The 50,788-nt window shown below is 58.7% G+C and carries 44 protein-coding genes and 1 pseudogene; 22 read left to right on the forward strand and 23 right to left on the reverse strand.

Annotated elements, in window-relative coordinates; all coding sequences use genetic code 11:
- On the forward strand, nucleotides 1-1,837 hold a 1,837-nt coding region (gene purL / locus AADA04_RS04135), incomplete at its 5' end, for a phosphoribosylformylglycinamidine synthase subunit PurL (protein ID WP_340691975.1).
- Here the strand turns inward: purL and AADA04_RS04140 are convergent.
- Entirely contained in the window at nucleotides 1,834-2,835 is a 1,002-nt protein-coding gene (locus AADA04_RS04140; RefSeq protein ID WP_340691976.1) for a M28 family peptidase, read from the reverse strand. The genes purL and AADA04_RS04140 overlap by 4 nt on opposite strands.
- An 80-nt stretch (nucleotides 2,836-2,915) precedes the next feature.
- On the opposite strand from AADA04_RS04140, the gene AADA04_RS04145 reads away from it, so the two are divergent.
- Nucleotides 2,916-3,152: a BolA family transcriptional regulator gene (locus AADA04_RS04145; protein ID WP_340691977.1), complete on the forward strand. Its 237-nt coding sequence runs from the start codon at nucleotides 2,916-2,918 to the stop codon at nucleotides 3,150-3,152.
- Here AADA04_RS04145 and AADA04_RS04150 read toward each other — a convergent pair.
- Nucleotides 3,149-3,655: a DUF1993 domain-containing protein gene (locus AADA04_RS04150; RefSeq protein ID WP_340691978.1), complete on the reverse strand. Its 507-nt coding sequence runs from the start codon at nucleotides 3,653-3,655 to the stop codon at nucleotides 3,149-3,151. The two genes, AADA04_RS04145 and AADA04_RS04150, sit on opposite strands and share 4 nt — an antisense overlap.
- A 145-nt stretch (nucleotides 3,656-3,800) precedes the next feature.
- Here AADA04_RS04150 and AADA04_RS04155 point away from each other — a divergent pair, with 145 nt between their 5' ends.
- The 3 genes from AADA04_RS04155 (at nucleotide 3,801) to AADA04_RS04165 (ending at nucleotide 7,248) form a co-directional block, all read left to right on the forward strand.
- Nucleotides 3,801-5,666 (forward strand): M2 family metallopeptidase, encoded by a 1,866-nt coding sequence (locus AADA04_RS04155; protein WP_340691979.1) that lies wholly within the window; start codon nucleotides 3,801-3,803, stop codon nucleotides 5,664-5,666.
- 88 nt (nucleotides 5,667-5,754) lie between these two features.
- A complete protein-coding gene (grxD, locus tag AADA04_RS04160) occupies nucleotides 5,755-6,093 on the forward strand; it encodes a Grx4 family monothiol glutaredoxin (RefSeq protein WP_340691980.1) in 339 nt (112 codons plus the stop codon).
- A gap of 87 nt (nucleotides 6,094-6,180) precedes the next feature.
- Entirely contained in the window at nucleotides 6,181-7,248 is a 1,068-nt protein-coding gene (locus AADA04_RS04165) for a hypothetical protein (protein WP_340691981.1), read from the forward strand.
- A gap of 6 nt (nucleotides 7,249-7,254) precedes the next feature.
- Here AADA04_RS04165 and AADA04_RS04170 read toward each other — a convergent pair whose 3' ends face one another.
- Both AADA04_RS04170 and AADA04_RS04175 read right to left on the reverse strand, forming a co-directional pair.
- On the reverse strand, nucleotides 7,255-7,647 hold the full coding sequence (locus AADA04_RS04170) for a hypothetical protein (RefSeq protein ID WP_340691982.1): 393 nt from the start codon (nucleotides 7,645-7,647) through the stop codon (nucleotides 7,255-7,257).
- Between the two features lie 69 nt (nucleotides 7,648-7,716).
- Complete coding sequence (locus AADA04_RS04175) at nucleotides 7,717-7,977, reverse strand: hypothetical protein (RefSeq protein WP_340691983.1); 261 nt, start codon at nucleotides 7,975-7,977, stop codon at nucleotides 7,717-7,719.
- Nucleotides 7,978-8,151: 174 nt separating this feature from the next.
- Here AADA04_RS04175 and rimO point away from each other — a divergent pair, with 174 nt between their 5' ends.
- A complete protein-coding gene (gene rimO / locus AADA04_RS04180) occupies nucleotides 8,152-9,489 on the forward strand; it encodes a 30S ribosomal protein S12 methylthiotransferase RimO (protein ID WP_340691984.1) in 1,338 nt (445 codons plus the stop codon).
- Here rimO and AADA04_RS04185 read toward each other — a convergent pair.
- The gene (locus tag AADA04_RS04185) at nucleotides 9,486-9,860 is read right to left on the reverse strand and encodes a hypothetical protein (RefSeq protein ID WP_340691985.1); all 375 of its coding nucleotides are present in this window, start codon (nucleotides 9,858-9,860) and stop codon (nucleotides 9,486-9,488) included. The two genes, rimO and AADA04_RS04185, sit on opposite strands and share 4 nt — an antisense overlap.
- Nucleotides 9,861-9,947: 87 nt before the next feature.
- Here AADA04_RS04185 and AADA04_RS04190 point away from each other — a divergent pair, with 87 nt between their 5' ends.
- Both AADA04_RS04190 and AADA04_RS04195 read left to right on the forward strand, forming a co-directional pair.
- Entirely contained in the window at nucleotides 9,948-10,877 is a 930-nt protein-coding gene (locus tag AADA04_RS04190; RefSeq protein WP_340691986.1) for a DUF2807 domain-containing protein, read from the forward strand.
- Between the two features lie 20 nt (nucleotides 10,878-10,897).
- A complete protein-coding gene (locus tag AADA04_RS04195; protein WP_340691987.1) occupies nucleotides 10,898-11,530 on the forward strand; it encodes a DUF2807 domain-containing protein in 633 nt (210 codons plus the stop codon).
- Here the strand turns inward: AADA04_RS04195 and AADA04_RS04200 are convergent.
- Complete coding sequence (locus tag AADA04_RS04200) at nucleotides 11,527-12,354, reverse strand: PPK2 family polyphosphate kinase (RefSeq protein WP_340691988.1); 828 nt, start codon at nucleotides 12,352-12,354, stop codon at nucleotides 11,527-11,529. The genes AADA04_RS04195 and AADA04_RS04200 overlap by 4 nt on opposite strands.
- A gap of 75 nt (nucleotides 12,355-12,429) precedes the next feature.
- A complete protein-coding gene (rpsD, locus tag AADA04_RS04205) occupies nucleotides 12,430-13,047 on the reverse strand; it encodes a 30S ribosomal protein S4 (RefSeq protein ID WP_340691989.1) in 618 nt (205 codons plus the stop codon).
- 183 nt (nucleotides 13,048-13,230) lie between these two features.
- Here rpsD and AADA04_RS04210 point away from each other — a divergent pair, with 183 nt between their 5' ends.
- Entirely contained in the window at nucleotides 13,231-14,043 is an 813-nt protein-coding gene (locus tag AADA04_RS04210) for an SDR family oxidoreductase (RefSeq protein WP_340691990.1), read from the forward strand.
- Between the two features lie 148 nt (nucleotides 14,044-14,191).
- Nucleotides 14,192-15,205, forward strand: a complete 1,014-nt coding sequence (locus AADA04_RS04215) for a glycosyltransferase family 2 protein (protein ID WP_340691991.1) — start codon at nucleotides 14,192-14,194, stop codon at nucleotides 15,203-15,205.
- A gap of 78 nt (nucleotides 15,206-15,283) precedes the next feature.
- Here the strand turns inward: AADA04_RS04215 and AADA04_RS04220 are convergent, their stop codons facing one another.
- Together AADA04_RS04220 and AADA04_RS04225 are read right to left on the reverse strand one after the other, a co-directional pair.
- On the reverse strand, nucleotides 15,284-16,774 hold the full coding sequence (locus tag AADA04_RS04220; RefSeq protein ID WP_340691992.1) for a lipopolysaccharide biosynthesis protein: 1,491 nt from the start codon (nucleotides 16,772-16,774) through the stop codon (nucleotides 15,284-15,286).
- Nucleotides 16,774-17,979, reverse strand: a complete 1,206-nt coding sequence (locus tag AADA04_RS04225) for a glycosyltransferase (protein ID WP_340691993.1) — start codon at nucleotides 17,977-17,979, stop codon at nucleotides 16,774-16,776. The genes AADA04_RS04220 and AADA04_RS04225 overlap by 1 nt, the downstream gene beginning before the upstream one ends.
- Before the next feature lie 107 nt (nucleotides 17,980-18,086).
- Between AADA04_RS04225 and AADA04_RS04230 the strand changes: the two genes are divergently transcribed.
- The 11 genes from AADA04_RS04230 to AADA04_RS04280 all read left to right on the forward strand — a co-directional run bounded on the left by AADA04_RS04230 (nucleotide 18,087) and on the right by AADA04_RS04280 (nucleotide 30,878).
- Entirely contained in the window at nucleotides 18,087-19,406 is a 1,320-nt protein-coding gene (locus AADA04_RS04230) for a glycosyltransferase (RefSeq protein ID WP_340691994.1), read from the forward strand.
- Between the two features lie 208 nt (nucleotides 19,407-19,614).
- Entirely contained in the window at nucleotides 19,615-20,694 is a 1,080-nt protein-coding gene (locus tag AADA04_RS04235; protein ID WP_340691995.1) for a glycosyltransferase family 2 protein, read from the forward strand.
- A gap of 129 nt (nucleotides 20,695-20,823) precedes the next feature.
- On the forward strand, nucleotides 20,824-21,873 hold the full coding sequence (locus AADA04_RS04240) for a glycosyltransferase (RefSeq protein WP_340691996.1): 1,050 nt from the start codon (nucleotides 20,824-20,826) through the stop codon (nucleotides 21,871-21,873).
- Between the two features lie 195 nt (nucleotides 21,874-22,068).
- Nucleotides 22,069-22,545, forward strand: coding sequence for an acyltransferase (locus AADA04_RS04245; RefSeq protein ID WP_340691997.1), 477 nt, complete (start codon nucleotides 22,069-22,071; stop codon nucleotides 22,543-22,545).
- A gap of 58 nt (nucleotides 22,546-22,603) precedes the next feature.
- Complete coding sequence (locus AADA04_RS04250) at nucleotides 22,604-23,653, forward strand: Gfo/Idh/MocA family oxidoreductase (protein WP_340691998.1); 1,050 nt, start codon at nucleotides 22,604-22,606, stop codon at nucleotides 23,651-23,653.
- Nucleotides 23,654-23,655: 2 nt separating this feature from the next.
- Complete coding sequence (locus AADA04_RS04255; protein ID WP_340691999.1) at nucleotides 23,656-24,768, forward strand: DegT/DnrJ/EryC1/StrS family aminotransferase; 1,113 nt, start codon at nucleotides 23,656-23,658, stop codon at nucleotides 24,766-24,768.
- 74 nt (nucleotides 24,769-24,842) lie between these two features.
- Nucleotides 24,843-25,820 (forward strand): NAD-dependent epimerase/dehydratase family protein, encoded by a 978-nt coding sequence (locus AADA04_RS04260; RefSeq protein ID WP_340692000.1) that lies wholly within the window; start codon nucleotides 24,843-24,845, stop codon nucleotides 25,818-25,820.
- Complete coding sequence (locus tag AADA04_RS04265) at nucleotides 25,817-26,956, forward strand: DegT/DnrJ/EryC1/StrS family aminotransferase (protein ID WP_340692001.1); 1,140 nt, start codon at nucleotides 25,817-25,819, stop codon at nucleotides 26,954-26,956. The genes AADA04_RS04260 and AADA04_RS04265 overlap by 4 nt, the downstream gene beginning before the upstream one ends.
- 87 nt (nucleotides 26,957-27,043) lie before the next feature.
- Complete coding sequence (locus tag AADA04_RS04270; protein WP_340692002.1) at nucleotides 27,044-28,090, forward strand: GNAT family N-acetyltransferase; 1,047 nt, start codon at nucleotides 27,044-27,046, stop codon at nucleotides 28,088-28,090.
- Nucleotides 28,091-28,212: 122 nt separating this feature from the next.
- The gene (locus AADA04_RS04275; RefSeq protein ID WP_340692003.1) at nucleotides 28,213-29,856 is read left to right on the forward strand and encodes a hypothetical protein; all 1,644 of its coding nucleotides are present in this window, start codon (nucleotides 28,213-28,215) and stop codon (nucleotides 29,854-29,856) included.
- Nucleotides 29,857-29,879: 23 nt separating this feature from the next.
- On the forward strand, nucleotides 29,880-30,878 hold the full coding sequence (locus AADA04_RS04280; protein ID WP_340692004.1) for a glycosyltransferase family 2 protein: 999 nt from the start codon (nucleotides 29,880-29,882) through the stop codon (nucleotides 30,876-30,878).
- 45 nt (nucleotides 30,879-30,923) lie between these two features.
- On the opposite strand, the gene AADA04_RS04285 is transcribed toward AADA04_RS04280, so the two are convergent.
- Together AADA04_RS04285 and AADA04_RS04290 are read right to left on the reverse strand one after the other, a co-directional pair.
- Nucleotides 30,924-31,850 carry a glycosyltransferase family A protein gene (locus tag AADA04_RS04285; protein ID WP_340692005.1) on the reverse strand — a complete coding sequence of 309 codons (927 nt, stop codon included), beginning with the start codon at nucleotides 31,848-31,850 and terminating at the stop codon, nucleotides 30,924-30,926.
- Nucleotides 31,850-32,650: a polysaccharide deacetylase family protein gene (locus AADA04_RS04290; protein WP_340692006.1), complete on the reverse strand. Its 801-nt coding sequence runs from the start codon at nucleotides 32,648-32,650 to the stop codon at nucleotides 31,850-31,852. The genes AADA04_RS04285 and AADA04_RS04290 overlap by 1 nt, the downstream gene beginning before the upstream one ends.
- A gap of 263 nt (nucleotides 32,651-32,913) precedes the next feature.
- Here AADA04_RS04290 and AADA04_RS04295 point away from each other — a divergent pair, with 263 nt between their 5' ends.
- A complete protein-coding gene (locus tag AADA04_RS04295) occupies nucleotides 32,914-33,648 on the forward strand; it encodes a class I SAM-dependent methyltransferase (protein ID WP_340692007.1) in 735 nt (244 codons plus the stop codon).
- Nucleotides 33,649-34,013: 365 nt separating this feature from the next.
- On the opposite strand, the gene AADA04_RS04300 is transcribed toward AADA04_RS04295, so the two are convergent.
- The 12 genes and pseudogenes from AADA04_RS04300 to AADA04_RS04355 form a co-directional block, all read right to left on the reverse strand.
- Nucleotides 34,014-35,780 (reverse strand): alkaline phosphatase D family protein, encoded by a 1,767-nt coding sequence (locus tag AADA04_RS04300; RefSeq protein WP_340692008.1) that lies wholly within the window; start codon nucleotides 35,778-35,780, stop codon nucleotides 34,014-34,016.
- Nucleotides 35,781-35,848: 68 nt separating this feature from the next.
- Nucleotides 35,849-38,575, reverse strand: coding sequence for a TonB-dependent receptor plug domain-containing protein (locus AADA04_RS04305; protein WP_340692009.1), 2,727 nt, complete (start codon nucleotides 38,573-38,575; stop codon nucleotides 35,849-35,851).
- Between the two features lie 136 nt (nucleotides 38,576-38,711).
- On the reverse strand, nucleotides 38,712-39,716 hold the full coding sequence (locus AADA04_RS04310) for a FecR domain-containing protein (protein WP_340692010.1): 1,005 nt from the start codon (nucleotides 39,714-39,716) through the stop codon (nucleotides 38,712-38,714).
- Complete coding sequence (locus AADA04_RS04315) at nucleotides 39,713-40,351, reverse strand: sigma-70 family RNA polymerase sigma factor (protein ID WP_340692011.1); 639 nt, start codon at nucleotides 40,349-40,351, stop codon at nucleotides 39,713-39,715. The genes AADA04_RS04310 and AADA04_RS04315 overlap by 4 nt, the downstream gene beginning before the upstream one ends.
- Nucleotides 40,352-40,570: 219 nt before the next feature.
- Nucleotides 40,571-41,734 (reverse strand): annotated as a pseudogene (locus AADA04_RS04320) (IS3 family transposase).
- A gap of 53 nt (nucleotides 41,735-41,787) precedes the next feature.
- Nucleotides 41,788-42,768 carry a GSU2403 family nucleotidyltransferase fold protein gene (locus AADA04_RS04325; protein WP_340692012.1) on the reverse strand — a complete coding sequence of 327 codons (981 nt, stop codon included), beginning with the start codon at nucleotides 42,766-42,768 and terminating at the stop codon, nucleotides 41,788-41,790.
- Nucleotides 42,769-43,415: 647 nt separating this feature from the next.
- Nucleotides 43,416-44,435 carry a phytanoyl-CoA dioxygenase family protein gene (locus AADA04_RS04330; protein ID WP_340692013.1) on the reverse strand — a complete coding sequence of 340 codons (1,020 nt, stop codon included), beginning with the start codon at nucleotides 44,433-44,435 and terminating at the stop codon, nucleotides 43,416-43,418.
- Nucleotides 44,432-45,082, reverse strand: coding sequence for an acyl-homoserine-lactone synthase (locus AADA04_RS04335; RefSeq protein WP_340692014.1), 651 nt, complete (start codon nucleotides 45,080-45,082; stop codon nucleotides 44,432-44,434). Before AADA04_RS04335 ends, AADA04_RS04330 begins: the two co-directional genes overlap by 4 nt.
- 75 nt (nucleotides 45,083-45,157) lie before the next feature.
- The gene (locus tag AADA04_RS04340; RefSeq protein ID WP_340692015.1) at nucleotides 45,158-45,886 is read right to left on the reverse strand and encodes an autoinducer binding domain-containing protein; all 729 of its coding nucleotides are present in this window, start codon (nucleotides 45,884-45,886) and stop codon (nucleotides 45,158-45,160) included.
- Between the two features lie 139 nt (nucleotides 45,887-46,025).
- The gene (locus tag AADA04_RS04345) at nucleotides 46,026-46,463 is read right to left on the reverse strand and encodes a helix-turn-helix transcriptional regulator (protein ID WP_340692016.1); all 438 of its coding nucleotides are present in this window, start codon (nucleotides 46,461-46,463) and stop codon (nucleotides 46,026-46,028) included.
- A gap of 266 nt (nucleotides 46,464-46,729) precedes the next feature.
- Nucleotides 46,730-49,276 carry a prolyl oligopeptidase family serine peptidase gene (locus AADA04_RS04350; RefSeq protein WP_340692017.1) on the reverse strand — a complete coding sequence of 849 codons (2,547 nt, stop codon included), beginning with the start codon at nucleotides 49,274-49,276 and terminating at the stop codon, nucleotides 46,730-46,732.
- A gap of 113 nt (nucleotides 49,277-49,389) precedes the next feature.
- Nucleotides 49,390-50,788: TonB-dependent receptor (locus AADA04_RS04355; protein WP_340692018.1), on the reverse strand; the 1,399-nt coding region annotated here is incomplete at its 5' end.

The following is a 50,788-nucleotide window of genomic DNA, read 5'->3' on the forward strand; positions in this document are numbered from 1 at the left end:
GCTGGTCAAGGGCGTGGTCTCGGGCATCGGCGGCTATGGCAACTGCGTCGGCGTGCCGACGGTGGCGGGCGAGACCAATTTCCACAAAGGCTACAACGGCAACATCCTCGTCAACGCCATGTGCGTGGGCGTGGCCCGGGCCGACAGCATCTTCTATTCGGCCGCGCCGGGCGCGGGCATGTCGGTGGTCTATTTCGGCTCCAAGACCGGCCGCGACGGCATCCACGGCGCGACCATGGCGTCGGCTGAATTCTCCGAAGGTGACGAAGAGAAACGCCCCACCGTTCAGGTCGGCGACCCGTTCACTGAAAAGCTGCTGATCGAGGCGTGCCTCGAACTGATGGCGACGGACGCGATCCAGGCCATCCAGGACATGGGCGCGGCTGGCCTGACATCGTCATCTGTCGAGATGGCAGCCAGCGGCGGCGCCAATGGCGAAGGCATCGGCGTGGTCATGGACCTCGACAAGGTGCCTCAGCGCGAAGAGGGCATGACCGCCTATGAGATCATGCTGTCGGAAAGCCAGGAGCGCATGCTTATCGTGCTCTATCCCGACAAGATCGACATGGCGAAGGCGATCTTCGACAAGTATGACCTCTCGGCCGAAGTCATCGGCGAGACGACCGACACGGGCCACCTCGTCCTCACGCAGTTCGGCGAGGTTGTTTGCGACATTCCTGTCGCGCCACTCGCCGAAGATGCCCCCAATTATGACCGCCCCTGGGTTGAGCCGCCCAAGCGCGCGCCACTCGACATCTCCAAATTCCCGGAGCCTGAAGACTATGGCGACGTGCTGCTCAAGCTGATGTCCTGCCCGGACATGGCATCCAAGCGCTGGATCTGGGAACAGTACGACCGCCACGTGATGAACGACACGGTCGATAGTTCGCAAAGCATGGGTAATGCCGCCATCGTGCGCATCCACGGCACGAACAAGGCGCTCGCCATCTGTTCCGATTGCAACCCGCATTATGTCGCTGCCGACCCCTATGAAGGCGGCAAGCAGGCGGTCGCGGAAGCCTATCGCAACCTCTCGTCAGTCGGCGCAACGCCCATCGCGATCACCGACAACCTCAATTTCGGCAATCCGGAAAAGCCCGCCACGATGGGCTATATCGTGAAAGCCATCGAAGGCATGGCCGAAGCCTGCCGCGTGCTCGACTTCCCCGTCGTGTCAGGCAACGTCTCGCTCTATAACGAGACCGACGGTGTTGCCATCCCGCCTACGCCCGTCGTCGGCGGCGTTGGGCTGATCGAAGACGTCAGCAAGATCGCGACGCTCAAGGGTGCACAAAAAGACGACGTGCTGATCTTCGTTGGCGACACGACAGGCCAGTTCGGCGCTTCGCTTTTTGCGCGCGAATGGCTCGGCCTGAAGGGGGAAGCTCTTGGTTCGCCGCCACCCATCGACCTCGAAATAGAGAAGAAGCACGCGGCCTTCGTTCGCCAACTCATTCACGACGGTCTCGTGCATGCCGTCCACGATATCAGCGATGGTGGAATTGCTTGTGCCGTGGCTGAGTTGGCGCTGGCGAGTGGCTTGGGAATGACAGTTTCAATCGAAGATATCGGCCCCGGCAAGGCGGCCTCGCTCAACCTGTTCTGCGAAGCCTCGGCGCGTTACCTGATTGCTGTTCCGCAATCGTCACAATCCGAGATCGTTCGGAGAAGCACTGAATTGTCCATCAATGCGGGATGGTGCGGAAGTGTCAAAGGCGACAGCCTCCTCTTCATTGAAGAACCGGTCAACGCCCGAACGGTAGCTGAACTCCCTCTCTCCCGCCTCCGCGAAGCACACGAAGGCTGGTTGCCTAATTACATGGACGCAGTCGATTAGTCGGCCCGCCGCATGACTTCGATGGCCTCCAGGGCATCGTCGGCCGCTATTGCCGCCATAACGAGTGTGTCGCCCGCGCGGGCGAAGAAATCCGGGGTAATGTCGGTGTAGTCATCAGTCGGCTGATGGTAGGCCGGATGGTTCTCAACACCAAAATAGAGAAATGGAATTCCCGCTTCGTGGAACGGCTCGTGATCGGACAGAAGGGTCCAGTCGTCGGCCTCGCCCAAGGCGGGGTCATCATGCCCCACCAGGACCCTGACCGGCGCCTCAGTCGCGACCGTTTCCACGATCGGCTTCAGTTCAGGCGTGTGAAACGTGCCTGCCACATAGATTTCGCCGGCATCCGACCGACTGACCATGTCGTAATTGATATTCAGCGCGATCCGCTCCAGCGGCACAGGCGGGGAGGCCACAAAGGCATTTGATCCGAGATGGCCGATCTCCTCGGCATCGACGACCGCGAAAATCATGTCATGCCTCGGCCTGTGCAGCGTGAAATACTGGGCCACGGCAACCAGGGCTGCTACACCGGACGCATTATCATCTGCGCCATTGTAGATTTCACCATCGACGATCCCGAGATGATCATAATGCGCCGTGATCACCATGGCCGGACCATCGCCCGGCGTTTGTCCGGCGATCCAGCCGACGACATTCACGCCGGACACAGGTGCCCCGCCCTGCACTACAGGAGTCGCTGTGAACGGCTGGAAATACGTGTCGCCAAACTGTCTCAGCCCGAGCGTCTCGAACCGTTTCTGGATGAAGTCCCGGGCCGCCTCATTCCCGCGCGAGCCGGTCGCCCGCCCCTCGAGCGCGTCGCTGGACAGGGTCTCCGTTAGGCGCAGCATCGCGCCGGCATCAATATACTGCGCGTTGTACTGCACGAGGCTTGGCTCGGCAGCATCGCGGTCCAGCGACAGCAAGATACCGCCGAACACCAACGCAACCACGCCCAGAATAGCCACCAGGCCCCACGCTTTCCTGCTGCTCATCGCTGTATCCGCTCCGTTCGCCACCTTGACCCTTCAGGGGCCCGCGTCCATGTGCCTATCTGAATTGAGGACACGCTTCCATGGCCATGAACCGCGACACCCTGCTCGGCTACCTGACCGACGCTTTCCCGGACGCCGAGATCACGCTGACCGACCTCGCCGGTGACGACAATCACTGGCAGGCCGAGATCGTCAGCCCGCAATTTGCGGGGCTTGCACGCGTCAAGCAGCACCAGCTGGTCTATGCGGCGCTGAAGGGAACGATGGGCGGCGAACTGCACGCCCTCGCCCTCAAGACGAAAGCACCTGACGCCTAGCCAGCAACCAGGAAGTCCCGTTTGCCCAGCACGACGCCTTGTTGGCGAAGCAGGCCATATGCCATCGTGGCGTGAAACAGCATGTTCGCCAGCACGAAAGACGTCAGGTACTGCCGCCCCTGCATGGGCACGGTCTGCGGGCCGAGCGGAATCTGCAGCGTTTCAAGTTCGTTGGCATTGATCTTGGCGTCATCCGTGGAATTGACGAACGAAATGGCTGCTTCGCAGCGCGCCATCAGTTCCGGAAACGTGGTCTCGGTGTCCGGAAAGGTCGGCATCTCGAGACCGCCAAGACGGGCGGCACCCCGGGCGGCATTGTCACAGGCAATTTGCACCTGACGGCTAAGCGGCAGCATGTCAGGATAAAGGCGCGCCGCCAGCATGACAGAATCTTCGACACCCAGGGCGCGGGCATGGTCTTCGCCCTTTTTGAGTGTGCTCCGGGTCGAACCAAGTATCTGATTGACGGACGTCTTGAGAACATAGGACAGGGTATCGGTCATAGGATTTCAGCTCCATTTTCTAGTCGGACAATAGCGCCTGAACGCTGAAAGGAACAATCATTCTTTTGTCCGTGTTCGCGATTGACGTCATTGCGTCAATCCTGTCACTTCGAGGAAAATCTCACCAAGGGAGTCCCAATTCACCATGCGTTTTTCACTCGCAACCAGCGCCTTTGCGCTAACTATTGCCCTCGCCAGCTGTACCGCGCCTAAAGAAACCCTCGCGGAAACAACGCCGGTCGCTGCCGAGACCGTCGCCGAGTCAGCCACAGTCACTGAAGCCAAGGCCTTCATGGCGCGCGCCGAGTCGGAACTGTCCGACATGTCGGACGAAGCGAGCCTGGTCTTCTGGGCGCAGGCGACCAACATCACCGACGAGACAAACGCTGCGGCCGCCGAAGTTGGCGCGCGTTACACGAAGCTGGCCGTGTCCCTGGCGAATGAATCCAAGAAATTCAATCTCGCCGACCTGCCCCCCGAACTCGCTCGCAAGATGACCCGACTGCGCGCGGGCATCACGATCCCGGCCCCTTCCACCGAAGGCGCAGCCGAGGAGCTCGCCAATATCACGACAGGCCTCGACGCGGCCTATGGAACCGGCACGTTCAATTACAAAGGCAAGGACCTGACACTGGACGAACTGTCCACGATCATCGAAACCTCGCGCGATCCGGAAGAGTTGAAAGCCGTCTGGGAGGGCTGGCGCACGGTCTCTCCTGCCATGAAGGACGACTATGCCCGCATGGTGGAGATCGCCAATGAGGGCGCCCGGGAACTGGGCTATCCAAGCCTCGACCAGATGTGGCTGTCGAATTACGACATGGCGCCTGAAGAGATGGAGGTGGAAGTCGACCGTCTCTGGGGACAGGTCGAGCCGCTCTACAAGGAACTCCACTGCTATGCCCGCAACAGGCTCAACGCCCAGTATGGCGATGACATCCAGCCCAAGACTGGCCCCATCCGCGCCGACCTTCTCGGTAATATGTGGGCGCAGGATTGGTCGGGCATCTATGATGTGGTGAAGACCGACACGCCGGGGCCAAGCTATAATCTCACCGCCCGCCTTGTCGAAAAAGGCTATGACCCGCTCGAGATGGTCAAGACCGGCGAAGGTTTCTTCACATCGCTTGGACTCGCGCCACTTCCAGCGACGTTCTGGGAACGCTCCATGATCACCCGTCCGGAAGGACGCGAAGTTGTCTGCCACGCATCGGCCTGGGATCTCGACAACAAGGAAGATGTTCGCATCAAGATGTGCACCGAAGTCAACGAGGAAGACTTCGACACGGTCCATCATGAACTCGGGCACAATTTCTACCAGCGCGCCTACAAGGATCAGGACTTCCTCTACAAGGACGGAGCCCATGACGGCTTCCACGAAGCCATTGGTGATTTCATCGGGCTGTCGATCACCCCTGAATACCTGAAGCAGATCGGCTTGATCGATGAGAGCGAAATGCCGCCAGCAGACGCTGACACGGCGCTCCTTCTCAACGTCGCCCTCAAGAAGGTCGCCTTCCTGCCCTTCGCACTCACAGTCGACGGCTGGCGCTGGGATGTGCTGTCGGGCAAGACCGCACCGGAAGACTACAATGATGCCTGGTGGGCCAAACGCCTCGAACTGCAGGGCATCGTGCCCCCGGGTGAACGCCCCGCCGACGCATTCGACCCGGGCGCGAAGTACCACATTCCCGGCAACACGCCTTACCTGCGCTACTTCCTGTCATACGTGATGCAGTTCCAGTTCCACAAAGCAGCTTGCGAGCAGGCTGGGTGGGAAGGCCCGCTTCACCGCTGTTCGATCTACAACAACAAGGAAGTCGGCGAGCGCTTCAACGCCATGATGGAAATGGGCGCATCCAAGCCCTGGCCTGATGCCCTGGAATCGTTCACGGGCACACGCGAGATGGATGGCAGCGCAATTGTCGAGTATTTCGATCCGCTGATGGTCTACCTGAAGGAGCAGAATGCCGATCAGTCTTGCGGCTGGGATGACGCCGAATCCGAATAGGAACGATGCTGTTGTGCGCGGTGGCCCGCTTGACTAGGGCCGCTGCGCACCACACATCAGCCGGGAACACGAATTTCAGGAACCTGCCATGACCGACCAAACCACACTCGACGCCATCGAAAAGGCCGTCAAAGCGAACGACGTCGTGTTGTTCATGAAGGGCACGCCCACATTTCCCCAGTGCGGCTTCTCGTCAGTCGTTGTGCAGGTCCTCGACTATCTCGGCGTTGAATACGTCTCGACCAACGTGCTCGAAGACGCCGCCGTCCGCGATGGCATCAAGGCCTATTCGCAATGGCCTACGATCCCACAGCTTTACGTGAAGGGCGAATTCGTTGGCGGCTGTGACATCGTCAAGGAAATGTTCGAAAGCGGCGAACTGCGCGATTTCTTTCAGGACAAGGGTGTCGAAGTCGAAGCGGCGTGAAGATGACTGACGCATTTTAGAATTTTCGCCTGACCCGATCCTCTCAGAAATCACGCATCTCCTTGTAACGGACAAGGAGAATTTGCCATGTACTTATCGGGACCATCAAACGCGAAAGTTGGCCAAAAAATTACGATAACGGCGAATGGCGCGCCGTCCGGCACCGAACAGATCAAGTTCACCGCAGAGGGTAATATCGGATTTGATACCGTGGAGACGACAAGCGGATCAGCCTCCTTTCAGTTGGACCTTGATTTCGCCGGAACCACCCGGATCACGGCACAAGCTCATGATAAGTTCGCGAACGCTCTGGATTCAGCATCGCACTCTGTAACTGTGGTTGATCCGGCTTTTGAAGCGGCTGGCGGCGGACTTGATCGCGTTGGCGGTTGGTTCATGGGACCCGACACCGCCTCGGTTGGTGAAACGATCCAGCTGACGGCTAGCGGACTTGGCCAGTCGGTAGTGGCAGAATTCAGCGCGCAAGGGCTCGACCTCTCCAGCACGAGAGTCCACGTCAGCGGTGGTTCGGCGAGCACGTCTGCTCGTGCATATACTGAAGGCAGCGCCTCGGTCTCGGCTCGCGGCTACAATGAAAACGGTCAGTGCGTTGAAGAGGTCACGCACACAGTCCAGATCCGCAACAAGAATCGCGGCTCCGCCCCATCTGCGGCGCTTGGGCCTATGCCTCAAATATCTGCTCCTCCGGCGGCAGCAGGTACACCGTGGCGCATGCAGTTACAGAATCTAGCGGAGGCACATTCTGTTATTGTCGAGTTTTTTGGTGCCAATGGGGGCATCTACCGCCTGTTTCCACGTCAGCGGAATCAGATGGACCTGACGCTAACCTTTGAGAACTCAGGTAGTACGCAAGTCTGCGTCTCACTGCGCAACCAATCACTGAGCGCAATCCAGGTCGCTAGCACTGAGGTAAATGTTGCGGATCCCGCCGTGCAACCAACGACGCAGGCATCACCACTGACAGTGTATCCGGCGGGGACCGTGCCTGTCCTCGGGGCTACAAAGCCACCGTTCGCCGCCCTGGCAGGCCACCATGGTCCCGCCATCGCACCTGCCGCGTCTGGCACGGGAGATTTGACCCAGCTAATCAACGCCAAGACCGCGAGCCTGATGAGCCGCCTGAACAAGTCCTGACCCATTTCAGGCAAAAAGGTAAAGGCCGCCAAGTATCAATAGCGGTATCACCGACATGCCAAACAGGTTGCGCGTGAAGGCGTAAGTCCCGATCCATTTGTCGATCTCAGGATCACCTGATGACGCCGTGGTCGTCACCATTTCAACCCTCTCGCCTTTTATGACCGTGTCATCGGACACGATATATTTCTGCAACGAGCCTTCCGTCAGCAAGGCACCGAAATAAAACAGGCCGCTGAAAGTGATGCCCGCAAATGCGAAGCTCATGACGACCGGCGCGAGTTCCTGCTGTTGGAATTGTCCCATCAACCACAGTGACAAAATGAAAACCGCTGCACCCACGATCAGCGCGCCAAGCTGCAGCAGGCGCAACCTTTTGAAATCTGGCTGTTGATCCATGCGAGTCCCCTTCGCGGCGATGCGAACGCTTATAGCAAATTTGGGCGCAGAACTGTACCCGCCAGCCGTCTAGTTACTTATGAGGCTCGCAACCATATCCGGCGCCGCAGCCAGAGCGCAGCCCGCGCAATTGTTCGGGCGCAGGCTGAGCGGCACGAGCATGACAATGAGGCTGAACAGGAGCCCCGACAAATAGCCCTTGCGCCGGCGGAAGGGCATCGGGTAGCAGGCTCGCGCAGATTTGCGCCAGCGGACGAGCACATAACCGATCAGGTACAGCCCTACGCCGGATGCGAGCCAGTACAGCGCGCCTGCGCCAAACCCTATCATCGAAACCTCCGCGTCGCGTCCTCCACATTTTTGTAGCACAGGCATGTTTTCTGGCCCGGAAACGAAACGTGCAAAAATAGCCGATCGTGTTTACCCATCGTTGACCAGCGCCAAGGGCCTGGGCGCTGAGACAATCGGCTCGCAAACGCCGCGCGATGTGCTAAAGCGCCCGCCATGACAACTACCACACTCAGCACTAGTGCGCCAAAAGTCGGTATCGTGTCCCTCGGCTGCCCGAAGGCGCTTGTGGATTCCGAACGCATCATCACGCGCCTGCGCGCCGAAGGCTACCAGATCGCACCCGACTATGCCGGCGCCGACCTCGTGCTGGTCAACACCTGCGGCTTCCTCGACAGCGCGCGCGACGAAAGCCTCGAGGCGATCGGCGAAGCGATTCAGGCCAACGGGAAGGTCATTGTTACCGGCTGCCTCGGCGCCGAGCCAGAAGTCATCCAGAGGGCGCACCCGAAGGTGCTCGCCATCACCGGACCGCACCAGTACGAGGACGTCATGGCGGCGGTCCACACCCACCTGACACCCCCACACAACCCCCACCTCGATCTCGTGCCCGAGTCCGGCATTCGCCTCACGCCGCGCCACTATGCCTACCTGAAGATTTCGGAAGGCTGCAACAATCGCTGCAGCTTCTGCATCATCCCCAAACTCCGTGGCGATCTCGCCTCCCGCCCGATCCACCATGTCCTCACCGAAGCCGAACAACTCGTCCGCGCCGGTGTGAAGGAACTGCTCGTGATCAGCCAGGACACGTCAGCCTACGGGCTGGACGTGCGTTACAAGCCGGAGACATGGCGCGGCACGGAATACCAGACTCGTTTCCTCGACCTTGCCAAGGGGCTCGGCAGCCTCGGCGTCTGGACCCGCATGCACTATGTCTACCCCTACCCCCATGTCGACCAGGTCATCCCGCTGATGGCGGAAGGGCTGATCACGCCCTATCTCGACATTCCGTTCCAGCATGCGTCCGCTAATGTCCTGAAAGCGATGAAACGCCCGGCGAAACAGGACCGTGTCCTTGAGCGCATCCAGCAATGGCGCCGCGATGTTCCGGACCTCGCCATTCGCTCGACTTTCATTGTCGGATTTCCGGGCGAAACCGAGGAAGACTTCCAGATCCTGCTCGACTTCGTCCGCGAGGCAAAGATCGATCGTGCGGGCTGTTTCAAGTACGAGAACGTCGCCCATGCCGACAGCCGCGCTCTGCCCGATCATGTCGATGAAGCTGTCAAGGAAGACCGCTGGCACCGCTTCATGCAAACACAGTCCGAAGTCAGCGCCGCCCGCGCCGCGGCCCAGATCGGCACGACGCAGGACGTGATTATCGATGGTCCGGGCGAAGACGATGGCGAAATGCTGGCGCGCACCAAGGCGGACGCTCCGGAAGTCGATGCCGTCGTCTTCCTGTCCAATGCAGGCCACCTGAAAGCCGGTGACATCATCCCCGCCCGCATCACCGATGCGGACGAGTATGATCTCTACGCAGAGCCTGCTTAACGGGCGATCTTGTTGAGTACGCGCACAGTTGATTCGTGCGGAATGCCGAGTTCGTCATAGGTCCAGCTCAGCTGCGCCAGTCCCGGTGAATCTTCGTTGCAGAAATCGGGAGCTTTATATTCGATTCCGATTTCGTACTCACGTCGGCCATCCTTGTCGACCTCCGCCTCGACGTTCTTCTTGGTGGCGCAGGCACCTGGAATCTCGACAGTTACGGCACCCTGCCCGATCGATACAGACTGCATATGGGGCAGGCCAAACTGGGTTACGACATGGAAATTGTCGCGGTCGGATTCGTCGGCATCAATGATGATGCAGGCCGAGAGGCTGGCGGCTGCGACGGCGAGAATAGCGAAAGTCCTTGGATTCACGAATATTCCTCCTTATTGAAAAACAATATGCTGACTTATCGTCTTTCGATATATCATAGTCAACTGAAATCAATTGGGAGACACGTTATGACCCGCGCCGTACTACCTTTATTCGCCCTCGCCGCCGTTCTGGCTCCGCTCGCAAGTGCCGACACCAAGTCTTATCCCGCCGGCGACTTCACCGGGATCGATGCCCGGGGCGTCATTGATGTCGTCTTTGAAACCGGCCCGATTGCGTCGATCAATGTGGAACAGGAAGACGGCGATTACACCGATATCTATATCGAGCAATCCGGTGACACGCTCGAAATCGGCCGCAACAGTCTTCGCGAAGGGTTCGGCTGGTCACGCAATGTATCGATCAAGAACAGCAATGGCCGCAAAGTGGTCAAGGTGAACGGCAAACGTGTGCCTGACTATACTGTCCGTATCATCGCACCGACACTCGCAGAAATATCGGTTTCGAATTCGACCACACTGACCGCGACCGGTCTTGATAGCCCCACCTTCTCCGGCTCGGTCTCGTCCAGCTCCGACCTGATCTTGTCCGGTACCGCTGGAGACGTCGATCTGCGAGCTTCGTCAAGCGCGGATCTCGACGCATCCAACCTCGAGGCGCGCGCCTTGAAGCTCGACGTATCGTCCAGTGCCGATGCGCTCGCTCTGGTTCGCGACGGAACGCTCGACGTTGACGCATCTTCCAGTGCCGACGTGAATGTCAAAGCGTTCGGAGCGACCAAAGTAGTCGTTGATGCGTCGTCCAGTTCGGACGTCGAGCTATCGGGGACCTGCCAGGCGCTGGAAATCTCCGCGTCCTCGAGCGCCGATGTCGAAGCCCACAACCTCAAATGCACAACGGGCGATATCCGGGCCAGCAGCGGCGCCGACGTCTCGGCATTTCTGAGCGATAGCATCGAAGCGAAGGCCTCAAGCGGCGCTGACATTTCCGTCGCTGGAAATCCTCCAGTGCGCGACGTGAGCAAATCCAGTGGCGGCGATATCGAAATCAACGGCTAAATCCTCAAGGAGCCAACCCCATGCGAAAGACTATCCTGGCAGCCCTCTGCCTCACCCTCATCGCCCCCGGCGTCGCCGTCGCGGACAGCACGCAGACCTATGATTTCACGGGCTTTAACGAGCTCGACATCTCGGCAGGCGTGGACGTCACCTATGAGGCCGGACCGGACTACGCGGTCGTCATCGATTTCAAAGAGGGAGGCCCCAACGACATGAAACTGCGTCAGGACGGGTCCAGGCTCTATATCGCACGCAAGGCAACCTCCGGCTGGAGGGACAAGGTCCGGGCCAAGGTGCGCGTAACCTCGCCGCATCTCGAAGAGATCGAGGCCAGTTCCGGGTCGAGCATCCGTGCAACCGGCATTGATTCCGACATCCTCGTGCTCGACGCCGCCAGCGGCGCCAGCATCAAGGCCGAAGGCACGTGCGGCTCGCTGAAAATCGTGGCCAACTCGGGCGGCTCAGCATCTGCAAAAGACGTGGTCTGCCAGAAGGTCGCGGCCAATGCGTCAAGCGGGGGCTCTGCCACAGCCTATGCGTCGGCAGAGGCCAAGAGCCACACATCAAGCGGTGGAAGCGTCGATATTTATGGCGATCCAGCCGACCGCGAGGCCAATCGCTCGATTTCCGGCGGTTCAACGACGTTCCACTAACCTATATCGAAGTCGCCCGGTTTGTATTTCGAGCCGGGCCATTCGAGCTTCATTCCCTCGAGTGCGCCACGCACCAGTCTCGCAATCATCGCGTTGCGCCGTGTGCGACTGTCTGACGGGATGACGTACCAGGGCGCATGGCGGGTCGAGCAGCGCTCCACGGCTGTTTCATATGCTGACATGAATTCGGGCCACAATTTGCGATCCTCAAGATCTGCCGGGTTGAACTTCCAGAGCTTGTGCGGCTCCTCCAGCCGTTCGGCGAGACGGATCCCCTGCTCCTCATGGCCAACATTGAGCATGCATTTGACGATGGTCACGTCGTTTTCGGCGAGGTGCTTTTCGAACGCGTTGATCTGCCCGTAGCGCTGCTCGACTGTCTCTGCCGGTGCAAAACCGCGCACCTTGACCACGAGCACGTCCTCATAATGCGACCGATCAAAAATGCCGATCCGCCCCTTGGCCGGAACGGCGTTGTGAACGCGCCACAGATAGTCACGCGCCAACTCGTTGGAACTGGGCGCCTTGAACGCTTTCACTTCCATGCCGAGGGGCGTCGTATCCGAAAACACGCCTTTGATCGTTCCGGACTTCCCTGACGTATCCATGCCTTGCAGGACAACTAGCAGGGACCGCTTCTTTTCGGCGTATAGCCTGTCTTTCAACTCGTTGATGACGGCAGCGTCTTTCTTGAGACTGGTTTTCGCCGTTTCCTTGTCGTCGAACAGTGATCGATCCCCGGAATTCCGCGAGGCGAGGTCAAATGGCTTGCCGGGTGCGGCGACGAGCGCCCGTCGGGTCGCGGTAATGCTGGGTATGGGCATAATGTAGTCTCCGGAACGAGAAAGGCCGCACCAGTCTGGCGCGGCCTTTCCAAAACTTCAAGAAAAACAGGTCTCTTAGGACGAATAGAATTCGACGACCTGCGCTGGCTCCATCTGGACCGGATACGGCACGTCGGCCAGTTCTGGCACGCGGACATAGGTTGCCGACATCGCTTTTGGGTCAACATCCACATATTCCGGGAGATCCCGCTCGGGGCTACCGAGGGCCTCAAGGACCAGTGCAATATTGCGTGACTTTTCGCGGATCTGAACGACATCGCCCGGCTTCAGGCGCGCTGAACCGATGTTACAGCGACGACCGTTGACCATCACATGGCCGTGATTCACGAACTGGCGTGCCGCAAAGATCGTCGGCACGAACTTAGCGCGATACACGAAGGCTTCGAGGCGCGACTCCAGGAGGCCAATCAGGTTTTCTGCGGCGTTGCCCTTCATGCGGCTGGCTTCAACGTACACGCGGGAGAATTGCTTCTCCGTGATGTCGCCGTAGTAGCCTTTGAGCTTTTGCTTCGCCATGAGCTGCATACCGAAGTCGGACACTTTGCTGCGGCGGTTCTGGCCGTGCTGTCCGGGCTTGTAATTGCGCTTGTTGACGGGCGACTTGGCGCGGCCCCAGATGTTTTCACCGACCCGACGGTCGATCTTGTACTTCGCGCTGTGGCGACGTGACATGGTAGTACCTCAATTCGACGCGGGCCGGTGGGCGGCGCGTATTCGCACCCACGATTTCAACGGCGGCTCCGCACCAACCCGTAGATAAGCGGCGGGTAAAACACCAAATTGACTGGTACGTCAAGCCATCCCCCTGCTAGTGCTGCAGCACAAATATTGAATAAGAATCATGGGAGGAAGAAAATGAGGAACCTGAAAGGACGCGTGGCAATCGTGACGGGAGCCGCCAGCGGCATTGGCCGGGCCTGCGCAGTGGCACTGGCCCACGAAGGGGTTGCAGTTTTAGCTACCGATATTGACGATCCTGGCGCCAAGGAAACGGTCGATCTTATAGAGAAACGTGGCGGAAAGGCCCTCTCGGCCCATCACGACGTCACCGACGAAGCCCGGTGGGATGAGATCATGACGCTCTGCGAGACCGAATTGGGCAGGCCGGCCATCATGGTGAACAATGCCGGCGTCGCGATCGGCGGAGCCATTCTCGAATTCAGCCTGGCCGACTGGCAGAAGCAGATGGCCATCAACATGGACAGCGTCTTCCTTGGCACGCGCGCGGCCATGAGGGCCATGCAGGAGTCCGGCGGATCGATCATCAACCTGTCGTCCATTGCGGGCCTGAGAGGCTCAGCTGGCGTCAGTGCCTATTGCGCGAGCAAGGGCGGCGTCCGCCTGTTCAGCAAGGCCGCCGCTGTCGAATGCGGCCAGCTCGGGTTCCCGATACGCGTCAACTCCATTCATCCCGGGATTATCGACACACCGATCTGGCAAAAATCCATCGCACGTATGACCGACACAATGAGCGCCGATCAATTGGCCGCCCTCTCCACCCAAAATGGCGCCAATGCATTGAGTGCCGATGCCATTGCGCGCGGGGCACCCATGGGTCGCGCCGGCCAACCGGAAGAGATCGCAGACATGGTTGTGTTTCTCGCCAGCGACTCCTCAAGCTATATCAGCGGACAGGAACTCGTTGTTGATGGCGCGATGACCGCGTGATGGTTTCGAGCGCGCGCGAACCCGGGTCATGGATGGCACGGCTGTATCGAACTCCGGTCAATTCTTTAGGATCGGCCGTTCGGCTCGGTCCGTATCTTGCAGTGCAAACTGCGTCTTTACGGCAGAGATTTAGCAAACCGGGTGAGATTTGACGGACGTTACTGTAATAGTTCCCTGCTACAACAATGCTGCCACCATTGAGACGGCAGTACAGAGCGCGCTTGGCCAAACGATGCCGGTCAAGGTTATCGTTGTCGATGATGCCTCAAGTGACGATTCGGCTCAGCGTGCCCGAAATGTCGCGCCGAAGGATCCGCGCCTTGTCGTTCTCGTTCAAGACCACAATCAAGGCCCGTCGGCGGCCCGTAACCGTGCCATAGCGCTCGCCGAAACCAAATGGGTCGCCATTCTGGACGCCGATGACTGGATCCATCCCGACCGTCTGCGCCGTCTCATAGAGCGGGCCGAGTCTGACCATCTCGATTTGGTCGCCGACGATCTGATCCGCGTTGAAGCCGTGACCGCCCCGAAGCAAGGCACACGGTTGTGGTCCGACACGCCGATCGGTGTGCTTCCGCTCACCCTCAGCCGCTTTGCGCTGGAAAACATCGACAGCCGAACCGGAAGCCGACGCGAGCTCGGATACCTCAAGCCGGTCATGCGACGGGAATTTCTGAAGGCGAACGATCTTGCCTACAGGGAAGAGATGCGGCTTGCCGAAGACTTTGAGCTGTATGCACGCGCCCTGAATGCGGGCGCCAGGTTCAGCCTCATTGATCCATGCGGCTATTTTTCGGTCGACTATCCCAACTCCTTATCGAAGGAATATGCTGCGGAAGACCTCAAGCGCGTGTTGAATCGGGATATCGAGCTACTCGGAATGGCAAACCTAACCGACGAGGAACGTCGTGCGCTCGGAGAACACAAACTCCTCTGGCACAAGAACTGGGCCTGGGTGCGCCTGATTGAATCTGTTCGGGCCCGCGATCTGCAGGGCGTCGCGCGGACGTTTATCGCTCCGCCACAAGTCGCAGCCGCCTTGGCAATTCGCTGCGTGCGGCATCTGACTGGTCGACCACCCGTCGCGCCTCATACTCATCGCAATGCCCGACCTCAGGACATCGAGACGATCCTGTCAGCCGTCCCCGATCAAACGGGCTGAGGAAAGCGCAGGACGCTCAAGACCGGCAAAATAGATACGTTGGTCGTTCCCAGACTGACGCCCTGCATACCGCGCTGTTCAACTCGTCCCCCGCGCCACCGCGAGGGCTTCCCCGGGACGACCCTGAATCAGAATGAAGAGTGCCTGAACGACGCGTTTGGCGAGACGTGGAGACAGGGCTGCGAGCGTCGCCACATAGGTCACCGCACCAATTGGAATCAGAACCAGGATTTGGACAAATCCAGTCCATGCGTCAGGCAAAATCCCCATACTGACCCAGACAATGAAGCCCATGATGACAGACGCGATGAGTGCACTGGATCCTGCGATTATTTGCCGGTGCATGGGGAATCCGATCGCCAGTTTCACAGCGTAGGCACCCAAGAACCAACTGACGATAAGCTGGGCCAGCAGCGCCCACGCGATCGCCTCGAGACCGATGTGAATCGTGGACATAACCGCAATGGCCGTCAGAACCGTGCCAACGATCGCTAATTTGAAATTCAGGTCCACCCGGCCAACGCCGTTCAGCACCCCTGTGTTGAATGCGGACGTCGGAGCGCGCAGTCCCATCAGCAAGAACACCTGAATCGTGGTGACTGCGGGCACCCATTGCTCTCCGAACACGACCGGAATGGCAATTGGTGCAATGACGCTCCCACCAATAAAAATCGGGTATGCGACCAGGGCAGCCAGTCGCATCGCCCCTTCGATCGCTCGGAACAGCATCGGCAGATCATTTTGCGCTTGAGACGCGACCGGCAAGGCGACAGCCGCAAAGGGCGTCACGAACGCTGACTTCGCTTGTTCGAGCAATCGCCCGGACATGTTGTACATGCCAAGCGCCGCTGGTCCCAACACGCCCCCAATCATGACCCTCGGAACGGCTCCGCCGATGGCCTGCACGACTTTTGTCGTCAGGTTTGTTGAATTGAAACGTGTGAGCTCATGGGTTTCGCTCCAGCTGGACTTGAATGATGGCCGCCATTTCGCGAGCCAGGCGAACATCAGCAACCTGACCATCCGCCTCGAAATTTCCATCCAGACGAGTGCCCATGCGTCCCTCAGAACGACCGCCAACCAGATGCCAATAGCAGCTGCGCTTACTGTCCCGACAACATCGACAATCGTGATTTCCTTGTAGCGCAGGTCCCTCTGCAGAAGCGCTGCGGGCACCGACGTGGCGGCGCCAATGATCAGGACGATCGAGAAAACTCGCAAAATTGGCACGAGTTCCGGATGGCTGAAACCGGCGGCGATGGCGGGTGCCAGCAGGCTGATACCCAACCAGAATAACAACGCCAGCCCCAGAGACTGCATGAAAACCGAATTAACATGACCTTTGGTCAAACCCGGGCGCTGGACGATTGAATCGTTCAGGCTGCCTGAGGCGAAAATCTCGGGGATCGAGAATGTCACGAGTGCCATTCCGAACACACCGAAATCCATTGGTGACAACAGCCTAGCTATGAAGACCAGAGACACCAGTCCGCCGATCATGCCGATCCAGTTGCCCATCGCGTTGAAGACGACGGCCTGGCCTGCGCGTCTGAGCAGACTGTGAGCCATTATACGTGGTCCGCGCTTTGGCTTTCGTGCCGATCAATTGGTAATGAGTCTTTGGCGTTGATGGTCATAGAGGCCGCCCGTTTGAGCTTGTTCATGATCAGAAAATAGCTAACAGATTTCCAACATCTGATCTTTGTGAATTCCGAACGAACTCTCCAACGCAGCCCCCGCGCGAGAGATGACACAATTTGCGCGCCGACCGGTGAGGCGCCAGCAAGTTCGCACAACTCGTCGATCAACTTGGTATTCGTCAGAATTTCATCGCACCCGTACTTTGACGCAAAAGCAGAGCGCAACGCAACAGTCTCGGGTTTTGAGAGCGGCGCCTGACTTAAACATTCAGCTGCACGCAGGTCCTTGATGGCGAGTTCCCAGAGTTTCTTGCGGGCCATCACGCTGGCACGTCTCAAAAGGGCGTGCCGCTTGTTCACCGGATCGGAGATAGACTGCCCATCGCTCAGGTATTCGTTCAGTTTGATCTGCGGATAGTAGTTGCGGAAGATCACCTGATCGAACTGAGACCAGGAGGAGTTCCTTTTCTTTGCCAGAACCTGCTTTGTCTGGGTTCCGCGTATGCCGTCATGTACGCGCTGCTTGAAGACAAATTCTTCGGTGGACACCGGCGTCCCAACCCGCGCGAGGCGGATCAGCATGTCGTAATCTTGTGAACGAACGAGACTTTCGTCGAACGCGCCGACCTGATCATAGAGTGACTTGCGAACAATCATGCCCTGCTGGTGGGCAAACATATCGTCCAAGGTGGCCGTCAGGAACTGGTCTGAATCGCAATTGGTCCAATAGCCCGTTCCTAGCATCCGCAATTCTCCGGAGCCATCGACAGAAAAACGTTCATGTCGCCCATATGCCATATCGGCAGCCGGATTAGCTTCAAGCAATCCAACAAGCGTTTCAATCGCCGTCGGAACAGCGAGGTCGTCATCATCAAAAATCCAGACGAGATCTCCCGTCACGTGCTTTAGGCCAAAGTTCAGGGCGGCGGATTTACCCGCATTGGACTTGGACAGGATGCGCACGCGCCCTTCATAAGCCTTCAATTGCTCAAGCGTGTCATCCGTTGAGCCATCATTAATGATGATGACTTCATGTACCGGACGGGTCTGTGCCAGAATGGACTCCAAACTCTCGATCAATAAGGCCGACCGATTGAAAGTCGGGATCAGGACCGTAACGTCAAATGGCTTCATTGTTCATTCCGACTCATGCTGTTGGGCCAATATTAGGCTCCTCGCCGCGACCTACTGCGGCGTGGCACCGAACTTGCTCCCAGAGATCGTAGCAAATAGCGCGCCAGTTGGAATTTCGATACGTAAATTTCGCACATATTGGCTTCCGCAAAACAAAGGACCGTCCGAGAATGAAAATCGCGTTCTTCGTCAATGCCTTCCCGATGATGTCAGAGGCATTCATTGCGAATAGCGCGGCGGCCCTGATTGATCAGGGCCACAGTGTCGACATTTTCGGAGTCGGGAACGTCACGCCGACCGGACTTTCCGTCAAATCGGTTGAAGATCACCATTTGGAGAGACGGACGGTCAACATGAGCTGGCCAACGTCACGCCTCGGCCGCGTTGCCGGCCTGCCAGGCGCACTCAATACAATTGCGCGTAAAAATGGTGTGGCTGCGCTCGGCAGGCTTCGTCCGAACATCTATCGGCGCTCAATGCGCGATCTGACGGCCGTCTATCAGGCCAGCGCATTTGGTCGCGACGGAGAGTACGACATACTCCATTGCCAGTTTGCAACACTCGCCGAAGGCGTCATCAAGCACCGCAAAGCCGGTTTTCTCAAAGGCCATATCGTCGTCAATTTCCGAGGCTATGATATCTCGGAAACAGTCGCAGCGATTGGGCCACACGTTTATGATCACGTCTGGTCTGAAGCATCGAGCTATGTTGCCAATTGCGATTATTTTCGTAGACGGGCTGTCGATCTTGGATGCCCGGAAGACCGTATCGACGTCATAGGCTCGGGTATCCGCCTCGAAAACTTCCCTTTTGAGCCGGCCACCGACCGGGGAGAAAACCACGTCCGGTTTCTCATGGTTGGTCGGTTGATTGAACGAAAGGGGTTCCAGGTCGCGCTTCGCGCGCTTGCCGAATTCATTCGACGTACTGAAACACCGATAAAGGTCGATATCGTGGGCGATGGCGCAATGCGCCCAGGTCTGGAAGCGCTGGCGAATGATCTCGGACTTGGCGCATCAGTCCAGTTTCACGGCGCCCGCACACATTCCGAGATTGCAGGCTTCCTACGTCATACAGATGTATTTCTTGCGCCCTCGATGACCAGTGCCAGAGGCGGCCAGGACGCTCCGGTCAATACGTTGAAGGAAGCAATGGCTGTCGGTCGACCGGTTATCGGCACGATTCATGGCGGCATTCCTGAACTGGTCATAGAGGGAGAAACAGGCGTTCTGGCGACTGAAAACGACGTCGACAGCCTGTACGCCGCTATCATACGCCTCATGGACCAGCGGGCCAATTGGCCTCAACTCGTGACGCGAGCACGCGCAAAAGTCGAAGATATGTATGACCTGGATCGGGTGACAGAAAGACTTGTGACGCTTTATGAACGGACAATTGCACGGGGAAATGCACACCCGACGGACTGACACGCGGAATCGGGGCAAAACCGGCAGGCACGAAACTTGCTGCAATATTCCCGATCCAGACAGTCTGCGCCCCCAGGGCGTTGCGATTTGGAACGATATCCAGTCCCGCCGAACCAAGATTGATCCAATCTGTCCGGTGGAATGGCCTGCGGGGGAACTGCCCCCAAAAGCCGGCGGCAAATTATTATAGAGTGAAGGTTCGGAGATTATGCAAAGCCAAACAATCAAGACCGCACCCGATGTCACGGTTATCGTGCTTCATCGCGACCGGTTCAGTCTTGCTGTTGAAAGCCTGAAAGAGATCATCGCCGCCACTCACAGCCCCTACAACCTGCTTTACGTCGATGCAGGCAGCCCCCGTAAAGTGGCGGCCGAATTGAAACACATCTGCGACGAAAATGGTTTTCGCTACGAGCGTAGCGACGCACTCCTCAGTCCGGCCCAGTCACGAAATCGCGGTCTTCGCCTGGCTGACACCAAATACGTCGCCTTTGTTGAAAGTTGCACATTCGTTGCGGATAACTGGCTGCAAGAACTGATCAAGTGCGCTGACGAGACCGGCGCCGAAGTCGTCCAACCGCTCATGTGCCAGAGCAAGCCTTTCCACAACGAAATCCATCAGGCGGGCGGCACCTTCGCGAAAGATGTCGAACTTTTCTTTCGGGGCGCCCCTGAGGATCACGTGATTTGTGACATTCATGCGCACCAGGGCAAACAGGTCACAGAGGTCCCTCTCGTCCGGACGGAAACCCAGGTGACTGAAGTCCACTGTTTTCTTGTCAGGCGCGACACGTTTGAACGGTTCGGCGATTTCGATGAGTCGATGCTGTCGACAAAGGACCATCTCAATTTTTCAATGACCGTGTGGAAAAATGGTGGCCGCATCATGCTCCAGCCCACGTCCGTAGCGACGTTCTATGTCCCCAGCCGGCACAACCCCATTCATCTCTCCGATTATCCCTTCTTCATCCTGCGCTGGTCGCCCAAATGGCAGGCCGACAGCCTCAATCACTTCAAGACGAAGTGGGGACTCGAAGGCGATCCATATTTCCAGCAACGAACCGACATTATCACCTGGCGCTATCATGAGGCGATCCTGAAGCCCTTTGCCCGGCGAATTCCGTTCATCGGACGCAGCTACAAGGTCCAGAAAATTGTAATGCGGGCGCTCGAACCGGTCGTGGTCGCCTGGAGCTTGTGGCTGGCAAAGCGCCACGAAAAGACCTTGGTCGAGGATGTTGCCAACACCCCGCAGCGCAGGATCGGGAACCCAGCCCATTCGCTTTGAACATCCGAGCGAGATTCAGTTCAATCCGCCCTGCAGGCTCACCTCAGGTGCGAGTACTCCAACGGGGTCGTCAATGTCACGGCCCCTGCCGGGGCCTGCCTTCCGCTTTGCTTAAAGAATCGAAACGTCATGCCACATCACACCGACAAGACGCCGAACGCGACCATCATCGTTTCGGCGAGGGAGCGGTTCAGTCTGGCTGTCCGCTCCTTGAATACACTCATATCGGCAACGCGGGCGCCGTATGACCTCATCTATATCGATGCCGGCAGCCCTAAAGGCGTCGCCTCTGAACTGAGACGGATCTGCGCCGAACATGGTTTCACTTATCACAGGATCGACCATTATCTGAGCCCCGCCCAATCCCGCAACCGCGGCCATCACATGGCAGGCACGAAATACGCGGTGTTCGTGGAAAATGACGTCTTCGTTGCCGACAACTGGCTCGCTCCCTTGATCGATTGCGCCGAACAGACAGACGCCGAAGTTGTGCAGCCCCTGATTTGCCAGGGCGCCCCATTGCACAGCGAAATCCACCATGGGGGTGGCAATTTCACGAATGATTTCGACGGTTTCTTCAACGGGCCCGTCGTCGCGCGTCGTCTCGCGGATCGCCACTTCCTTCATCAAGGCAAGAAGGTGGGCGATGTCGCCTTGGCGCGAAGCGAAACCCAGGTCTGCGAAACCCATTGCATGCTGGTGCGACGCGACACCTTTGAACGGTTCGGCGATTTCGATGAAAAGATGCCATATTCGAAAGATCACGTCGATTTCAGCATATCTGTATGGGCCAAGGGCGGCAGGATCATGCTGGAATCGACGTCAATTGCGACGGTCTGCCATCCGGACAGCGCTCATCCTTTGGAAGCAATGGACTTGCCCTTGTTCATCCTGCGCTGGTCGCCCAAATGGCAACGCGAAAGCCTCGACTATTTCCGCAAGAAATGGGGCCTTCAGGCTGATCCCTATTTCGACAAATACGCCAAACAGAAGAATTGGCGTTACCATGACAACGTCGTGCTCCCGACCGTTCGCAAGGTCCCCTTCGTCGGATCGAGCCATAAGGTGCAGAAGATGGCATCCGTCGCCATGCTTCCTTTTGTCAGCGCAGCCGGCACGCGGCTCGGAAACAGGCACGCCGCCCGGACGGCCAATTGGAACAGTCGCGAAATCCAGTAATCGCGCAATTCCCTCGGTCGGGGAATTGCGCCGAGGTCACATAGCGTATTCGGCGATTGAACACCCACCAGTGGTAGAGTTTTCGACTGAAGCGCAAGAGTCACGTTCTTCAATCCACAGCTGCGACCCCACTGTCCTAGCAAGTGGTTTGACACTTGCATTCCTCTGGGCCATCAAGCGCGTCGGGGATCGCAAATGCCAATATCTGACAGTGTTAAACTTATCGGTGACGTTACCGTGCATCATCCGGCACTCGTCAACTTGTACGGGTGCGAGGTGCGCGATGGCAGTCGCATTGGCGCGTTTGTTGAGATCCAGAAGGGCGCAGTCATTGGCGAGCGCTGCAAGATTTCATCGCATACATTCATTTGTGAAGGCGTCACGATTGAGGATGAGGTGTTTGTCGGCCACGGCGTGATGTTCACGAATGATCGCTTACCGCGCGCAACAAATCCGGACGGATCCGCCCAATCCGAGGCCGACTGGACACTGGAACTTACAACAGTGAAACGACAGGCTTCGATCGGATCGAACGCAACGATCCTGTGTGGCATCACGATCGGCGAAGGCGCGCTTGTCGCCGCCGGAGCGGTCGTCACTCAGGATGTGCCCGATTTCGCAATAGTCGCTGGCGTGCCAGCCAAGGTGGTGGGCGATGTCCGAAAAAAGTAAGAACGTCACAGGCACAATTGATCGCGGCCCCGCCGCCAAAACACGCAAAGGGCCCAGAATGAGCGCCGAAAAAGACCAGAAGAAAACCGTCAACATCGGCGTCGTGGGGTACGGCTACTGGGGTCCCAACCTCGTACGCAATTTTTCCGAACTGAAGGATGCGCGCGTCCACACGGTGGCCGACCTCAATCCGAAAGTTCTCGAAATCGTCGCACGCCGCTTTCCGGCGACAAAGACCACGACTGACTTTCAGGAAATGATCCGCGATCCGGAAATCGATGCAGTCGCAATCGCCACCCCGGTCAACACGCACTTTTCACTCGCCATGGCCGCCCTTAAGGCCGGCAAGCACGTCTGGCTCGAAAAGCCGATGGCAGAGACGTCTCTCCAGGCGCGATCACTGGTCGAGGAAGCCGAAAAGCGCGGCCTCGTCCTGCACGTCGACCACACATTCATCTACACCGGCACGGTTCGGAAGATTAAGGAACTCGTTGACGCTGGCGACCTTGGCAAGATTCTTTACTATGACTCGATCCGCGTGAACCTCGGCCTGTTCCAGCGCGATGTGAACGTGATCTCCGACCTCGGCGTCCACGACTTCTCCATCCTTGATTACCTGTTTGACGAGCATCCGGTCGCTGTGTCCGCAGCTGGTATCAATCACTTCCCGGGCACGCCTGAGAACCTCGCCTACATCACACTCTTTTATGAAAGCGGCCTGATCGCCCATGCCAACGTGTCCTGGCTCGCGCCGGTCAAGGTTCGCCAAATACTCATCGGTGGCTCCAACAAGATGATCACGTATGATGATCTCGAGCCGAGCGAAAAACTGAAAATTTACGACAAGGGCGTCAGCTTCACGGATGATCCGAAACAGATCCATGAAATGCGCGTTGGCTACCGGACGGGCGACATGTGGGCGCCCAAGGTCGATGGCGCCGAAGCGCTGCGGGTCGAAGGCGAACATTTCGTCGACTGCATCGTCAATGGAACCAAGCCCCTTACCGACGGCCATCTGGGCCTGCGCGTGGTCGAAGTCATAGAAGCGGCGACGAGCTCGATGCGTGGCCGCGGCGAAACCGTTCACCTCCCCCGCCAAGGAAAGTAGATATGATCCCGTTTGTTGACCTCAAAGCCCAGTATCACTCGATCAAGCCTGAAATTGACGCGGCCATTCAAGGCGTACTCGAAAGTTGCGCTTTTACGCTGGGCCCTGATGTTGTCGCTCTCGAGAAGGAATACGCCGACTACTGCAACAATGCTGAAGCCGTTGGCGTAAACAACGGAACGAGCGCGCTGCACCTGTCGCTTCTGGCAGCAGGCATTGGCCCGGGTGATGAAGTCATCACCGTGCCACACACGTTCGTGGCCTCCGCTGCCGCGATTTACTACACCGGCGCCACGATCAAGCTTTGCGACATCGATCCGGTGACGTTTACAATGGACCCGGAAGCGCTCGAAGCTGCGATCACGCCGCGCACCAAGGGCATTATTCCCGTTCACCTGTATGGCCAGATGGCCGACATGGACCCGATCATGGCCATCGCGAAGAAGCACGGCCTCGTGGTTCTGGAAGATGCCGCCCAGGCGCACGGCGCGGAATACAATGGCCGTCGCGCCGGTTCAGTTGGTGATATTGCGGGCTTCTCCTTCTATCCCGGCAAGAATCTGGGTGCGGCTGGCGAAGGTGGCATGGTCGTCACCGGCAATCCTGAATATGCCCGCAAGGTCCGCATGCTGCGTGACTGGGGCGCCGAAAAGAAATACCATCACGAACTCAAGGGCTTCAACATGCGCCTCGAGGGCATTCAGGGCGCCGTTCTGAGGGTGAAGATGAAGTACATCGAGAAGTGGACGGAGATGCGTCGTGACGCCGCCGTTCGCTATGATGAAATGTTTGCGGGTACCGGCGTCGCCACTCCGGTCCAGTTGGACAATCGTCGCCACGTATACCACCTCTACGTCATCCGTACGCCGGATCGCGCACGGTGGATCGAAGAGCTGTCCAAGAAACAAATTCAGACCGGGATCCACTACCCCTTCCCCGTGCATCTTCTGCCGGCCTATGCCGACCTTGGATACAAGCAGGGACAATTCCCGCATTCGGAAAAAGCAGGCAACGAAGTTCTGTCCTTGCCAATGTATCCCGAGATCACCGGCGACATGCAAGCTGAAGTCGTTGACGCCGTCAAAGTGCTCCAGATGCAACTCGCAGATTCCTGATCCAGATATTGATTCAGCGGCTGCTTCGGCGGCTGCACGACCGACAACAAGCGTAGAATAAAAAGGCGACGGAAATGAACCTAGATGAGGCAAAAATCCTGGTGACTGGTGGGTGTGGCCTGATCGGCTCCACGACGATTGACGAAATTCTTGCGACGAGCCGTCCGAAGAAGATCGTGATCTTTGACAACCTGGTCCGCGGCTCGATGCAAAACGTCGCCGAGATCATGAAGGACCCGCGGGTCGAACTCGTGAAAGGTGACATTCGTGACGCCAAGGCCGTCATGGACGTGACGTCAGGCATGGACGCCGTCATCCACATGGCGGCCATCCGCATCACCGCCTGCGCTGCCGAACCGCGCGAAGCCATGGAAGTCATGTGCGACGGTACGTATAACGTGATCGAAGCCGCCCAGAAATGCGGCGTCCAGAAAGTGCTCGCGGCATCGTCAGCGTCCGTCTACGGCATGGCGGATACATTCCCGACGACCGAAGAACACCACCCCTACAATAACCGGACCTGGTATGGCGCTTCGAAGGTAATGCTCGAAGGCCTGCTCCGGTCGTTCAACGACATGTACGGCCTGAATTACGTCTCGACCCGCTATTTCAACGTGTACGGTCCGCGCATGGACATCCACGGTAAGTATACCGAAGTGCTCGTCCGCTGGATGCAGCGCATCGCCGAAGGCGTCCCGCCGCTGATCCTCGGCGACGGCAAGACGTCGATGGATTTCATCAACATCGAAGACCTCGCCCGCGCCAACGTTCTGGCCTTGAAATCCGACGTCTCCGACGAGGTCTTCAATATCGCCTCGGGCGTCGAAACCAGCCTCAACGAACTGGCTGCAGCCCTGATGAAAGTCATGGGCGCTGACCCTGCAATGGTTCCCGAATACGGCCCCGAGCGCTCGGTCAACGCCGTGGCGCGGCGTCTCGCGGATACGTCCAAGGCCGAAAAAATGCTCGGCTTCAAGGCCGAAATCGACCTCGAAGAAGGCCTCAGGCGGCTGGTATCATGGTGGCAGGCCAATAAGGACGTATTCGAATGATCCCGATCATAAGACCCGTCATGGATCAGGCCGAAGCGGATGCCGCCGCGCGCGTCATCCTGTCCGGCTGGATCACGCAAGGGCCGGAAGTCGCGGCGTTTGAAAAAGAGTTCGCGTCCTTCATGGGGGCCGAACACGCTGTCGCCGTCTCCAACTGCACCACCGGGCTTCACCTGGCCCTGCTGGCCGCCGGTGTCGAGGCAGGCGACGAGGTCATCACGGTCAGCCATTCCTATATCGCAACCGCCAACGTGGTGCGCTATTGCGGGGCCGAGCCGGTCTTTGTCGATGTCGATCCGGCAACCTTCAACATGGATCCGGCCCTCATCGAGGCCGCCATCACGGCGCGCACCAAGGCCATCCTGCTGGTTCACCAGATGGGCATGCCCGCCGACTTGTCGGCCATTGTCGGCATTGCCCGCAAGCACGGCCTCAAGGTCATTGAGGATGCAGCCTGTGCCGCTGGTTCGGAAATAAACTGGCAGGGCGAGTGGGAAAAGGTCGGACGCGTCCGCGGCGATGCGGCTGTATTTTCGTTCCACCCGCGCAAGATCATGTCCACCGGCGACGGCGGCATGATCACCACGCCACACGAAGACTGGGCCGCGAAATTCCGTCTCCTCCGCCAGCACGGCATGAGCGTACCCGACACGGTGCGCCACAAGGCCAATACGGTGATATTCGAGACGCACCCCGTGCTGGGTTACAATTACAGGATGACTGATATCCAGGCGGCCGTCGGCCGGGAGCAGCTCAAGCGCCTGCCTGCCATCACGGCACGGCGTCGCGAGATTGCCGCCGCCTACAAGGCACAGCTTGCGTCCGCCCAATGGATCGGCCTGCCGGAAGAGCCCACTTGGGCGCGGTCCAACTGGCAGAGCTTTTCAGTACAGATCCCGGACGATTGCGATCAACGCGATGTCATGCAGAAAATGCTCGACGCGGGCGTTTCGACGCGTCGCGGAATCATGTGCGCGCATCGTGAGGCCGTATACAGCCAGACGCCGTTGCGGGCGCCCCTGCCGCATTCCGAGTTTGCCCAGGACAACCGCATCATCCTGCCGCTCTATCCGCAGATGACTGACGATGACATCAGCGCGGTCGTCGACGCCCTGAAGCTGGCAACCGCAAAATAACAACGCGATGTTACGCACGCTAAAGCGCCTCGTCCGGGGCATCACGAGCACCTGATTCAGGGGCTACTCAAGTCGAGGTTTCACAGAATGGCCCTGCGCCAGGCAATCAGACGTTCGGTTAAATCGGTGGCCAAACCGGTGGTGCAGACGGCTTGGCCCTTAGTGGAACAGGCCGCCTACCAAAGTGCGGCCCTGACGCGTGGCAGCCGGGGCTTGAAAGTCGTCTGGGCGGATACCTGGAACCCGGCCATGGACGACGCCCTCAACCATCTCCCTCCCCCGCCCGGCGTCAGTCGCGATCAGTACCGCGAACTGCTCCTGCCGACCCAGCACGCCAAGCGCCACGCGCTTGTCCTCGAGAATGATACGCCAATCTCGATCATCTCCATGCGCCGGCGCGGCAAGGCCTGGGAGCCGGTGTCCTACCAGGCCCTGTCCGGATTCGTTGCCCCAGCGGCCGACCCTGCCGCGCTCGGACGCGCCATCAACGCGCTTGGGATTGAACTCAAGATCGAGTCCGGTCTCAGCGAAGAGGCCATGCAAATGGGCGCCCGCTATGCCTGGCCCTATGACGTCGTTCGCGTGTTCCTTCAGACCGAATACGAAGACCACTGGCTGCTGGACGACCGCAAGCACATGAAACACATCTCCAGCGCCCGCAAGAAGTGCAAGCGCATGCATCTTGTGGTCGATGGCGAGGGCGACCTCGAATGGACTGTCAATCAATGGGAAACCAACTGGGCCTCATCGGCCGCGCTGGAGACCGTCGCCGCGCCGGATCGTATCCGCTTCTGGAAATCCCTGCGAACAACTCCGGAGATCGACGATACGATGCGCGTCCATACCTACCTTCTATATGATGGAGACACACGCGTTTCCGGAGCGATTGCGACCAGTGTCGGCGAAGATCAGCTCGGCCAGTGCCTCGGTCAGCTCCCCGCCTATCGCAACCGCGGGGTCGGCACGCGCGTGCTCGACGCGACACTGCAGCACGCCGCTGCCGCAGGTTACCAGGTCCATGATTTCGGCGGTGGCCACGATTACAAAGCCCTTTGGGGGCCTTTCGGAACCCAGCGCTATGCGGCGATTTTCCGTCCCAAACTGATCGAGGCCCTGCAATGGTCCCGGGACTGAAACTTGAACATCCGGGCTGACTCCCCGCCAGGTGCAATTTAGAGACCTTTGACAAATATGATTGCGGACCCATCAAGCTTCCGCTCAAAAACCACATAGAATAAGAGCGCAGAACGAAGCAAATGTCCGACATTTCCAGTACAATCCAGACGGGTCTTCTCGAAAACCTTCCCGAACTCCGCGCGACGATGGAAGAAAACCATCGCCAGTTCGAAGCGTTGAACGCGCAGGCAGAAGGGCTTTTCGCCAAGGGCAATCTGAACGCCTCTGCTGTCTACGCCCTGCTCGCCGCATGGATCGCGGCACATTCCCATTGCGGCCTCTTTGCCAGCGCGCGGCTTGAGCGCCTCCTCACGTCCATCGGGCGTAAGGCACAGGGCGACGAAGGCTCTCCGGGGCGCAATGCCGATCGCCCCGAACGCTTCGAGCGCGTCCTCCACGTCGCAAGCGATGTGCGCAATCTCGGCGGATTGGCCAACATGCTCCGCCGCTGGATCGAGAGCGATCCCTCACGCACGCATTCCCTCGCCATCACGCACCAGTCCGGTCTCGTCCTGGAAGGCCTGACAGAGGCAGTGGCCAACGCTGGCGGGGAGATCATCTATGTCAATCGCGAGGCCGACGGCATCATCGGGTCGGCGCGGGCCCTCCGGCGGGCCGCCCTGAAAAATGACGTCATCGTGCTTCACACGGCCAATTCCGACGTCATCCCCAACATCGCCTTCGCGCAGCCGGACCTGTTTCCGCCCGTCTTCTTCCTGAACCATTCCGATCACATGTTCTGGCTCGGCTCGGCGATCAGCCATATCGTCGGCTCGATGCGGCAGGCTGCGCTCGACATCGCCACGCAGCGCCGCGGCATTGCGCCGGAGCGTTCGATTCTCGTCCCCATTCTGGCGACACCGCCCTCGCGCAGCCAGGAACGGGCAAAAGCCAAGGAGAAGCTTGGGCTCGCTGCCGATGAGATCCTCATGATTTCAGTTGCCCGCGCCCAGAAATTCCGGACGCTTGAAGGCCTGACCTATGCCGACGTCCACGTTCCCCTGCTGCAGGACCGCCCGAACGCCCGCCTTGTCGTCGTCGGTGGCGGTGCGCGCCCCGATTGGGACGCTGCGAGCGCACAGGTGGGCGGCCGCATCCAGTCCCTCGAGCCGCAGGATCCGAAACCCTGGTTCGAGGCAGCTGATATCTACGTCGACTCCTTCCCGTTCTGCTCGGCGACGTCGATGATGGAAGCGGCGAGCTATTCCATCCCTTGCGTCTCACGCTTTCTGTGGCCCGATGCCGCGCGGATCAGCGGCATGGACCATCCGGGGCTGGCCGGGCCGTTACTCGAAGGCCGCACGAACGCAGAATATCTCGGTCTTATCCGGCCCCTCATCGACGCCGCCGACAAGCGCGCGCAATCGGGCACGGCCATCATGCAGTCCGTGATTGCGTCCAACGCAACGCCCGGATGGAACCGTTACATGGAAGCCGCGATGGCCGCCGTGATGAGTCTACCACCGGTAGAGCCCGGCCATGTTTACGGAAGTTTGCTGAGCGATGTTCCCAACATGGGAGAGCCAGACGTGCGGTTACAGTCACTATATGGATTTTCCCCGCCATTCACTGACTTGTTACGCGGACATTTGACGCTATTACCTTTGGGACAACGCCTGCGAGCTTGGCGACGTGTTTATCGTGCCGGCGGATTCAAGAATGCAGGTATTGCCTTTAAACATTTGGCGCCCGAATGGGCTATCAGGCGAATCAAAGATCGCTGAGCCTCGGGGGGGGAACGAGTAGAATGACCAGGATTTCTGTTATTATACCTTATTACCAGCGCGAGCAGGGCATCCTGCGCCGCGCGCTGGATACGGTATATGCGCAGGACCTGTCCGGACGCGATGTCCAGGTCGACATCCTCATCGTTGACGATGAATCCCCCTCTCCACCCGAATTGGAACTGGACGGCCTGAACCGCGACGGCTTTTCAATCCGTGTCCTTCGCCGACCGAATGGCGGGCCCGCCCAAGCGCGGAATACGGGCCTCGATGCAGCAACCGGTGCCGACTATGTCGCATTCCTTGACAGCGATGATCTGTGGCGGCCAGCGCACTTGGCGACGGGGCTCTCCTTGCTGGAAAAAGGCGCACAGATCTATTTCTGCGACAGTCTGTACAGCGAGACGGAGACCTGGTTCAGCGGACTGGATTGTATCGATCGTCTCGTGGCGGCATCAGACCTTCAAGGCGACGCGCTCTACCTGATCTCCAAGAAAAAGATTCTGCCGCTTTTTATCGAGTCATGCCTGGCCCACACATCCACGGTCATCTTCGACTATGCCGCTATCCCCGACGTCCGCTTCGACGCCTCGCAACTGACGGCCGGTGAAGATTACCTGTTCTGGCTTTGCGTTCTTCAGCAGACCGACATGGCAGCCTACTCTACTCATATTTTGAGCGATCGCGGGCGCGGCATCGACCTCTACCGGTCAGCCCTGGACTGGAACAATCCGGAATGCGTGAAGCGCCTGTATTACGCGCTCAGGCTGCACCAGAAGATCAAGCACCAGTACTGTGAAACACAGGAACAGAAGCGTCATGTCGGCGAGAAGATCACCCTGCTCCGACGGGGCATCGCTTACCTGTTTATGCGGAATTTCCTGCGTCACCCGAGATCCAATGCCTGGGTACTCAGCCGCCTCGTCATCCATGACTTTCCGTCATTCCTGCTCCTGCCCGCAAACATGCTGATTACGGCCCGGCAAAAACTCGCGGGCAAAGTGGATTTTCCGATTGGCTGACGCGGTCTGGATAGACATCGCGCCGCTCCGGATGGACGCAATCAACTAGCTGAAAATAGTCCGTGCTGACTGACGCAATTCGGTCTTCCCGATCAGGCATCGCAGCGTGCGAGATGGGAAAATCCAGAAGGCGCTCGACACCGCCTTGATCACGCCCCAGCGCTCGTGCCGTCCGGCCCGCTGCGCAGCGACATCCAGGAAATACTCCCAGTAATACATCTGGCAGGCGTAGTAGGACCGGATCAGTGCCTTGGCATTTGTCCAGCGCTTCCTGTTCGGCAATGCGTGACGCAGGAATATGCGCCGCGTGAAGGCAGACCGCATCAGCTGCATGTCGTTGAACGAGCCCTTTGGCCGTTGGCGAAACAGGACACAGGGCTTGGCCACGAAGCCGAATTTCCGGTCTGCGGCGATCCGGATCTGCCAGTCCCAATCGGAATCGCCGATCAGCGATTCATCCATATATCCGTGCGACTCAAGCACGCTGGCCCGGAAAAGCGTGCCGCCAACTTGCGGGAAGTAGCCGTTCATCAGCATCATGAAGAAATCGCCGTCTTCCGGCACGATGTGCGGCCATGGGTCGTTCATCGGCGTCAGGTCCGGATCGGTGGAAATGATCTGCCCGAAAGCGCCGGCAAATTCGGGGTTCGCATCGAGCACTTCGATATGTGTCCGGACATGCGCGGGTAGCCAGATGTCGTCATCATCCAGGAAGGCGATGAACTCACCCGTTGCCCGACTCATGGCCAGGTTACGCGGAGCGGGGCAACCATTCTTGGATGTGTACTGGTAGATCGCGCCAAAGCTCTCGGCCACTTCGCGGCTTTCCGGCAGGCCGCCATTGTCCCCGACGAGGATTTCAAATTTGAGATCTGGACCTTCCACCGCCCGTATCGAGGCCAAAGCCTCGCGCAGCATCTGCGGCCTGTCGCGGGTCGCGACAATGACCGATACGAGACGTGGCGCGGCCATCAGAACCACTCTTCCCAGCTATCGAACTTGCCCTTGAGCAGCGCGTCGAAAATGAAGTCGCCATCATATTTCGTCACGAATGTCCGGGCGACCGTATCCTGCGGACGCGTCTCTTCAGCCTGGGCATAGATCGTTGAATAGCCGGCATCGCGGGCAAGCCTGCGCGCGTCATCCGTCCAGTTCCCGGACTGTCCGAAGGGGATCGCGAATGTATCGGGAGCAAATCCGAGGCGCTTCCGGAATACTTCGCGTGAGCCGGCAAGCTCATCGACCATCTGGTCGACGCCGATCTCGTTGAATTGCGGATGCGTTGCCGAATGGCTCCCCATATCTGCGCCGGCCGCGAGAAGGGTCTCGATATCCTTCCAGGACAGGGCAAAGTCCTCCGGCATCCAGTGGCGCCCCTCGGACCATTCCGAGACGGGAAAGAAGGTCCAGGGCAGCCCGAGATCCTTCAAAATCGGCGCGGCATTGGTCAGCACGCTCTTGAGGCCATCATCAAACGTAATGGCCAGGTCCTTGGGGCCCCCGCCCGTTCGCACGATTTCGCCTGCAGGCACAAAATTGAAGCCCGCGTTCAGGGCCCGCTCGAGTTGGCGGCGGAACTGGTCGGGAGTCACATCATTGACGCCCCACTCGGTTTGACCAACCGTATGGTAGCAAAGGATTCGACCGATATAGCGTTTCCGCGCACGACCGAGCGCCGCCAGGATATTGCGCTCACAGCACAGCCGGCACGATGCGACATGGGAGCGGGTCAGACCCGTCCTTCGGATGGCACTTTTGAGCGCCTTTTTCATACTGCAGACTCCCGTGGCAACCTGCGAGTATCGCCGGCATCCCCCGCGATCATTACAGCAGGCCGCCTATCAAGATTCAACGTGTAAACGCTCGTTTCCCCGGCATTTCCGCATTTTCTCACCCGATATCCCCACACGCGCGACAAGTTTCAACGCGTCCTCACCCCGTGGCAGAACAATTGCACGTCGTCTGTAGCATTTCATCGAAAATTCGGCCCAAATGGCTGAACGGGTTGTACGACAACAAGGGGAGTGGTGGGCATATGTTTGGGGGCATCCGACACAAACTGAAGAACACAGTCCGGCAATGGCGCATAAACGGCCAGATCCAGCGCATGATGAAACGGGTCAAGGCAGACAACGAAATCTTCGACAGGACTTATGCCGTCGACACGGCGACAGACGTTTTGCTAGACGCGTACGATGTTCCGGAAGAGGCGACCAAGGGTGCGGGCTACTATCAGGCGATCCACGAAGGCGTCCTTCGCACGATCATTTCCAATCTTGTACAGGAAGCTCAGACGTTCGATTTTATCGACATCGGCTCCGGCAAGGGCAAAGCCCTGCTTGTCGCATCGAAATTCCCGTTTCGGCGCGTTCTCGGTGTGGAGCTATCGCCCAAGCTCCATGCCGTCGCTGCGGCCAACATCCAAGCCTTCTCCGCGAGCGCTGAAGCGGTTTGCGGGGACGTTTCGTCGGCTTGTATCGACGCCCGCGAACTGACCGGCCTCGGCGATAAAACCTTGCTCTTTGTGTTCAACCCTTTCGACGAAGGTCCGATGCAGCCATTCGTCAAGCGCCTGGAGGCCGAGGCCAGGGATCGTACGGTTTTCGTGGCTTACCTGAACCCGCGCGCGCGCCGTCCGTTCGATGAATCCAGGACATTCATGCCGTTGCTGGAAACCCAGCGACTGGCTGTATTCGGGTGTGGCGACGCAGCCATCTCAGACGAAGCGCGCGCCGCCCTGACGGACAAATTCAATTCCTGGAACGTCTAGGCAACGCGCCAGGTCACGCCGCCCTGGCACATGGATCGCCGCTGGCGACCTGGAAACTACGCTCTGTGAACATCTTATTCTGGAGCGGGCGAAGAGCGCCAAAACTATTTAAATATTCTTATTTTTCAATGTGTTATGTGGTCATGATTTCCAAAAACTAGCCCAACAACTAGCCCAAAAACTGGCCCAAAAATGCGGGTTGATGAGAACCAGACATTCTTGCCTATTTCATGTCTCAAATGCCCACCTAAGACCGTGAAATGCTGACAGTCCATTTGTAAACTCGCGAACCGCTTTGCGTCGCAGTCCCCCATAGATGAATTTTCACGAAGCCGCGATCACTTAACAATATGCCACATACCTGCCTATGCTTCCCGAGCTGCCGTCTCGCGCGGGTCACCTGGCGTCTCGTCCGAGGCAATAGGCACCTGCGTCCAGCCGGAACCGGGGGTCGCTTCGATCTGCAAGAAGCAATCGCAGTGATATGCCTTCTGCATGATCGTGCTCACCCGCATGTAGCGCCCATTCATCGCGTCTTTCGACAGGGTCAGGTGGATGAACCCGTGATCGCGGACATTCGCGTAACAGACGTCCTCATTTTTCGCGATGATTGCACGCTCAACCATATCAAAAAAATCGGGGGTGTTACCGATATATCCGTATCCACCCGGCGATGTCACACTGCCTGTCGCAAGCTCCAGTCCCACGAGCTTATCCGTTTTGGGATGGTGAAGCTCGTTCGCCCAGAACATGTGACTGTCGCCCGAGAGGACAATCATGTTGGCATCAGCGGCCTGCGCGTCATTGTAAAGCCGTTCACGGGCGGCAGCATAACCATCCCATGCATCGAGCCCAGCCGGCATACCCCATGAACTACGTTGAAGCCATTTCGAAGCATATCCACCATTGGCCAGCACAGCATCGACCACCTCTGGCTGCAGGATGCTCATGAAATCCGGCGTCCGCATTCGCGCCATAACGGTCTGATTGCCGATGACCTGCCACTGAACTCCCCGCTGGCGGGATGCATGGAGAACCTCGGCAAACCAGGCTTCCTGGGCAGCGCCCATCATCGTGCGCTCCGGCTTGTTCAGGACATCGCGCTCGAAAGTCTCCAGGTCGGGAGCGCCGTCACGCATCGGCATGTCGCGCTCATAGGATATCTGCTGGTCACGCCCCGTAAGCCGAGTTTCAATGACGATAAGAGACGCAATACTGCCGAAATCATAGACCCTGTTGAGACGCTCTCGGGCGGCGCCCGTAACCGGGTCTCGCATAGGTAGCCATTCGAAATAGGCCTGCAGAGCGGCGTTGCGGCGGTTATGCCAGGCATCACCCACTGCCCTGTCCTGCCCCGATGAACCATCCTTCCAGGAATTGTTGGCTGTTTCATGATCGTCCCAGACCGTAATGAAGGTTGCATGGGCGTGAGCTGCCTGAAGGTCCGGGTCTTCACGGTATTGCGCAAGCCTCTGCCTGTAATCTGCCAGCGTGACGATTTCATGAGCCGGAACATGATTGCGGCCGAGCCGCTTGCCCACCGCGCCGTCATACTCACCGGCGGCATGTTCGTAGATATAATCGCCGACATGAATGACCGCGTCGAGGTCTGCAATCTGAGATATCTCGCGATAGACGTTAAAATACCCGGACGGGTAATTGGCGCAGGAGGCCAGCGCCAGGCTGACGGGCCGACTGTCATCAATTGGCAAGGTCTTCATCCGTCCGGTCGCCGACACGACACTGCCAGCCAGGAAGCGATAATAATACACAGTACCTGGCTGCAGCCCCGCGACATCATGCTTGACCGTGAAGTCGCGAGAAGACGTTGTCAGCGAAACGCCTTCCAGCAATAGCGTGTCAAATTCAGGCGTCATCGACACCTGGTAGACCACGGAAAGCGTTGTGACCCCAGGATCGACCGGAAGGGCGCGTGTCCAGATGACGATTGCCGACCGGGTCGGGTCGCCGCTAGCGACACCCCAACTGAACAGTGCATCGTGGGCCGCATTGTCCCTGACCCGCGAGGAGGACTGGCATCCCGCCAGTGTGACCAGACCGGTCACACCCGTCATTTGCCTGAGGGCATCGCGGCGCGACGGATTTGATTTTCCGCCAAACGGATTGGACATGATGAAACTTTCTGTGAAGGGTCAAAACAGGTAAACGGCGAGAGCGCTGCCCCCGCCGTTCACGAGATCTAGAACTGATACTTCAGCGATACGCGGAAGGTCCGTGGCAGGCCGGGCATGACCGCAACCTCCTTGTAGACCTCCGCAGCGGGCGTGAAGTATTCTTGATCGAACAGGTTGTCGATGTTCGCCGAGACGGTGAAATCACCCAGTTCGATAAAGGCTGCTGCCGACGCCAGCGTATAGGACGGCAAGACAATATCGTCAGGAAAGACACCGCCTGTCTCGGAAACGTAAGTTGCTCCCAGCGTTAAACCGCCCTGCGCATCACGGTCACCCAGTTCGAACGTGTCGGTCGTGTAGGTACCGTAAAGACTTGCCACATGTTCCGGTATTGTCGTGAGCGTATAACCGTCTGCCAATTGCGCGACATAGCCGGCATTATTGAAGGCAAAGGTCCCGCCATAACCAAGGACCCCTTCGACACCGAACTGATCTGGGCGCACCTGAAGATACTCGCCCTTGCCCTGGCCGGGCGCATCGACCCGGGTTTCCTGCTGAGTCATCGAAGCCGCAAATGACAGGTTGTCTGATGCGAGCCAGTGTAACTCCAGCTCAATGCCGTCCGCTGTCGTCCCATCCACATTGCCACGCTGGTCGACCTGGCGACGATACTGCTCGTAATAGGCTAGTCCACCAAACAGGTTGCCATTCAGAAGCGAGAACTTCGCGCCGATTTCCTTCAATTCAGATGGAGAGATGAAAAGGTTGGCCGCGATCGTTCCTGTGCTGATGCCTCCTGTCTGAGTCGATTCCAGTGACCGGGAGTCTGCGAAGGTTACATAGGGTGTTATGCCGACAGGCGTTTCATAGCGCAGCGACAAGGACCAGCTCTGCACGCCATCGGAATCTTCCACCAGTGTGTCAGCAAGACCAAACACGGTTTCGCCAGTATTGATCGCTTCCGCATCATAATAGTCGTAACGCCAGCCAGCGAGAAGGCTGAGGCGGTCATACAAGGTGATATCTGAAACCGCGAATGCCGATTTCGAAGTCCACTCCATGTCGTAACGCGAGTCCCAAAGCAGGTTGCCCTGCGCATCGCGGTTCGGTGCCTGTATGCGATCATCCGCTGTCGCGCCGAAAGAAAGGTCCCGCCGGTCAGAGGCGATATAACCGGAGAGGAAGGATTCATACTGTTTGGCGTCGTGATGACGAAACCCAAGACCGACCACCGAGTCAGCTGTCAGGTAATTGCCCAACGCGTTCTTGAAGGAATAGCTGGCGCGCAATTCTTCGGCCTGTGATTCATAGTCTGCCGCGAAACCGAAGCTGTTGAACCGCTGATTTTCCATCTTGTCGATGAATGCCTGAACAGACAGCTTTCCCGTTTCACCAACTGCACGCTCGATACCAGCATACGCCGTGAGCGTACTCGTATTGTTATAGTCATCCTTGTCAGCCAGGATCTTGCTGCCATCCAGGCGGGTTGTGCCAACGCCTTCGTCGAGCGCGAATTCCGGCTGGTTCGAACCATAAAACTCAGCAATCTGGCGCAGGTTTGAGGTTCCATAGCTGGCACCGACAGCAGCGTCTATTTCGCTATAGCTCAGGTAGCCGTTCCCATCGAGGTCCCGAATATCCGTGTCTCGACCAGTGACATAGGTGCCGTTGTCGATCAGGTCCTGCGTGACTCGATTCCAGCCGGGAGTCTGGATCTGTCCCGATTCATCAAAATACATGACGTTGAATTCGACAGACCAATTGTCGGAGAGGTCACCCACATATGTCGCCTGCAGGTTTGTGTGTTCAGGTTCGATATTATCGTAATACGAGCCCGAGTTTTCATACTCGCCGAACAGGTGGAAGCCACCCCTGCCAGCCGGTATCGAAAGCTCACCTGATACAACGGCCTTGTCGTAAGACCCCGTGGTTGCAGCTACTGACCCGCCGATCGCATCAATATAGGCTTTGCCGTCACCCCGGGCCGTCTTTGGTACAAAGTTGAGAAGACCGCCGACCTTGCCTGGACCATAAATGGGTGATGCCGGACCACGCAGGACCTCCACATAGGAGGCAGCACTCAGGTTGGATGAATAGTTCCCGCGGTTTTCAATCCGCTTGAACCCCTGAAAATATGTGTCGGCCAGGGTCCCCCGCACGTTCAGGTTTCCCGGCACGCCGAAGAAGCTGGCAGTAAATGTTCCGGGTACGGCGGCCAGCAGGTCATCGACATCCTCCATGCCGTAACGGTCAATGGTGATCTCGCTGACACGGCTGGCAGAGCGCGGCGTTTCAAGCAGTGACATCGACAGGCCCGTCAGGGAGTCTGTCGCACCTTTTTGAAGCTGGTCCAGCGGGTCAAGCCGGGTACCCGTGACCATCACCGTTGCGAGAACAGACGTCTCATCCTCAGCGGGAGATTGACCCGGCTGGAGACTTGCCGAGCCGCCTGACCGACGCGTAGCGGAGAGCGGTTCAATGATGACAGCGCCGCTGTCATCGACACGAAATGACAGGGACGTGCCTCGAAGCAGCTGCGCGAGCGCATCATGTGGCGTCATGGTTCCCGTGACGGTCCCACTGCGCAAACTGTCGAGCAGGTCGCCCGGCGCGATCACGACCAGGCCTGTCTGGGTGGAAAGATCCTCTATCGCGGATTCAAGTGCCTGCGATTGAATTCGAATGTCGACCGACGTCATATCGCCGTTCTGGGCGATGGCTGTGCCGGCAAGCACAAGGCTCGCGACCGTTCCAAGCAGAACGCGCCGCAGATCGAATGCGTAAGTTTCCATAATGTCTTCCAGTCAAAGGCGCACAGACGTACGCTGCAAATGGACGCCGGGAACCCTCGCCCAGCCCCTCCATGCCTCTTTGACGTTCAACAGGTGACAGTCATTTCATCGTTTCAGACAGTTTCACGAAATCTTCTTAATCTGCGCCGCGACGTTGACGCAAAATGATCGCTCCGGTTTCGGTCCTCAGGGTTTCCAGCTCCAGACTTAGGGCGATCCCCGATATGGCCGTTTCAACCTGCTCAGTGCCGAATGATGCCGTGACGCGAAGGTCTGCCAATTCACTCGATTGCAGGTATACACCACCTTCGAAATACCTGTTCACTTCTGACACCAGGTCCGCAAGCCGGCTGTTCCGGAACATGAGTCTTCGATTGCGCCACGCGCCAGCCTGCAAGAGATCAAAGGGAGCGACCTCAAGCGTGCCATCGCGCGTCGCGAGCGCTTGTTCTCCTCCACTCAGCACAGCCTCGCGTCCTCCGCTCGTATGTATGACGCGAACACTTCCCTCAACGACGCTTACCTTGTCATGGTCCGGCTTCAGGTCGACTTCGAACACGGTCCCCGTCACTCGCACCTCCACCTGGTCTGTCTCCACCACGAATGGCCTGGCCGGATCCTTGCTGACATCAAAAAATCCCCCGCCTTCCGTCAGTCGCAACCGGCGCTCCTCTGCAGAAAACCGGACCCGCATATCCGAACGGCCCGCAAGCGTGACACGCGTGCCGTCCTCTAGGACAATTTCGCGGACTTCTCCGATCGCAGTTTCGAACCTGCTTTCCTGGGCTGGCCTTTCAATTGGCAAGTTCGTCTTGTCCGGAATCTGCCCGATCACCGTGAATACGGCTAAGCAGGCAGCAATCAGCCCGATGCCGGCAACCATGCCGCGGATGATCGGATGACGCACTGGACGTGAAATTTCATTATGCGCATCGACATGGTCCAGCGCTGCCGCATTGAGCGGTTCGCTCCAGCCGATCTCGTCCCAAACGCGTTGCAATTGAAGGAAGGCTTCAGCGTGCGAGATATCCGCAGCGAGCCATTCTTTGAGTTTCATGTCTTGCGGCACGTCCATTGCGCCACTCCGGCTGAGGGCAAACCATTTGCGGGCGGCATCGGATACAGACACGGAACGGGTCAAACGCTCTCAATCCCTTCCTGTTGAAGCCGTTCAAGCAGCTGCCCCAGAGATCTCTGGATGCTGCGACTGATATAGGCCGCCGAAAGACCCGTCCTTTTCGAGATGTCGGCGTAGGAGATATTCTCGATACGGCTGAGGACAATCAGTTGCCGCGCCTCCTCGGGGAGCGCGGCGATGGCTTCATTCAGTAGCGCATATCGTTGACGGTTGATGAGAATGACTTCCGGCGTAGACTCTTCAAATTCGGGCACGGTTGCGATGCGCAACGCCGAAGTCCGGAACTTCTCCCGCACTTTCATACGCCTTATTTCGTCGAGCATGATGTTGCGCGCCATGGCAAAGAGAAAAGCGCGGACATTCCTGACCGTTTCTGCACCTTCGAGTTCCAGAAACTTCAACATTGCGCTCTGGACTGCATCTTCAGGATCCGGTGGGGGAGCACCAAAACGATGAACCAGGGCTTTTGCGATCACAAGACCATGTTCTCGCTGAAGGTCCAGCAACCGCCCGCAATCATTCGGGACCGCTTTCTTCACATGACCGTCTAACACCCGTTCCGAACGAAGGTCGCGCCGATTTTGACGATCCGCGAACTTGACGAGAACGGCCTCGTTCACAATTGCGTCCAGCGGCATTTCTGTCCCCCATGAAACGCGACCGGCGCGCCAGTACACCGATCCTGATCGTCAAGTCAGATTTCAATTAGGGGATTTCTGTCTGCTGAGTGTGAAACATTTGCGAAACCGCTGATGGCTCGCGCAGAGAAGGGCTCCACGCTCAAACGACATTCTAGTTTTGCCGGCAATCCTGAACGCGATCGATCCATCCTGACCTGAGCCCCTCGCGTCCCTCATTCATTTTGAGAGTCTGGCCCTTTCATAGTCCATGGTTAGAGGTGTGGCGAGCGCGTCGGGAGCGGAGCTCCCCACATGCACGAGGTGATCGTATACGATCACGACGCGCTGCGGGCGTCAGCCCGCCCAGTGATGAGTGAGGCCGGTGGTGGTTGTAGTCGTGTCGCCAGCGCCCGAGGATCTTGCGGGCATGGGTAAGGCTGTCGAACACTTCCTCGTTAAGGCACTCATCGCGTAGCTTGCCATTGAAGCTCTCGACGAAGCCGTTCTGTTGCGGCTTGCCCGGCGCGATATAGTGCCAGGCGATGCCGGTTTGGTTTTGCCATTCGAGGATGGCGCGACTGGTCAGCTCAGTCCCATTGTCCGAGACAATGGTTTCGGGCCTGCCATAGAGCCGGATGCAGCGATCCAGTTCACGAGCCACGCGGGCACCGGACAGGGACGTATCTGCGACCAGCGCAAGGCATTCTCTGGTGTAGTCATCGATCACGTTCAGCATGCGGAAGCGCCGCGCAGGACCGAACACATCTGATACAAAATCGAGGCTCCAGCGCTGCGACGGACCGTCTGGCACGGGCATTGGTTCACGCGTGCCAGTAGCGCGCTTGCGGCCTCGCCTGCGTTTCACCGCTAGTCCTTCCTCCTTGTAGAGACGCCTCAGTTTCTTGTGGTTCATCACGATGCCCTCCCGTTCGAGCATGATGCCAATGCGCCGATAGCCGAACCGGCGGCGCGTTGCCGCGATCTCGCGCATGCATTTGCGGATCTCCGGATTGTCCGGTTCCGGCTCACGCCTGACAGTTTTCGGATCGACGCTGACCAGTCGGCAGGCGCGGCGCTGGGAGATGTCGTATTTATCGATCACCTTGAGCGCCGCATCCCGCTTCAACTGGGGCGTCGTCAGGGCTTTCCCAGCAGGTCTTTCAGGATCGAGTTGTCGAGCATGCTGTCAGCCAGAAGCCGCTTCAGCCGTGCGTTCTCGGTTTCCAGCGTCTTCAGCTTGCGGGCATCCGACACGTCCATCCCACCATACTTCGCCTTCCACTTGTAGAAGGTCGCCGAGCTGACCCCGTGACGCCGGCACACGTCTGCCGTTGCCATGCCACGCTCCTGCTCTGCCAGGATCGCGATGATCTGTTCCTCGGTAAATTTGCTCTTGCGCATTGTCTGTCTCCGTTACGACAGACTCTCCATTCAAATGCGGGACCATTTGGGGCTCAGGTCACAGACTGCCAAGCCTTGTAAAATGGCACAAGTTCGCCAGGCATCGTCGATTCGAAGTCCTGGTCTAACGGATACTGGGGCATGACCTCCGAGATCGCATTGAGAAGCGCCATGCCTTGTCGGCGGTCTTTCGGGCGCTTCAATGGGTTGCGGTCTTTCTTCTCCGACATCCAGAGCTTCTGAAGCGCAAACCAGCGTGGGTCGGGCGCGACGATCCGGGCGGGTGTGCCATCCCTGCACCCGACCACCTGATCCACAGGGCGGCCCAGCAGGAGCCATTCCTGCTCTGGCAGGGGGACGGGTTTTGGCCTGTCGCTCCTGCTCATGCTACCGGCCCGCGATGGCGCAACCAGGATTTCGACTTCGTAGGCCTTCGAATTGCGCGCCTGAAAGTTGCGTTCGGTATTTACGGTGAAGGTCGGGTCGACCGACTTGAGCATGTCCCAGACAAGTGTGGCCGGCTCCTCCGATTGCTCTGCCGACCACGCAAGATCGAAATCCTCGGTTTCATCGGGCGCACCAATAAGTGCTCCGGCAGCCTCGACAGCGTAAGCCGCCATCGCGTTGGTTCCGACCACCAGCAAATGACTTCCCAGAAGACCCCGGCGGTCAATCTCCCTCAGCAAGGGCCCCGCATCACTTGAGAGCAGCGGCAGGCGAAGCGCCCGATAGAGACGCGCACTCTCGTCCAGGACCTCCCTTGCACCATCCCTTTGGGCTTTCGCCGCAGCCTTCTCGTCATGATAGGCAGTGAATGTCGCCTCCAGATCGTCATTCCAGCGTCCGAGGCTCTTGCCATTACCACTGCGATCGAAAATCTCGTAGAGATAAGGATTTCCCGAGACTGTCTTGCGACGCAGGTCATAAGGCATCGACGTGAGGCTTCGCTCCGCATCCATCCAGACTTCATAGCGCTGGCGCAGGTTGATGAGCGTTCGGAGTTGCTCATCCGAAAAGGGTTTTACAGCGGACATAAAAGCAATTTATCCCACAATTTCTAATTATTCAATTATGTGGGATAAATTACTGTCACTTATTCCTTTGAAAAGGTCCATCCTCATCGAATCCCTGTCAGCCACATGCGGCAACTTCTTCAGACACCAGGCGCGATCGATTCTTCACTTCTTGCACTCGGACTCTCACATGAGCAACAGCATCAGGAACTGCTTCTGACCGATATCCTGCACCTCTTTGCCCAAAAACTAACCCAAATCAGATCCCGATCTCTTCAAAAGCAGATAACGCCCGACCGTCTGTTTACAAAGACGAACAGAAGAAAAACGGGTGCGGTCAGATGCATTAAAATCAATGACTCAGTGCAAGTTCGCTAGACCAGATATTCACAACGTTTATTAAACATCATCGATCACGCGCCAGTGAGCCATGCGTATTTGGCGTGTCTTGCGAGAGATCGAGGTCTACTCGGCGCCATACTGTCTCGTCGGATTTTGCCAATCACTCCTGCTCCTGAACCAGCCCCTTTATCCGAGCCGTTTATTTGGACACTCCATTCGCTTTTTTTTAAGATTGCCTGGTTAGGTCCAGCCCCCCTGCCAAGACGGTTATCCGGCCCCCTTATAACAACCTGCGCTATTCCCGTTGGTTCATCTATTTGACTGCCTCAAGTTTCTGAAGAAGAAGCACCCGGACCAAGACATTCGTACACGTCTGCGAGTCTAAGATCCGGCCATGGTTTGGGCCAGACGATCGGATAGTCGGCAGAAAGCAGTCTGTCGCCATCCCTCAGGTCGTGGGCGACGCCGACTTGCGGGATTGCCCCGGGCCGGTCGAAATAGCGGACCTGGTCGCCGCAATAACGCAGCGACATGGCCCGGCGCCACCGATCCGATCGGTTTCCCCCGGACCCGTGCAAGGTCATGACATGGTGAATGATGACATCACCCGGCATCACATCGAATGCCACAATGTCATAAGCGTCTGGCGCGCTTTCAATGTCAGGGCACCTGCGCTCTGGTGACGAGCGGAACGGGGTCTGGGAGACAAACACGTTAGGCGCATAGGTCTCGCCCCACCGGTGAGACCCGCGAACATATTGAATGCGGCCATTGTCATGGGTCACAGGGTCCAGTGCGATCCAGACCACGACACATTGTGTCCCCGAAATCTGGAAATAGGCGAGATCCTGATGGAAGGCGGTTTTCTGGCGCGTGTGCGGCCCTTTGACGAAAGTGGTGTCCTCCCAGAAATTCACATAGCGCGCATCGAGCAGTTCTGCGGCAATTTCGGGAAGTCGGGAATCGAACGCCACCTTGCGCACGCCACCGTCAGACTTCCAGGCAGCTGCGTCGTAGAAGAAGACACCTGCTGCGTCGAACGCGTCGGTTTCGCGGAGCGGTCGCGCCTCGGGGTCATCCAGAATCATGTCCTTCATCATCTGCATGTCGAAGCGCTCGGCTGCGCCCGTGTCCATGCTTCGAGCGGGATGCCAGATCTGGCGTGCCAGGTCTTCAAAATCATAACCGGTTGTCGTCTGTCCCAATCCAGCCAATTGCCGGTCTACGGCATCGCGCAAATGCGTTATCTCCGTGTCTGTCAGGACTTTGCGCAGACAGACGACGCCGTCCCGGTCGAAGGCGGCGCGGTCAGCGGGCGAAACAGGCCGGTCCGGACGCGCGGTCATGCGCTTCTCGCCTGCGCCGCTACACGTTTTGCTCCCGTATATCCTGCAACAATCGATTCAGCATTCCGGTGTCGGTCAAGCTGTCGATCGAGCGCGGCAAGATCTATTTCCGAGACAGCCGCGATCCATGCCCAGTCGCCGTCTGATCGCTTTGGCAGGCCAAGGGGTTCAGTCCGCCAGACCTGCTGGACCAGGTTGTAGAATTTCTGATGGGTGAGCCAGCTCAGGCGATTGATACCATGATCAAGGCAATAGACCGTCAGGCCAATCCCGAGCTGGCATCGCACACGGAGATCATCCACCCGGTCGGCCATGGCGGCCCTGTCCGTCACGAACCGTGAGCACTCCCAGACATGCTGTCCGACCGGAAAAGGCTGGAGGTCACAATAATCGGCAAACAGCTCGCTGAGCATGTGCGGACCCGTTGTCGGATTGACGCGGACGGTTGCGATCACAGCGCCATTGGCGCTCCTGACGACCACATAGACCGTCTTCGCGGTGTCAAACTGGTCCTTGTCGCACCCGGGCGCGAGTCCCGGGATATCCCAGCCCCATTCGCCGACGACGATGCGGTAGCGCATATGGTGCATGTCGGTCAGGACATCCTCATACTGATGCCGGTTCTTTGGCGTGATGATGGTGAACATGAATGGGCCTCCGACTGTTGGAGCTCCATCATCTAGCCAAGGCGCGGACAGTTCATGTCCCCGTTCAGGGACTTGTCAGGGGAAAATCTTGCTGCCGGCAATCGCGGTCGCGACAAGATGGGCCCGGTTCACAGTCTCGAGCTTGGCGCTCGCACGGCCCAGCGTCTTCTTGACCGTGTCTTCCTTGATCCCGAGAATGCGGGCGATCTCCCAATTCGACTTTCCGGCGGCCGCAAACTGAACGCATTCGGTTTCACGCGGGGTCAGTTCGGCGAGCTTCTGGTAGGGAAACGGTCCCAGCATGTCTTCAAGGTGATAATAGGCGGCCTGGCAGACAATCTCGAGTTCCGATACCTGGACAGGTGAAAGCTCCGGCCGGTTACGTCCCCCCAGCGACACGCCTCCGGAAATACTGTCCAGGGCATGCATCGGGAACATGATGCCATGGGACATGCCGTAATCATGCACCATGTCCACGACCATCCTGCCGGCGCGGCTCGCATGCGCCCGGGCTTCAGCCCAGCTGAAAGGACGCTTGGACCTCAACGCGCAGATGGCGATCGGATCGTGCAAGACTGCCATCTGCTGCCGGCGGCGCGCCTGCAATTCATCGGGCCAGTCGGACAGGTAGAGAATGTTCTTGAGCGCCACGTTTGCGGGATTGACGAGCTGGCCGAGGAATATTCGCTCGAACCCGTATGGCGCAATAAAACCGCCAAGCGCCGAAACCACCGCTTCGGTTGTCGATGTCTGCTGGATCTGCCTGATCGCGTCCAGGACGACCGCGCCATCATAGTCACGCATGGATGCACTCCTTTTGCATCCCGTCTAATAGAAATCGAAATCAATTTAAACAAGAACTCGTTCCGGCGTGTTGATGACTTGCCTCTGACGGCAGTTCATCAGGCCCATGGGAGCCGCGCGGCCGGGACCGATCCGCTGCTCAGGGTTTAGAGGCCAGGATCTTGAGGATGTCGACCATCTTTTGGAGCGTTGATTCCGACCTTGTCCGTTCCAGGCAGAAAAGGCCCTGCTGGCGCAATGCGTCCAAGGCCCCCGATTGTGAACGGCTGCGTCCACGTGCCGGCTGACCTGGCCTGACGAACAGCGTCTCGATGGGAACCGACAGGGCTTCGGACAGATTGCTTATCATGCCTGCACTGAGCCGGTTCGCGCCTGTCTCGTATTTCTGCAATTGCTGGTGACTGATTTTCAGCGCGGCGGACAAATCAACCAGGGTCAGCCCGCGTTCGGTACGCAGACGCCGGACATTCCGGCCCACCAATCTGTCGACATCATTGGGGGATCGCTCTTTTTTGTCGGGTTTGATGGACATGATGGTCGCGCCTGTTCCTTCGGTCAATTTCAATACCTGTTTCAACAACAATCCCAAAACGCAAAAGGGTGCGCGTCAAGTGTGACGTGAGGTGAGCCGGTGGGGGGTCACTACGGTCGTTAGAAATCGACACCGTGCGGGTTCCGGTGATTTTTGCGGGGTCATTTGAAAGCGTTCCCGATCACGCTCAGATGTGCGGACATCCTGGCGTTCTCGAACTCGGCAAGTTCGCTCAATTTCCACTCCAGCTTTTCAAAAAAGTCATGCTAGCGCAGAGTAGAATCCCAGCCTGTCGCCGCGCCCTCGCCCCGCTAGGGGGCTGCACCGGCGTCGCGAAGAAAGGCCATCTGGCGCGCCCACAAGTCCCTTATATTGGCAGGCGATGAGGGCCCGTGCCCCTCTCCCCAATAGCGGACATAGCGGGCCTCCTTGCCGGCCCGCTGCAAGGCGCCATACATTTCGTCGAACTGGGACAGTCCGAACCCGTCCATATCGGAATGGATCAGGAGCACGGGCATGTCGATCGCAGGCGCGAGGAAGACTGGACTGTTGCGAATATAGGCGTCCGGGTCCTCGAACGGCGTCCGGCCGATGCCGAAATCGCTGCCGGCGACAGAATCATAGGACAGGAAGGCCCCAAAGGACTCATACAGGTACGCATAAACGCCTGATCCTGAAAAATAATGGCTGAACAGGTCGGCAAAGCTGTTCTTGGCAATCACGGCCCGGAAGCGCGGCGACTTCGCTGCAACAAAGAGCGCAGAAACGCCGCCCTGGCTGAACCCGTAGAGCGTCATACGGCCCTGATCCGCCAGGTCCTGGTCGATCAGCGCCGTGACGCCGGCATCAACGACCGCAGCCATGCCGGCAATCGGCCCTTCACGCGTCCGGATGAGATCACGCGGTGTCGTGAGCCGCGCATAGGCAAACCCTTGCCCGGCCCAAAGATAGGCAGAATCCGGATCGGGATAGGCCATGGATGGCCCACCGGACAGGCAGTTCGGTCCGACATCCGGATAGATCTCTACGATAAGGGGTGGCGGCGCTTCACTATTATAGCCAGGTGGGAGCAGGACGCAGCTTCGGACGGTGCGACCCGGCAAAAGTCCTTCCGGATCGCTGACCTGATAGGACACCACCTGCCAGCGTCCGAAATCGATCCCGTCAAGATGCGTGTTGATCCGTGATATCTCGCGCAATGTGCCCTTCGCGCCGACGCTGGCGACCTGCAAATGCGATACAGGACCGGTCTCGGTGCGAAACAGGACGGACCCCGACGCATGGCTGCCGGCCAGCGGCTCAGCGCCACCAGCGGGCGAGTCGACAATCAGGGGCGGCTTGCTGCCTGCCAGGTCGACCATCACGATCCGCGCCGGCCCGTCACCCGTGACCTCGACCAATGCCTGGCCTGGAAAGTCCGGCCGGATGACGCTGCTACGCGTCGCGAAGGTTCCCGGTGTCCGGAACCTGAAACGGCCTGGAAGGTCAGGTGTCAGGCGCTTCCGGCCGCCATCTGTGTCCACCGTGTAGATCCCATCCGCGGCCAGCACGGTGAGCTGGCCTGCCGTCGCGCGCAATAATTGCGGGGACAGGTCGGCCAGTCCGGTGGTCAGATTGGTCGCCCCCCCCTTTGCCGACAGGGCATACCAGTCGGCCCGCATCGCGCCGCCGCCCCTGATGTCCTTGAACCTGAACCGTGCGGCCTGGTCCTCTCCCGGCGGCAGGGGCCGCGCAAAGACAGCAAGATCAGGCCCGAGAAAGGCCGCGCGCTCCGGGCGCTGGCGCCAGCCGCGTTCCCGCTCGGAAACAAGGTCCAGTCCGTCATGCGCGTAAGACATTACCTTGCCCGTCCGGATGTCCGCCGCGTAGAATCGGCCATTGCGTGCGTCTTCGTCCGGACGCCAGCCAAACGCCGCCAGCCGCTCGCCGTCATCCGACCAGGCGAGCGTGTAGGGAAAGAATTCCAGACCCGGCGCAAGCGGTCGTGATTGGTGAGAAACGAGATCAAACAGCATGAGGCGATACCGGCGAAGATCCTGCTCGACCAGGCTGCCAGCCCGGCTCGGGCGCGGGAGGGACACGGACAGCCCGGCCAGGTATCGTCCGCCGGGTGCAACGCGCAGGTCGGCGAACAGCCCGTCGGCCAGTTGCGTGGTCTCACCGGTCCGTGCATTGGCGCGGATCAGCCGACCCGGCGCCTGCTGGTCCGAAACGTCTGCAATCGTGGTGCGGACCTCGTTCGCCGTGACGCCTGCGCCGCGCCAGGAATCGTCCCAGGCCTGCGCCAATACCTGGCCTGTATGGGCGCGCACACTCGTGCCAGCAGGCTGCTCGCCATCGGCAAGGGCCGCATATACGAAGGCCTCATCGGATATCCAGACCGGATTGTGCTCGCCGCCCCGGCTGAAGGCCGGAACCGGGCCGAAACGCCGGTATGTGTCGGTGACCATGTCATAGGCGCCGATCGACAGGTCGCCGAAACGGTATTGCATGACCAGGAGGAAGCGCCCGGATGGCGAGAACCCCTGCTGGTAGCTGTGTGGCGCCGGGTCCAGCCCCGGCAGCAATTCAGGCGCCGCGCCCGATGCCGGATCGTAGCGCCACAATTGATGGCCGGACTTCTCATAGGCATAGGTCCGGAAACTGTAATCATCATAAGTCCCGTACGGACGGACCTGCTCATAGACCAGCCAGCGTCCGGACGGGTCTGCGACCGCCGACCCATAGCCTTCGATCTGCATCAGGTCGCCCAGGCCGAAATGACGTGGCTCGGCCGCGCCGGAGACGCAGCCTGCCAGCGCAATGATCAGGCCGGCAGACACGATGGCCCGCACGCCAGGGAGATATCTGCGCGCCATTAATGTAAGTCCTTCTACTCTTGTGTACATCTGCTCAAGTCCACCGCCCCAATGGCGAGGCGATACCGGCGGGCCGTTGAAGGGGATTCTCACGACCCGCCGGATGCCCTGCATCAGAAGACGCGTCGGACTTCAACCGCCACGAACCGCATCAGCGGCGAGGCATTTGTCGGATCGAACCCGACAAGCCTGAGACCGCCCGTCGTCGGCGCGTCAGGCGGCGGCGTATCAAACAGGTTGCTGACTGACAGATTGAGCTGGGTTCCGTCGAGCCAGCCGCCCTGCCCTGCATCGAAAGCATAGGAAACGGAGAGGTCGACCGTGGTCCATGCATCGATCGGCTGGGCTGAGGCCGTATTGTTGGTGCTGTACCCATCGAGGTAATTGACGAAGGCATGGCCCGACAGCCCGCCCCGCGACAGGCCCAGATGGCCCCTGACCTTCAGGTCGACCGGATTGACGAACGTGTTCAGGCGGTCGACCACTGGCGTCGATGCCGACGCCTGCTGGGTGAAGTCGAAGATATAGTTCGCGCTCAGGCCTGCCGAAACAGCCCCCATCCTTGTATCTGTCTCATAGTCCAGCTGGACATCGACACCACTTGTCTCGGTCGCGGCGAGATTGCGGACAACTGCGGCATTGTTGATGACCCCGATATTGTCCAGGTCCTGCGACCCGACCAAGAAGCTGACCGGCCGGGTCAGGGCCGACAGGAGACGGTCGAGTTCGGCGCCCGACGGGAAGAAGATGACTGTTCCGTCCGGCAGGCCCGCAGGGTCGGTATCGTGGATGAAAGGAGCGAACACGGCGGGCAATCCGCCCGGAAGCGGCGTCGTCCCCAGACGGCCCTCAAAGGCAATGTCATAATAGGTCGATTTGAGCGCCCAGTGCGTGTTGCCGCGATCGATCTGGTAATCGAACCCGAACGTGTAGGTGCGCGAGGTTTCCGGGTCGAGGTCGCCGGCGGTGCCGGTGACATACATGTAATCGGTCGCGAGTAATGCCGGATCGGCTGGCAGGCGCCCCACGCCGGCACTGACAAAGGCATAGGGATAGACATCCGCCGTCCGTCTCAGGTCACCGACCCGCCCGAGCGCAGGCGGCGCGAAGGATTCGCTGAACGTGCCGCGCAGGTTCAGTCCATCAACAGGCGACCACAGGGCCCCGATCTTGGGATTGAACGTGGTCCCGAAATCCGAATAATCGTCCAGCCGGCCCGAAAGGTTGAACTCGAGCCGCCGGATGCCCGGCACCGTGTTCGCCTCGCCCACGACCGGAATGCCGAGTTCGCCATAGATCGCCCCGACCGTCCGGGTCGCCTGGTTCTCGACGCTGCCGCCGGCGACATCGCTGGTCAGGTCCTCTTCGCGATAATGGCCGCCAATCGCGGCAGCTACCGGGCCGCCCGGTAGCGATAGGACATCCCCGCTCAGCAGAAGGTCGCCTGACCAGAGGTCAGAGCGCGTCCGCCGGACAGTGGGAGGCCGCAGCGCCGGTGTCAGGGTCTGGTCA

The sequence above is a fragment of the Hyphomonas sp. genome (genome assembly GCF_037969335.1).
Lineage (GTDB): Bacteria > Pseudomonadota > Alphaproteobacteria > Caulobacterales > Hyphomonadaceae > Hyphomonas.

Excerpts from the sequence above, each read along its gene's own strand:
- AADA04_RS04335 (WP_340692014.1), bottom strand. The coding sequence starts at position 45,082 with ATGTTCACCATCATCACGCCAAAGAACCGGCATCAGTATGAGGATGTC.
- AADA04_RS04275 (WP_340692003.1), top strand. The coding sequence starts at position 28,213 with ATGTCCGACATTTCCAGTACAATCCAGACGGGTCTTCTCGAAAACCTT.
- AADA04_RS04270 (WP_340692002.1), top strand. The coding sequence starts at position 27,044 with ATGGCCCTGCGCCAGGCAATCAGACGTTCGGTTAAATCGGTGGCCAAA.
- AADA04_RS04235 (WP_340691995.1), top strand. The coding sequence starts at position 19,615 with ATGCAAAGCCAAACAATCAAGACCGCACCCGATGTCACGGTTATCGTG.
- AADA04_RS04285 (WP_340692005.1), bottom strand. The coding sequence starts at position 31,850 with ATGGCCGCGCCACGTCTCGTATCGGTCATTGTCGCGACCCGCGACAGG.
- AADA04_RS04305 (WP_340692009.1), bottom strand. The coding sequence starts at position 38,575 with ATGGAAACTTACGCATTCGATCTGCGGCGCGTTCTGCTTGGAACGGTC.
- AADA04_RS04170 (WP_340691982.1), bottom strand. The coding sequence starts at position 7,647 with ATGGATCAACAGCCAGATTTCAAAAGGTTGCGCCTGCTGCAGCTTGGC.
- AADA04_RS04340 (WP_340692015.1), bottom strand. The coding sequence starts at position 45,886 with ATGCGTGACTATGATGGCGCGGTCGTCCTGGACGCGATCAGGCAGATC.
- AADA04_RS04260 (WP_340692000.1), top strand. The coding sequence starts at position 24,843 with ATGAACCTAGATGAGGCAAAAATCCTGGTGACTGGTGGGTGTGGCCTG.
- AADA04_RS04145 (WP_340691977.1), top strand. The coding sequence starts at position 2,916 with ATGGCCATGAACCGCGACACCCTGCTCGGCTACCTGACCGACGCTTTC.
- AADA04_RS04300 (WP_340692008.1), bottom strand. The coding sequence starts at position 35,780 with ATGTCCAATCCGTTTGGCGGAAAATCAAATCCGTCGCGCCGCGATGCC.
- AADA04_RS04295 (WP_340692007.1), top strand. The coding sequence starts at position 32,914 with ATGTTTGGGGGCATCCGACACAAACTGAAGAACACAGTCCGGCAATGG.
- grxD (WP_340691980.1), top strand. The coding sequence starts at position 5,755 with ATGACCGACCAAACCACACTCGACGCCATCGAAAAGGCCGTCAAAGCG.
- AADA04_RS04325 (WP_340692012.1), bottom strand. The coding sequence starts at position 42,768 with ATGTCCGCTGTAAAACCCTTTTCGGATGAGCAACTCCGAACGCTCATC.
- AADA04_RS04190 (WP_340691986.1), top strand. The coding sequence starts at position 9,948 with ATGACCCGCGCCGTACTACCTTTATTCGCCCTCGCCGCCGTTCTGGCT.
- AADA04_RS04155 (WP_340691979.1), top strand. The coding sequence starts at position 3,801 with ATGCGTTTTTCACTCGCAACCAGCGCCTTTGCGCTAACTATTGCCCTC.
- AADA04_RS04195 (WP_340691987.1), top strand. The coding sequence starts at position 10,898 with ATGCGAAAGACTATCCTGGCAGCCCTCTGCCTCACCCTCATCGCCCCC.
- AADA04_RS04290 (WP_340692006.1), bottom strand. The coding sequence starts at position 32,650 with ATGAAAAAGGCGCTCAAAAGTGCCATCCGAAGGACGGGTCTGACCCGC.
- AADA04_RS04175 (WP_340691983.1), bottom strand. The coding sequence starts at position 7,977 with ATGATAGGGTTTGGCGCAGGCGCGCTGTACTGGCTCGCATCCGGCGTA.
- AADA04_RS04200 (WP_340691988.1), bottom strand. The coding sequence starts at position 12,354 with ATGCCCATACCCAGCATTACCGCGACCCGACGGGCGCTCGTCGCCGCA.
- AADA04_RS04225 (WP_340691993.1), bottom strand. The coding sequence starts at position 17,979 with ATGAAGCCATTTGACGTTACGGTCCTGATCCCGACTTTCAATCGGTCG.
- rpsD (WP_340691989.1), bottom strand. The coding sequence starts at position 13,047 with ATGTCACGTCGCCACAGCGCGAAGTACAAGATCGACCGTCGGGTCGGT.
- AADA04_RS04280 (WP_340692004.1), top strand. The coding sequence starts at position 29,880 with ATGACCAGGATTTCTGTTATTATACCTTATTACCAGCGCGAGCAGGGC.
- AADA04_RS04330 (WP_340692013.1), bottom strand. The coding sequence starts at position 44,435 with ATGACCGCGCGTCCGGACCGGCCTGTTTCGCCCGCTGACCGCGCCGCC.
- AADA04_RS04250 (WP_340691998.1), top strand. The coding sequence starts at position 22,604 with ATGAGCGCCGAAAAAGACCAGAAGAAAACCGTCAACATCGGCGTCGTG.
- AADA04_RS04165 (WP_340691981.1), top strand. The coding sequence starts at position 6,181 with ATGTACTTATCGGGACCATCAAACGCGAAAGTTGGCCAAAAAATTACG.
- AADA04_RS04140 (WP_340691976.1), bottom strand. The coding sequence starts at position 2,835 with ATGAGCAGCAGGAAAGCGTGGGGCCTGGTGGCTATTCTGGGCGTGGTT.
- AADA04_RS04220 (WP_340691992.1), bottom strand. The coding sequence starts at position 16,774 with ATGGCTCACAGTCTGCTCAGACGCGCAGGCCAGGCCGTCGTCTTCAAC.
- AADA04_RS04350 (WP_340692017.1), bottom strand. The coding sequence starts at position 49,276 with ATGGCGCGCAGATATCTCCCTGGCGTGCGGGCCATCGTGTCTGCCGGC.
- AADA04_RS04265 (WP_340692001.1), top strand. The coding sequence starts at position 25,817 with ATGATCCCGATCATAAGACCCGTCATGGATCAGGCCGAAGCGGATGCC.
- AADA04_RS04255 (WP_340691999.1), top strand. The coding sequence starts at position 23,656 with ATGATCCCGTTTGTTGACCTCAAAGCCCAGTATCACTCGATCAAGCCT.
- AADA04_RS04210 (WP_340691990.1), top strand. The coding sequence starts at position 13,231 with ATGAGGAACCTGAAAGGACGCGTGGCAATCGTGACGGGAGCCGCCAGC.
- AADA04_RS04150 (WP_340691978.1), bottom strand. The coding sequence starts at position 3,655 with ATGACCGATACCCTGTCCTATGTTCTCAAGACGTCCGTCAATCAGATA.
- AADA04_RS04245 (WP_340691997.1), top strand. The coding sequence starts at position 22,069 with ATGCCAATATCTGACAGTGTTAAACTTATCGGTGACGTTACCGTGCAT.
- AADA04_RS04315 (WP_340692011.1), bottom strand. The coding sequence starts at position 40,351 with ATGCCGCTGGACGCAATTGTGAACGAGGCCGTTCTCGTCAAGTTCGCG.
- AADA04_RS04240 (WP_340691996.1), top strand. The coding sequence starts at position 20,824 with ATGCCACATCACACCGACAAGACGCCGAACGCGACCATCATCGTTTCG.
- rimO (WP_340691984.1), top strand. The coding sequence starts at position 8,152 with ATGACAACTACCACACTCAGCACTAGTGCGCCAAAAGTCGGTATCGTG.